This is a genomic window from Achromobacter pulmonis (genome assembly GCF_002885955.2).
Taxonomy (GTDB): Bacteria; Pseudomonadota; Gammaproteobacteria; order Burkholderiales; family Burkholderiaceae_B; genus Achromobacter; species Achromobacter pulmonis_A.
Map to the genome: position 1 here is coordinate 313,184 of NZ_POQS01000005.1, position 54,935 is coordinate 368,118.

Here is a 54,935-nt window from a genome sequence, read left to right on the forward strand (position 1 = left end):
GATGACGCAGGCCGCAGCCAGCATGACGATGCGTTTCATGAATATCCTTTGCTTTCTATTTGGGAGCCTGGGCATCTAGCGCAAGCGCATGAATCGGATAAGGGATCAAATCTTGCAAATGATGATACACCAGCCGATGCCGCGCGACCGGCGAGAGCCCCGCGAAGCAAGGCGCTACGATGATCACGCGATAGTGGCCGGCGCCGTTTTTACTGCCTTCGTGTCCGGCGTGCAAATGGGAGTCGTCGATAATTTCCAGGCTGGCGGGTTCCAGGACGGCGAGCCGTTCCCGGATCAGGGCGATGCGGTCGGTGGTGTCTGACATGGCTGAGGAAGAATGGACGCCGGCGCGCGGGGCGCCGGACGGAGCAGGGCGGTTCAGGGCTTGCCGGCCGGAGAGTCGGGGCCGGAGGGCGTCTGTTCGTCGGACTGGATGTGCTTGCCCAGCCAGATCGACTGCCCGATCACGAAGACCACCATCAGGCCCATCAGGCCGAAGGCCTTGAAGCTGACCCACTGCGACTCCGTGAACTGGCCGGAAAACGCCACGTAGAGATTGAGCGCGCCGGCGATCAGGAAGAAGGCGGCCCACACCAGGTTCAGCCGCTCCCAGGCCGCGTCGGGCAGCTGGATCTGCTTTTCCATCAGGCGGCGGATCAGGTTGCGGCCGAAGAACAGGCGCGCAAACAGCAGCGCGCCGCCGAACAGCCAGTACAGCACCGTGGGCTTCCATTTGATGAAGACGTCGCTGTGCAGCCAGATCGTGGCGCCGCCGAACACCAGGATGACCGTGAGGTTGATCCAGTGCATGGCCTCGGTGGCGCGGCCGGTGGCCTTGAGCCAGACAATCTGGACGACCGCGGCGGCCATGGCCACGCCGGTGGCGATGAAGATGTCCGTGTACCGGTAGGCGATGAAGAAAAGGAACAGCGGAAACAGGTCGAACAGGAACTTCTTCATTCAGTCGTCTACGGGTTCGAACGTCATTGACAGGGAATTGATGCAATAGCGCAGGCCGGTGGGCTCGGGGCCGTCGGGAAAGACGTGGCCCAGGTGCGAGTCGCAGACGTTGCACAGCACTTCGGTGCGCACCATGCCGTGGCTGGTGTCGCGCTCTTCGCGCACGTTTGCCGGATCCAGCGGCTGGAAGTAGCTGGGCCAGCCACAGCCGGCGTCGAATTTGGTGTCGGACGCGAACAGCGGCGTGCCACAGCCCACGCAGCGGTAGATGCCGTGCGTGAACGTATTCCAGTAACGCCCCGTGAACGCGCGTTCGGTACCCTTTTCACGGGTGACGACGTATTCTTCCGGGGAAAGCTGGGCGCGCCATTCGGCGTCGGATTTGCGTACTTTGTCCATATGAGCTCTTGGAGTCCCGATGCCCGAAATGGTTCGGGCATAATCCCGCCCCATGTTAATCGAGTTTGACCAGGCGGTTGTTTCCACGCCCCGGGCCGAAGTGCTGCGCGGGGTGAGCGCGACGCTGGCCGAACGCCGCATCGGCATCGTCGGCCCCAACGGCGCCGGCAAGAGCACGCTGGCGCGACTGGTCAACGGGCTGGTGCTGCCCTCGGCGGGCAGCGTGCGGGTGGGCGGGCTGGACACCCGCCACGACCTGAAAGCGGTGCGCCGGCAGGTCGGGTTCGTGTTCCAGAATCCCGAGAATCAGATCGTATTCCCCATCGTGCGCGAGGACCTGGCCTTCGGTCTGAAGCAGCTGGCGCCGGACCGGCGCCAGCGCGAGGCCCGCATCGAGGCCCAGCTGGACAGCCTGGGCGTGGGGCACCTGGCCGACCGGACCAGCCACACCCTGTCCGGCGGCGAGCGCCAGCTGGTGGCGCTGGCGGCGGTGCTGGTCATGGAGCCGGCCCTGATCGTGTTCGACGAGCCCACCACCCAGCTGGACCTGCGCAACCGCAACCGGGTGCGCGACGCCATCGGCGCGCTGCCGCACGACGCCATCGTGGTCAGCCACGATCTGGAGTTGCTGGAGGATTTCGACCGGGTGCTGGTCGTGCGCGACGGCAATATCGCGGCCGACGACGCGCCGGCCGCCGCGCTGCGCTGGTATCGGGAGCACTGCGCATGATGGAGCCGCTGTACGTGCCCGGCGCCACCGCGCTGCACCGGCTGCCGGCCGGGTTCAAGCTGGCGGCGCTGGTGCTTGCGGGGGCGGGGCTGTTCCTGCTGCGCGATCCGCGCTGGCTGGCGCTGGCCTGCCTGGCGGCGGCCGTGCTGGTCTGGTCCACCGGCGTGGCGGCGGCTGCGGTCTGGCGGCAGGTGCGGGGGCTGGTCTGGGTGCTCGCGGCGGTGGGCGGCTTCACCGCGTGGTTCCAGGGCGGGGAGGCGGCGCTGGCGGTGCTGCTGCGCGTGGGCGCGCTGGTGGGCCTGGCGCTGGCCGTCACGCTGGCGACGCGCACGTCGGACCTGATCGCCGTCTGCGAAAAAGCATTGATGCCGCTGCAGCGCGTCGGACTGGTCGACGCCGGCAAGGTCGCGCTGGCGCTGGCGCTGGCCTTGCGCTTCGTGCCCGAGATCTGGCGCAATTTCCAGGAAATCCGCGAAGCCCAGGCCGCGCGCGGCCTGGGCGCCAACCCTGTCGCGCTGATCGTGCCGCTGATCGTGCTGACCCTGAAACGGGCCCAGGAAGTCGCCGAGGCCATCGACGCGCGCAGCGCCTGACCTTATCCACCAGCAAGGAACCACCATGAAATCCAGCAACACCGTGCTGATCGCGCTGTTCGCGGCGCTGATCGTCGTCCTCAGCCTGATCCCGCCCATCCCGCTGCCGGCCATTCCGGTGCCGATCACCTTGCAGACGCTGGGCGCGATGCTGGCCGGCGCGATGCTGGGGCCGTTGCGCGGCGCGCTGGCGTGCCTGCTGTATCTGGCGCTGGCGGCCATCGGCCTGCCGGTGCTGCCGGGCGGGCGCGGCGGGCTGGGCGCGTTCTTCGGGCCGACCGGCGGCTTCCTGGTGGGCCTGGTGGCCGGCGCCTGCGTGACCGGCTGGCTGGCCTGGCGCCTGGCCGCGCGAGCCCGCGGCGCCGCGCAGGCGGCGGCCTACGTGCTGGCCTGCGTGGTCGGCGGCATTCTGGTGGTGTATGCGTTCGGCGTGCCGTGGCTGGCGGTGGTGGCCAAGATGGAACTGGCCAAGGCGGCGCTGGCCGTGGCGGTGTTCCTGCCGGGCGACGTGGCCAAGGCGCTGGTGGCCGGCTGGGTGGCCTGGCGGGTGGAGCGGCTCTGGCCGATGCTGGAGCGCTGAAGCCCGGGCATGGTCCAAGGGAATCCCCCAACTGACGCGCCGCGGGCTTTTCTAGTACAAGTTCGCCATTAACGAATGCGTTTGCTGAAAGCGCTTCTTGTAGCACATCAGGGATTTACCGGATTTGCGCGTAGTCATCTGATACTGTTTTAACCCTATAATATTTTTTTCTGTATAACTTTAACTAGGCTCGCACCAGCCTCGACCGAGGCGCTCGCAAGCCACCACAGGAGACAAAAATATGCGCAAGCACTTCGGCTTGTCCGCGGCGGCTGCCGCTCTCGCCCTGACGCTGCCGCTGCTGGCGAGCGCGCAGGTCAAGGTAGGCGTGACGGTCGCCAGCACCGGCCCGGCCGCGTCGCTGGGCATCCCCGAGCGCAACACCGTGGCGCTCTTGCCCAAGGAAGTGGCCGGCCAGAAGATCGAGTGGATCGTCCTCGACGACGCCACCGACACGACGCAAGCCGTCAAGAACTCGCGCAAGCTGGCTTCCGACGACAAGGTCGACGTGCTGATCGGCACCTCGGTCACGCCGGGCTCGCTGGCCATGGTCGACGTGGCCGCCGAAGCCAAGGTCCCGATGATCAGCGTGGCCGCCAGCGCCAAGATCGTCGAGCCCGTGGACGAGAAGCGCCGCTGGGTCTTCAAGACCCCGCAGAACGACGCGCTGATGGCCGGCGCCCTGGCCGACGCGATGGCCAAGTCCAAGGTCAAGACCCTGGGCTTCATCGGCTTTGCCGACGCCTACGGCGACGGCTGGCTGGACGTGATGCAGAAGGCCGCCAAGGCCAAGGGCATCGAGATCGTCGCCATCGAGAAATACGGCCGCACCGACACCAGCGTCACCGGCCAGGTGCTCAAGCTGGTCAGCGCCAAGCCCGACGCCATCCTGATCGCCGGCGCCGGCACGCCCTCGGCGCTGCCGCAAAAAGAACTGAAGGCCCGCAACTACGGCGGCACCATCTATCAGACCCACGGCGCGGCCAACAACGACGTGCTGCGCGTCTGCGGCAAGGACTGCGACGGCATGCTGCTGCCGGCCGGCCCGCTGCTGGTGGCGGCGCAGCTGCCGGACAGCAACCCGGTCAAGAAGTCGGCCCTGGCCTACGTCGAAGCCTACGAGAAGGCCAACGGCGCCGGTTCCACCAACACCTTCGGCGGCCACATGTGGGACGCCGGCCAGCTGGTGGTGGCGGCCCTGCCGACGGCCCTGAAGTCGGGCGCCAAGCCGGGCACGCCGGAGTTCCGCGCCGCCATGCGCGACGCGCTGGAAGGCGTGAAGGACCTGGCCGCCTCGCAGGGCGTGTTCAACATGTCGCCGACCGACCACGCCGGCTTTGACGAGCGTTCGCGCGTCATCGTCAAGGTGCAGGGCGGCAAGTGGGTGTACCAGCCCGATCTGTAAATCCCTGGATCGCCCGATCCACGGGGGCCGCCCGCGGCCCCCGCGCAATGCCACACACCGGCCTTTCCGGCCGGTGTGTCGTATCGGCGTCCCGGATGCCGCGGAACGCCCAGAACCCAAAGGTAGTTGTTAGATGGATTCCTCAATTGCGCTGATCCTGCTGCAAGACGGAGTGGTCAACGGCGCCATCTATGCCCTGCTGGGCATGGCCCTGGTGCTGGTCTTCGCCGTCACGCGCGTCATTTTCATACCCCAGGGCGAGTTCGTGGCGTTCGGCGCCCTGACCCTGGCCATGCTGGTCGACGGCAAGGTGCCCGGCACCGCGTACCTGCTGCCCCTGCTGGGCGCCGTCTGCCTGGTGCTCGAACTGCTGCGCGCGCTGCGCACCCGCAGCGCCGCCGGCCTGCCCAGGACCGTGGCGACCTGCGTGGTCCTGCCGCTGGCGCTGCTTTGGCTGACGCTGACCTACACCGCCGCCGGCAACTCGCTGTGGCTGAACATGCTGCTGACGCTGCTGCTGGTGATCCCGATGGGCCCGATGGTCTACCGCATCGTCTATCAGCCGCTGGCCGAAGCCACCGTGCTGGTGCTGCTGATCGTTTCCGTGGCCGTGCACTTCGCGCTGACCGGCCTGGCGCTGGTGTTCTTCGGCGCCGAAGGCTGGCGCACCCCGGCCTTCGTCAGCGGGCAGGTCGACCTGGGCTTCGCCACGTGGTCCGCGCAAAGCCTGTTCGTGGTCGCGACCTGCGCGATCCTGATCGTGGGACTGTGGCTGTTCTTCGGCAAGACGCTCTACGGCCGCGCGCTGCGCGCCACGGCGGTCAACCGCCGCGGCGCCCGCCTGGTCGGCATCAGCACCACCATGTCCGGCAGCCTGACCTTCACGCTGGCCGTGGCCATCGGCGCCATGTCCGGCATGCTGATCGCGCCCATCACCACCGTCTATTACGACACGGGCTTCCTGATCGGCCTGAAGGGCTTCGTGGGCGCCATCATCGGCGGCCTCGCCAGCTATCCGGTGGCGGCCGCGGGCTCGCTGCTGGTGGGCGTGCTGGAATCCTTCTCTTCCTTCTGGGCCAGCGCCTACAAGGAAGTGATCGTCTTCACCCTGATTATCCCGGTTCTGGTCTGGCGTTCGTTCAGCACCCATCACGCGGACGAAGAGGAATAAGCGTCATGAACCGTATCCTGCTTGCCGTTTTCATCGTCGTTCTGGCGGGCCTGCCGCTGGTGTCGGCCACGCCCGAATTCTGGGTCACGCAACTGAACTACATCGGGCTGGCCAGCCTGGTGGTGCTGGGGCTGGTGCTGCTGACCGGCGTCGGCGGCCTGACTTCGTTCGGCCAGGCGGCGTTCGTGGGCCTGGGCGCCTACACCACCGCCTACCTGACCACGCAGTACGAGCTGTCGCCGTGGCTGGCGCTGCCGGCCGGGCTGATCCTGACCGCCGTGGTCGCCTATCTGCTGGGCGCCATCACGCTGCGCCTGTCGGGCCACTACCTGCCGCTGGGCACCATCGCCTGGGGCCTGTCGCTGTATTTCCTGTTCGGCAACATCGACTGGCTGGGCAAGCATGACGGCATCGCCGGCATCGAGCCCATCAGCATTTTTGGCATCTCGCTGGCCAGCGGCCGCCATATCTATTACCTGATCTGGATATTCGTGCTGCTGGCGTTGTGGGCTACCCGCAACCTGCTGAACTCGCGCCCGGGCCGCGCCATCCGCGCGCTCAAGAGCGGGGCCGGCATGGCCGAGTCCATGGGCGTCAACACCGCCGCCTACAAGGTCGTGATCTTCGTCTGGGCCGCGCTGCTGGCCTGCGTGTCGGGCTGGCTCTACGCCCACATGCAGCGCGCGGTCAGTCCCAGCCCCTTCGGCATCAACTACGGCATCGAATACCTGTTCATGGCCGTGGTCGGCGGCGCGGGCTACGTCTGGGGCGCGCTGCTGGGCTCCAGCGTCATCCTGGTGCTGAAGGACCAGCTGCAGAACCTCCTGCCCAAGCTGCTGGACACCAACGCCAACTTCGAGATGATCGTCTTCGGCGTGCTGCTGATCCTGATGCTGCAGTACGCGCGCAACGGCCTGTGGCCGATCCTGGCCGGCTGGTGGGACAGCCTCACCGGCGCCGACGGTTCGCGCCGCAACCTGGCGCCGCCGGCGCAGGCGCCGGCCCTGCCGACGCGGGTGCGCCCGCAGGCCGGGCAGGTGGTGCTGGAAGTCGACGCCATCCGCAAGGAGTTCGGCGGCCTGGTCGCGGTCAACGATATTTCGTTCAAGGTCAGCTCCGGCGAGATCATGGGCCTGATCGGCCCGAACGGCGCCGGCAAGAGCACCACGTTCAACCTGATCAGCGGCGTGCTGCCGGTCACGCGCGGCAAGGTCACGTTCATGGGCCAGCGCATCGACAACCGCTCGGCGCGCGAGATCGCCAAGCTGGGCGTGGGCCGGACCTTCCAGCACGTGCAGCTGCTGCCGGGCATGACGGTGCTGGAAAACGTGGCGCTGGGCGCGCACCTGCGCTCCGACGTGGGCGTGCTGGCCGGCGCGCTGCATTCGGACCGCGCGCGCGAAGCCCAGCTGCTGCACGAGGCCGCCGAACAGCTCAAGCGCGTCGGCCTGGGCGAATACCTGTACGAGCAGGCGGGCAACCTGGCGCTGGGCCAGCAACGCATCCTGGAAATCGCGCGCGCCCTGGCCGCCGATCCGGTGCTGCTGCTGCTGGACGAACCCGCCGCCGGCCTGCGCTACAAGGAAAAGCAAGACCTGGCCCGCGTGCTGGAGCAGCTGCGCGCCGAGGGAATGAGCATTCTGCTCGTCGAACACGATATGGATTTTGTGATGCGCCTGACCAACCACCTCGTGGTGATGGATTTCGGCACCAAGCTGGCCGAAGGCGTGCCGGCCGACGTGCAAAAGAACCCTGCGGTGCTGGAAGCCTACCTGGGCGGGATCGACGACGACCTGCCCGAGTCGGACCAGGCCAAGCCCGTGTCGGCAGGAGGCGTGTGATGAGCGCGACGCAATCCCCCGTCCTCGAAGTCAGCCAGCTGTCGGCCCGCTACGGCAAGGTTGGCGCGCTGGTGGGCGCCTCGCTCACGGTGCCGGCCGGCAGCATCGTCACGGTGATCGGCGCCAACGGCGCCGGCAAGTCCACCATGCTCAACGCCATCATGGGCTCGCTGCCCCACACCGGCCATGCGGCCGGCGCGGTGCAGTACGCCGGCGCCGACGTGTCGGGCTGGCAGGTCGAGCGCCGCGTGGCCGCCGGCATGTCGCTGGTGCCCGAGCGCCGCGAGCTGTTCGGCACCATGTCGGTGGAAGACAACCTGCTGCTGGGCGGCTTTCGCCGCTACCGCAGCCGCGAAAGCGGCTGGCGCGATACCTTGAACGAGGTCTTCGACCTGTTCCCGCGGCTGCGCGAGCGGCGCACGCAGCAGGCCGGCACGCTGTCCGGCGGCGAACGCCAGATGCTGGCGGTGGGCCGCGCGCTGATGGCCAAGCCCAATCTGCTGATGCTCGACGAGCCCAGCCTGGGCCTGGCCCCGCGCATCGTGCGCGAGATCTTCCACATCATCGCGCGCCTGCGCGAAACCGGCGTGGCCATCCTGCTGGTCGAGCAGAACGCGCGCGCGGCGCTGCAGGTGGCCGACTACGGCTACGTGCTGGAAACCGGCGAAGTCATCCTGCACGGTCCGGCGCGCGAGCTGGCCGGAGACCCCAAGGTCATCGAGAGCTACCTGGGCCTGGGCAAGGGCGGCGAGGAAGGCTGACGCTTTCCGTTCTCGTCCTGTCGCTCACGAAAGCGCCGGGCCCAGCCCGGCGTTTATCTTCTATTGCGGCAGTTTGCGCGGCAACCACACCCAGGCCGCCAGTCCGACCAGCAGCATCAGCAGGCCCCCCACGCCGACTGCCAGATGCAGCCCCGAGAGGAAGGCTTCCCTGGCCTGCATCGCGGCAGCTTCTGTGATCCCGGGATGGCCCAAGGTCTCGTTCAATGTTCCCGCCACGCCCGGGCCGGACAGCCGGAACACCAGCGCCGCCAATGAACCCAGCAAGGTGATGCCCAAGGCATTGCCGATCTCGTTGCTGGTTTCCGCGATGGAGCCTGCCGCCCCGGCGCGCTCGCTCGGCACCGCCGACACGGCGATTTCGGCGACGAGGCTGAACGACAGGCCATAGCCCACACCCGCAATCACCGTCGAAGCCACGAACGCGATGACTCCGGCCTCGGTCGTGGTGAACAGCAGCAGGAACACGCCCAGGCCATTCAGGAAATGCGTGCCCACCAAGGCGGCCTTGCGCCCGATGCGCTCGACGATGCGGCTGGTTCCCACGCAGGTGGCCGTAAGCACCACCGCGCCCGGCAAGGCCATCAGCGCCGCCGTGAAGACCTCATGGCCCAGCACCGACTGCAGATAGATGCCAGACAGATAGCCTGCCGCCGACCAGACCACCAGCGACAACAGCCCGGTCAGGATGGCGATCGAGAAAATCCTGTCCTTGAACAAGCTCAGGTCCAGCAGCGGAAAAGCGATCTTCGTCTGTCGGCCCAGGAAGGCCGCCAGGGCAAGCAGCCCCGCGATTCCTGCGACGGACTGCACCGGTGTAAAGCCCGCGGCCGCCGCGCTCTTGATCGAGTAGGTGAACAGCAGGATTCCTGCGAAGGACAGCAACAGGCTCGGCACGTCAATGCGGCCGGAGGTGGTGGTGCGCACTTCGCGCAGCAGCGCTGGCGCGACCAGCAGGAAGGCCAGCACCACCGGCACGTTGATCAGGAACACCACGCCCCAGTCGAAGCGTTGCAGCAGCAGCCCGCCGATGATCGGCCCGATGGCAAATCCCGCCGCGAATGTGGCCGCAAAGATTCCGATGGCCTGCGCCCGCTGCCGTGGGTCGGGGAACAAGGCGCTGACGATGGCCAGCCCCGACGGCAGCAGCGTGGCGCCGCCCAGTCCCATCAGCGCGCGAAAGCCGATCATGCTGGCGGGCGTCGTGGAGTGCGCCGCGCCCAGAGATCCCAGCCCGAAGATCACGGCCCCCGTCATCATCAGCTTCAACCGTCCATAGCGGTCGCCGATGTTGCCGAAGGCGATGAGCAGAGAGCCGACAACAAAGCCGTAAATGTCCAGAATCCACAGCGCCTGGTCCGCCGTCGGCAAGATGGCGGCCGTCATGCGCGGCATGGCGAGGTACAGGACGGAGCCGTCCATCGCCACCAGCAACACCAGGGCGAGAACGGTCAAAAGCCCCATCCATGCCTTGCGGCTGGCGGGCTGTGGAAGTGAAAGCGTATTGGAGGTCATGGTCATGGTCCGGTTGTGGACGCCACCCGGTTGCCTGCCGGGCCGCGATCCAATATACTGAAAGTAACTTACGGATGGTAAGTTACCTTTGGTATATAGCGATGTCAAGCCCCCTGAAAAAACCTGCCCCCTCCAAGGACTCCCCCCGTCGCCGTCTGTCCAGGGACGAGCGGCTGCGCCAGCTTCTCGATGTTTCATGGCAGTTGATCCGGGCCGAAGGCACGGATGCCTTGACCCTGGGACGGCTGGCCGATGTTGCGGGTGTCACCAAGCCCGTTGTCTATGACCACTTCGGCACCCGCAATGGACTGCTGGCAGCGCTCTACCAGGATTTCGATGTGCGTCAGACGGCCGTGATCGACGCGGCCATCGCCGCCAGCAAGCCCACGTTGAAGGACAAGGCCAGCGTCATCGCCGGCAGCTACGTCGATTGCGTGCTGACCCAGGGCCGTGAAATTCCGGAGGTGCTGGCCGCCCTCAGCGGCTCGCCGGAACTGGCGGCAGTCAAGCGCCAGTACCAGCAGGCGTTCATCGAGAAGTGCCAGAAAATCCTTGAACCCTTTGCCGGGCCGCGGAGCGTGTCGCCGGCAAGCCTGTGGGCGATGTTGGGCGCGGCGGAGGCGCTGTCTCAGGCGGCGGTGGCCGGAGACCTCAGTGAAGCGCAGGCGCGGGACGAGTTGACGGAAACCATTCTGGCGATGGTCAAGCGCAGCAGGCTCGTCGATAGCCAGTGATCGCGGCGGCGTTGCAGGAAAAACCTGACGACGGACACTTCATGCCGCCGGCGTCCAGCGCAATACCGGCTCGCCGCCCATCGCGGGATCGGAGGTGGAGGGCGCGCCGGTTTCGATGCGCCCGGCCAGCCGTCGGACGTAGGCCGGATCGCTTTCGTCGCGCACCGTCACGTCGTACCAGCCCGCGCTGCGCGCCATGTCCCAGGACAGGCTGATGGCCTCGCCCGCGGCCAGCGCCGTGGCGGCCTGCGCCGGATAACCGTAGGCGTTGGCCTCCACGCGGAACGCGCGGGTTTGCGGGCCGGGGTTGCTCACGGTCAGGCGCAGCGGCGCGCCCGGCCCTGCGTGATCGGCCGTGACCTCCAGCGGCGGCTGGGCCGCCGTGTCCAGGCGTCCGCAGCAATGCCGGTGGAATCCGTTGGGGCCGAGCACCCACAGGTCGTAGCGGGCGCCGTCGACCCAGGCCGGCCATGCGTCCTGCAGGGACTTGCCGGCCTCGACGGTATAGCGGCGCGGACCGCGTTGCAGGTCGAGGCGGTCGTACACATGGAACACGGCGCCGGCCCGGCCGGTGTTCTCGAAGCGCAGCGCGATGCGTCCGTCCCGCGCCTGCGCGTGGACCTGCAGCGCATAGGGCAGGGGGCGCGACGGGCGCGTGCCGGCCGGCTGCCGGGCCACGTCGGGGCGCAGCGGAGCCGCCGGGACGACGGTCTGCGGCAGCGCGCGGGCCAGTCCGGCGCGCTCGGCCGTGGGCGGCAGGCCGCGCAGCAGGTCGGCGTCGTCGGGCGCGGCGAAGTCGAAAATCGAAGTCAAGTCGCCGCAGACCGCGCGCCGCCACGGCGAAATATTGGGCTCGGCCACGCCGAACCGCTGCTCGACGAAGCGCAGCACGGAGGTGTGGTCGAACACCTGCGAATTGACCCAGCCGCCCTTGGTCCAGGGCGACAGCACGTACATGGGCACGCGCGGCCCCAGCCCGTACACCCCATGCAGATGCGCCGCCGTGTCGTCCTTTTCGAGGCCGGTGACGATCTCGTGGTATTCGCCCTTCGTATCGACCGTGGACGCGCCGGCCAGCGCGCCGGCGGCATCGCGCGAGGGCGGCGCGGGCGGCGGCGCATGGTCGAAGAAGCCGTCGTTCTCGTCGAACATCAGCAGCAGGACGGTCTTGCTCCAGACCTCCGGGTTGGCCGTCAGCGCGTCCAGCACGCGGGCGGTGTAGTCCGCGCCCTGCGCCGGGCTGGACGGGCTGGGATGCTCCGAGCCGGCCTTGGTCGCGCAGATCCACGACACCTGCGGCAGCCTGCCGTCCAGCACGTCCTGGCGCAGCAGGTCCAGGCCGCGGGTGGTCAGCGCCTTCTCTTTCAGCGCGGGCTGAGAGCCGGGCGCGCCGTGGTAGGCGTCGCGGTAGGCCTTGAAGCCGGCCATGGGGTTGAGCGAATAGTTGTCCGCCATGTCCTGGTAGATGCGCCAGCTGACGCCGGCGGCCTCCAGCCGTTCGGGATAGGTGGTCCAGGTGTAGCCGCCGGCCGGATCGCCGCCCGACAGCTTGTTGTAGAGATTGCCCAGCGCCGGGCCGTTGCCGCGTCCCAGGCCGTCGTTGGTGCCGGTCCACAGGAACAGCCGGTTGGTGTTGGTGCCGCCGGTGAACGAGCAGTGATAGGCGTCGCACACGGTGAAGGCGCGCGCCATGGCGTACTGGAAGGGCATGTCGTCCTCCGTGAAGTACGCCATCGAATGGTTTTTCTTGGCCGCCGGCCAGTTGCCCATGCGGCCGGCGTCCCAGGCGTCCTGGGCGTTGGACCAGGTATGCGGCGTGCTGGCCACGCGCATGGTCTCGAAGGCCTCGCGGGTATCCAGGTGAAACGGCAGCACGGTGCGCGGCGCGCCTTCCTCGGGCCTGTCGTTGTATTGCGCCCAGACGGTGCGGTGGCGCGCGTCGGGGCTGTCGGGCGCCGGTGCGGGGAAGCGGTCGCCGAACCCGCGCACACCGGCCAGGGCGCCGAAGTAATGGTCGAACGAGCGGTTCTCCTGCATGAAGATCACGATGTGCTCCACGTCGCGGATCGTGCCCGTGCGGCGCGCGGCCGGAATCGCGAGCGCGCGGCGGATGGAGGCGGGCAGCAGGGCCAGCGCGCTGCCGGCGCCGGCCAGCGAGGCGCCGCTGCGGAGAAAATCACGTCGGGTCTGCATGAGGACTCCTGAGAACGACGCTGCCCGCTCGGGGCGGGCAGCTTTGGGGGAGAGGGCGACCTATCTGGCGCGCGTGCTTTCCGCGTAGTCCATGTACAGCTTGTGCGCGCGGCGGGCCATGGGGCCGTATTCCAGCTTGCGGTCTTCGACGCGGTTGACGTGCACCACCTTGCCGTAGTTGCCGGACGAGAACACTTCGTCGGCTTGCTCGATGTCGGCGCGGGTCAGGCTACGTTCCTGGACCTCGACGCCGTCGGCCTGGAGCAGGGCCAGCACGCGGCGGCGCGTGATGCCGTTGAGGAAGGTGCCGTTGTCGACCGGCGTGGACACCACGCCGTCCTTGGCGATCCACAGGTTGCTGGTGGCGAACTCGGCGATGTTGCCCGCGCCGTCGAGCATGATGGCGTTGTCGAAGCCTTTCTCGGCGGCCTCGCGGATGGCGCGCTGGCCGTTCGGGTAGAGGCAAGAGGCCTTGGCGTCGGTGGGCGCCATATTGGGCCAGGAGCGCGCGTAGCTGGAGAAGCAGGCCGAAAAGCCCTGGTCGCCGGGCATGGGCACCTTGAATACGTGCAGCACGAACTGCGTCTTGTCGGCGTCGGGCAGCAGGAAACCGTCGGCGCAATAGAACATCGGCTTGATGTAGAGCTCGGTGCCCTCGGGGAACTTGGCCACGGCCTGCAGGCACAGCGACTGGATCTCTTCCCAGCCGAGCTGCGGCTTCATCAGCATTTTCTCGGCCGAGCGCACCACGCGCTGGCAGTGCAGGTCCAGGTCGGGCGTCAGGCCGCGAAAGGCGCGCGCGCCGTCGAAGACCATGCTGGCCATCCAGAAGGCGTGGTCGGCGGGGCCGAGCAGTTTGGGGTTTTCAGTGGTCCAGCGACCGTCGTGCCAGTACAGGGCGTCCATGGTTGTCTTCCTTCGTTCGTATGGGGTGGCGTGTGGGCCGCGTCGAGGGCGGCCCCGCCGAAACGTCAGGATACATGAGCCCGGGCCGTGCGCCTCATTCCCGCGCCAGCGCCGCCTCCACGCGGGCGGCCGCGTCGGCCGGCATCCACTGCCGCCAGACGGCGCCGTACTGCTTGAGGAAGTAGCGGGCGGCGTCTTCGGGTTCCTTGCCTTCGTTTTCGAGCCAGCCCAGGGTGGCGTCGATGGCGTCGTCCGGCACGGCCAGCCTGGCGAAGAAGGCGGCCAGCTGCGGCGCCTGCCGCGCGAACTCGGCGTTCAGGCCGGTGACCACCGGGTTGGGCTTGAATTCCGTGGCCACGGGGTGTTCGCACTTGGGATCGGTCATGCAGGTATAGGCCTCCTGGTCGAAGGGCGGCAGCTCCAGCTTGACCAGGTCCAGCGCGCCGACCAGCGAGGTCGGGGTCCAGTAGTAGAAGACGATGTCGCGCTTGCGCTTGTAGGCCGAGACGATGGCGGCTTTCTGCGCGGCGCCCGAGCCGGGCGCGAACAGCGAGTAATCCTTTTCCAGGCCGAGGGCGCGCAGCAGGTTGCCGTTGAGCGTGCCGCAGGCCCAGCCCGCCGGGCAGCCGTAGATGCGGCCGCGGCCCGGGTCCTCGGGATCGGCGAAGACCTGCTTGAAGCGAGCCAGATCGGAAGCCGACTTCAGGTCGGGATGGCGCTCCACGGTGTAGCGCGGCACGTACCAGCCCTCGCCGGCGTCGTACACGTGGCCCACGCCGAGCACGCGCCCGCTGGCCAGCGCCTTTTTCCATGCGCCTTCGATCTGCCCCGGCCAGACTTCGGGCGTGACGTCCACGTCGCCGCGCTGCAGCGCGGCCAGCATGGGCAGGGTCTCGCCGATTTCCACCTGGGTCTTGCAGCCGTAGCCGTGCTCCAGCACATAGCGTTCGATGCCGGCCAGCACCAGGTTGGATTCCCAGTTCAGGCCGCTGAAGCGCACGGGACGGTCGACTTCACAGACGGGCGTGGCGGGCGCGGGCTGGGCCGCGCTGGCGGCCGGGGGAACGGCCGCGGCCAACGCCACGGCGAAAAGGGCGGAGGCGACGTGCAAGTTGCGCATGGTCAGGCACCTGTCGAGTGGTTTGTGCCATTGTAAGGCGCACCACCGGCGGGGCCGCCGCGGCCCGAACGACGAAGGGGCCGCTGTCGCGGCCCCTTGCGGCAATCACCGGTCTGGCGTGTCAGGCGCGGGCGGCGCGCCGGCGCTGCATGAAGGCGCCGATCTCGCCCACGATGCCGCGGCGGAACGCCAGCACGCAGATCACGAAGATCAGGCCGATCACGATGGTGACCGATTCGCCCAGGCGCAGGAACCAGTCCATGCCGGTGGCGCGCGCCAGCATCTGGCCGAAGTCGCCCACCTTGTTCTCGAGCAGCACCACGATGAAGGCGCCCAGCACGGGGCCGGTCAGGGTGCCCAGGCCGCCGATCAGCGTCATCAGGATCACCAGGCCCGACATCTGCCAGGTGGCGTCGGACAGCGTGGCGGACACGAACACCAGGGTCTTGGTGGCGCCGGCCAGTCCGGCGATGGCGGCCGACAGCACGAAGGCCAGCAGCTTGAAGCGGTCGACGTCGTAGCCGAGCGAGACCGCGCGCGGCTCGTTCTCGCGCAGGGCCTGCAGCACCTGGCCGAACGGCGAGTGCACGGTGCGCCAGATGATGAAGAAGCCCAGCGCGAACACGCCCATCACCACGTAGTACAGGTTCAGGTCTTCGGACAGGTCCACCAGCCCCAGCAGGGTGCCGCGCGGCACGCCCTGCAGGCCGTCTTCGCCGCCGGTGAAGTGCGCCTGCAGGAAGAAGAAGAACACCATCTGCGCCAGCGCCAGCGTGATCATGGCGAAGTAGATGCCGCTGCGGCGGATCGCCAGCGCGCCCATGGCCAGGCCCAGCAGCGCCGCGACGGCCACGCCGAACAGCAGGCCGATCTCGGTGGGAAAGCCCCACACCTTCAGCGCGTGTCCGGCGGCGTAGGCCGCGCTGCCCAGGAAGGCGGCGTGGCCGAAGGACAGCAGCCCGGTGAAGCCCAGCAGCAGGTTGAACGCGCAGGCGAAGAGGGCGTAGCACATGACCTTCATGGCGAAGATCGGATACACCCCGACGAAGGGAAGAATGGCCACCACGATGGCCACTGCCGCATAGCCCAGGAATTGACGATTCATTTCTCTTTTCCGAACAGCCCGGCCGGGCGGATCAACAGAACAATGGCCATGATGATGAAGACGACCGTGCTGGAGGCTTCGGGCCAGAACACCTTGGTCAGGCCTTCTATGACGCCCAGGCCCAGCCCGGTGACGATGGCGCCCAGGATGGACCCCATGCCTCCGATCACGACGACCGCGAACACGACGATGATGAGGTTGGAGCCCATCAGCGGGGAAATCTGCAGGACCGGCGCGGCCAGCACGCCGGCGAAGCCCGCCAGCGCCACGCCGAAGCCGTAGGTCAGCGTGATCATGCGCGGCACGTTCACGCCGAAGGACTCGACCAGCTTGGGATTCTCGGTGCCGGCGCGCAGCAGCGCGCCCAGGCGGGTGCGTTCGATCACGAACCAGGTGGCCAGGCACACCACGACCGAGGCCGCCACGACCCAGCCGCGGTAGTTCGGCAGGATCATGAAGCCCAGGTTGGTCGCGCCGCGCAGCGCGTCGGGCGTGGGATAGGGCTGGCCCGACACCCCGTAGAAGCTGCGGAACAGGCCCTCGATGAGCAGCGTCAGCCCGAAGGTCAGCAGCAGCCCGTAGAGGTGGTCGAGCTTGTACAGGTGCTTGAGCAGCAGCTTCTCGATGATGATCCCGAACGCGCCCACGATCAGCGGCGCCAGGACCAGCATGATCCAGTAGTTCAGGCCGAAGTAGGACAGGCCCATCCAGGCGACGAACGCGCCCAGCATGTAGAGCGCGCCGTGCGCGAAGTTGATGACGTTCAGCAGCCCGAAAATGACCGCCAGCCCGAGCGAAAGCATGGCGTAGAAGGAGCCGTTGACCAGGCCTAGCAACAACTGGCCGAACAAGGCCTGTATGGGGATGCCGAAAATGTCAGTCATCTTGTAAAAATCCTGCGCTTACGGATAGAGGCGGGCGATTCGGGAAACTGCCCGGCGGGTGGCCGGGCAGCATCGGGACACGGGAGCCGGTTTACTTCTTGACCAGCTTGCAGGTGGACTCGGACAGCTTGGTGTAGACCTCGTCGCCCGGCAGCGTCGCCACGACCTTGTAGTAGTCCCACGGACCCTTGGATTCGGCCGGGGTCTTGACCTGCATCAGGTACATGTCGTGGATCATGCGGCCGTCTTCGCGCACATAGCCGCCCTGGGCGAAGAAGTCGTTGACCTTGTTCGACTTCATCCACTTCATGACGGCGTCGCCGTCGTCGGTGCCGGTGGCCTTGACCGCGTTCAGGTAGAAGCTGAGCGCGGAGTAGTCGCCGGCCTGCAGCATGGAAGGCTTGCGGCCGACCTTGGCCTCGAACTTCTTGGACCAGGCGCGCGAGGCGTCGGATTGATCCCAGTACCAGCCGTCGGTCAGGTACATGCCCTGCGTGGCCTGCAGGCCCAGCGCGTGCACGTCGTTGATGAAGACCAGCAGGCCGGCCATCTTCATGGTCTTGGTCACGCCGAATTCGTTGGCGGCCTTGATCGAGTTGATGGTGTCGCCGCCGGCATTGGCCAGGCCCAGGATCTGCGCCTTGGAGGCCTGCGCCTGCAGCAGGAAGGACGAGAAGTCCGACGCGCCCAGCGGCGCGCGTACCTGGCCCTTGACCTCGCCGCCGGCGGCCTTGACCACGGCAATCGTGTCGCGTTCGAGCGCATGGCCGAAGGCGTAGTCGGCGGTCAGGAAGAACCAGCTCTTGCCGCCGTCCTTCACCACGGCCGAACCGGTGCCGCGCGCCAGCGCCACGGTGTCGTAGGCATAGTGCACGGTGTAGGGCGAGCACTGGGCGTTGGTCAGGTCCGAGGCGCCCGCGCCGATGGCCATGAAGGGCTTTTTCTTTTCGGCGGCCACGCCGGCCATGGCCAGGCTGGTCGACGAGTTGGTGCCGGCGATGATGACGTCCACCTTCTGCTCGTCGAACCATTCGCGCACGCGCGCCGAGGCCACGTCGGCCTTGTTCTGGTGGTCGGCCGACACGACTTCGATCTTCTTGCCGTTGATGGCGCCGCCGGCGTCTTCGATCGCCATGCGCACGGCCTCCAGGCCGGCCTTGCCGTCGATGTCCGAATACACGCCGGACATGTCAGTGATGAAGCCGACGCGGATGACATCGTCGGAGATACCCTGCGCGTGGACGGTAGCCCCGGCAAATCCCAGGCCAGCCATGGCCAGTGCAGCAGTGATGGTGTGCAGCTTCATGGGATGACTCCTCTTTTTTTCCTACGGTGTAGTGTTGCCGGGGGTCCGGCGGATGACAGGTGTGCTTACACGCCCAGCAGTTCGTTGAGCGTGTCCTGTTTTTCTGAAAGTTCGGTGGCTTCGAAGTGTTCGACGATCTGGCCGTGCTCCATGACGTAGAAGCGGTCGGCCAGCGGCGCTGCGAAGCGGAAGTTCTGTTCCACCATGACGATGGTGTAGCCGCGCTGCTTGAGCGCCGTGATCATGCGCGCCAGCGCCTGCACGATGACGGGCGCGAGGCCTTCGGAGATCTCGTCGAGCAGCAGCAGGTTGGCGCCGGTGCGCAGGATGCGCGCGACCGCCAGCATCTGCTGTTCGCCCCCCGACAGCCGGGTGCCGGGCGAGTTGCGGCGTTCCTGGAGGTTGGGGAACATGTCGTAGATTTCGGCTAGCGACATGCCGCCGCCCAGCGAACCGACCACCGGAGGCAGCAGCAGGTTCTCTTCGCACGACAGGCTGGCGAAGATGCCGCGTTCCTCGGGGCAGTAGCCGACGCCGAGATGGGCGATCTTGTAGGTCGGCAGGTCGATGGCCTCGGTGCCGTGGATGCGCACCGAGCCCTTGCGCGAGCCGGTCAGGCCCAGGATGGCGCGCAGCGTGGTGGTGCGGCCGGCGCCGTTGCGTCCCAGCAGCGTGACCACTTCGCCCTGTCCGACGCGCATATCCACGCCGTGCAGGATATGCGATTCCCCGTACCAGGCCTGCAGGCCCGAAATTTCCAGTGCCGGGGTGCTCATGCGTGTGCTCCTTGAAGTTCGCCCTCGGTGGTGCCCATGTAGGCCTGCATCACTGCCGGATGGCGGGAGACTTCGGCGTAGGATCCTTCCGCCAGTACGGAGCCGCGCGCCAGCACGGTGATGGTGTCGGCGATGGAGGACACGACGTTCATGTTGTGCTCCACCATGAGTATGGTGCGGCCGGCGCTGACCCGCTTGATCAGCTGGGTGACGCGGTCCACGTCCTCGTGGCCCATGCCCTGCGTCGGTTCGTCCAGCAGCATCAGCTCGGGTTCCATCGCCAGCGTGGTGGCGATCTCGAGCGCGCGCTTGCGGCCGTACGGCAGGTTCACGGTGGTCTCGTCGGCGAAGGCGGCGAGGTCGACCTGTTCGAGCAGCGCGCGCGCCGGCTCGTTCAGCGAGGCCAGCTGCTTGTCGCTTTTCCAGAAATGAAAAGACAGACCGGTCTTGCGCTGCAATCCGATACGCACGTTTTCCAGCACGGTGAGGTGGGGAAACACCGCCGAGATCTGGAACGAACGGATGATGCCGCGGCGCGCGATCTGCGCGGGGCGTTCGCCGGTGATGTCGATACCGTTGAACTTGATGGTTCCCGACGTGGGAGCCAGGAACTTGGTGAGCAGGTTGAAGCATGTGGTCTTGCCCGCGCCGTTAGGCCCGATCAAGGCATGAATCTCGCCGCGCTTGATACGCAAATCGACCCCATTGACCGCGACGAAACCGCGGAATTCCTTCGTGAGGCCTTTTGTCTCCAGGATCGTGTCGTCCATGTTCGCTGCACCAGCGTTGTATTTATTGGTCTGCACCCGCCGTTATCGCGGCGGGTCCCCGCAGGGTCGGAAGACTGCCGATGTAGCGCAGTTTTCCGGTGAGTTGCCGGCGAGTATGCGCACCTATTTATCAAAATTCCATGAGGGTTTGTCATAGGTTTTGCAGTGCGGAAAGGGCAATTGTCGGCAGGCCGACAATGCATGCGCAGCAGAGGGAGATGACAGTGCTGCAAGGGAAATGCATTGCAGCAAATACGCATTGACGAACGTCAACGCGTCACATTCTTCTGAACGAGGGAAAACCCGGTTTCGCGGCGGCGCGCGCCGCTCAGGCCGGGGTCTTCTGCTTGAATTCGCAGAGGTCGGAAATGCCGCACTGGGGGCATTTGGGCTTGCGCGCCACGCACACGTAGCGGCCCAGCAGAATCAGCCAATGGTGCGCGTCCTGCATGTATTCGCGCGGCACGAATTTTTCGAGTTTGCGCTCGACTTCCAGCACGTTCTTGCCGGGCGCGATGCCGGTGCGGTTGGAGACGCGGAAGATGTGCGTGTCCACGGCCATCGTGGGCTGGCCGAACGCGGTGTTGAGCACCACGTTGGCGGTCTTGCGGCCCACGCCGGGCAAGGCTTCGAGCGCCTCGCGCGTCTGCGGCACTTCGCCGCCGTGCTGCTCCAGCAGGATTCTGCAGGTGGCGATGGCGTTCTTGGCCTTGGTGCGGTAGAGCCCGATGGTCTTGATGTAGTCCGCCAGGCCTTCCTCGCCCAGCGCCAGCACGCCTTCGGGCGTGCCGTGCTCGGGGAAGAACTTGCGCGTCGCGATGTTGACCGACTTGTCGGTGGCCTGCGCCGACAGCAGCACGGCGATCAGCAGCTGGAACGGCGTCTCGTATTCCAGCTCGGTGGTCGGGTGGGGATTGGCGGCCTGCAGGCGCGCGAAGATTTCCTGGCGTTTGGCGGCGTTCATGGCGTGGCGTTGCGGCGGGCGCGGGCGCGTGCCAGCGCGGATTCGATGGCGGAACGCTTGCGCTCCTCGTTGCCGGCGTCGGCGGGGGCGGAGGCGGGCGTTTCAGGGACCTCGGGCGCCATCAGGCGCGCGTTGTCGGCGGCCAGGCGCGCCATGCGCGCCAGATGGCGGCGATGGCGTTCGCGCCCGAGCGCGGCGTCCTCTGCGCTCCACGGCCGGCCGGCCGGCGTCATTTCGATGCAGTCTACAGGACAGGGCGCCACGCACAGGTCGCAGCCGGTGCACCAGTCGGCAAGCACGGTGTGCATCTGCTTGTTGGCGCCCACGATGGCGTCGACCGGACAGGCCTGGATGCACAGCGTACAGCCTATGCAGTGGGCTTCGTCGATGCGGGCCACCAGCAGGGGGCCGGGCTCGCCGCGCGTCGCGTCCAGCGGCAGCACGGGCACGCCGAGCAGGCCGGCCAGCGCGGCGATGCCTTCATCGCCGCCCGGCGGGCAGCGGTTGATCGGGGCGGCGCCGTCGGCGATGGCCTCGGCATACGGCCGACAGCCGTCGTAGCCGCATTTGGTGCATTGCGTCTGAGGCAGCAAGGCATCGATGCGGTCTGCAAGGGAACAACAGGACATGAGGAAGAAAGGACGCGGGATGAATCCGACTGAGGTCGGATTCATCCTGCAATCACGATTGCCGGATGAATTCGGCGATTTTAGGACAGATCATTTCGCGCCAGCGGCGGCCCGAGAAAATCCCGTAGTGGCCGCAGTTCGGCGCGGTGTAATGCATCTTGCGCTCGGCCGGGATGTTCTTGCACAGCTTGATGGCGGCGCGCGTCTGGCCCTGGCCGGAAATGTCGTCCAGTTCGCCCTCGATGGTGAAGAGCGCGACCTTCTTGATGTCGGCGGGGCGCACCGGCTTGCCGTCGACCTCCCAGGTGCCGTTGGGCAGCTGGAATTCCTGGAACACCATGCGGATCGTGTCCAGGTAGAACTCGGCCGGCATGTCCAGCACGGCGTTGTATTCGTCGTAGAAGCGGCGGTGCGCCTCGGCGTCGCTGTCGTCGCCGCGCAGCAGGTCCAGGTAGAAGTCGTAGTGCGACTTCATGTGGCGGTCCGGGTTCATGGCCATGAAGCCCGCGTGCTGCAGGAAGCCGGGGTAGACCTTGCGGCCGGCGCCCGGATAGCGCGGCGGCACCGGATGGATGACCTGGTTCTCGAACCACGAGTAAGGCTTGGTGGTGGCCAGGCGGTTGACCTGCGTGGGCGACTGGCGCGGGTCGATGGGACCGCCCATCATCACCATGCTGCGCGGCTGGCAGGGGTCGTTGGCCGAGGCCATCAGCGAAACGGCGGCCAGCACCGGCACCGTGGGCTGGCACACGGACATGACGTGCACGTCCGGGCCCAGGTGGCGGATGAAGTCCTGCACGTAGCGCACATAGTCGTTCAGGTGGAACGGGCCTGCCGACAGCGGCACCATGCGGGCGTCGATCCAGTCGGTGACGTAGATGTCATGGGCCGGCAGCAGGGCGCGCACGGTGTCGCGCAGCAGCGTGGCGTGGTGGCCCGAGAGCGGGGCCACCAGCAGGATGGTCGGATCGTCCGGGCGCGCGTGGCGGACGTCGCGGTGGAAGTGCACCAGGCGGCAGAACGGCTTGTCCATCGCCACGGATTCGGTGACGCGGACGGTCTTGCCGTCGATCTCGGTGGTGGGCAGGTTCCAGGCCGGTTTCTGGTATTCCTTGCCGATCCGGGTCATCAGCTCGTACCCGGCCGCCATCTGGCGGGAAATCGGGGTGTAGGCGAGAGGGCTGTATGGGCTGGAAAACAGTTGAGAGCCGGCGTCCGTAAATGCAGCAAACGGAGTCAGGAAGGCGCGCTGCATTTCGTGCAATTGATACAGCATTTGAAAAGGTCCTTCTGGGTCGTGCGTGTGCCCCGATTATTGCCCCGGGGATTAACGATATTTCCAGATAGCCTGAAGAAACACCGACAAAAAAAGCAAATATGTTGCTAAAAAACGACCCAATAGCGGTTATGCACCAGTGTAGGGCCGTGCGGGGACGCGGTGGCTGGGCCGTTTGGCGGAGTTATGCACTACGCCCGGGCTTACCAGTAGTTTTCCACCGCCAGGTTGCCGGGGATGCCGCGGCGGCCCGGCTTGAAGCCGCGCTCGCCCAGCAGCTTGCGGGCGTCGGCCAGCATGTCCGGATTGCCGCAGAGCATGATCTTGGCGTTCTCGGGGTCCAGCGGCTGGCCGGCCAGCTGCTCCAGGCGGCCGTCGGCGATCAGCGTGGTGAGGCGCTCCCGGGGCATGCCGGGCAGCGCCTCGCGCGTGGCGATGGGCAGGTAGACGAGCTTGTGCGGGTCCGCCGCGAACATCTCGGCCAGCGCGGGCTGCTTGCGCCAGGACTCGATTTCTTCGCGATAGGCTAGCTCGGCCGCGGTGCGCACGCCGTGGACCAGGATGATGCGGCGATAGGCGCGCCAGGCGGCCGGGTCGCGCAGGATGGACAGATAGGCCGACAGCCCGGTGCCCGAGGCCACCAGCCACAGGTCGCCGCCCGGGGCGAAGCGCTCCAGGGTCAGGAAGCCGTAGGGCGCTTTTTCGACGTACAGCGAATCGCCGGGCTGCAGCCGCGCCATGCGCGGGCTGAACAGCCCTTCGGGCACCACGATGGAATAGAACTCCAGCCAGGGCTCATGCGGCGCCGAGACCATGGAATAAGCGCGCCACAGCGTGGGCGCGCTGTCGGGCGCGTCGGCCTCGGGCAGGCCGACGCGGGCGAACTGGCCGGGCTGGAACGTAAACGCGTCGTCGCGCGTCACGCGTACGGAGAAGAGTTTTTCCGGCACCCAGGTGTGGACGTGGGTGACTGTCTGGCGCGTGTATTTGGAGTCGTCGGTCATCGGGGCATCGCGCGATGCCGGCCGTCAGGCGGCCGGCGCTCGCGGATTCATCTTTCCAGGTATTGCAGCTTGTCCTCTTTGCCGTTCCAGTCGTCGGCGTCGGGCAAGGGCTTCTTGGCACGGCTGATGCTGGCGAACTCGGGAGAGAGCTCGGCATTCAGGGCGATGAAGTTCAGTTGGTCCTGCGGCACGTCTTCTTCGGCGTAGATCGCATTGGCCGGGCACTCGGGGATGCAGACGGCGCAATCGATGCATTCGTCGGGATCGATCACCAGGAAGTTCGGACCCTCGCGAAAACAGTCCACCGGGCAGACGTCTACGCAGTCGGTGTACTTGCACTTGATACAGTTTTCGGTGACAACGTGGGTCATTAAGGAACTCCGGGATTCGGCGGCTTTGTGTCTTGTTGCGTCGATTTTACCCAATGCCGTGCCGGTGTGCCGGTAATACCCGTATTGACATCGTGGCCCATGGGCCCTTGCCCCGCGCGCTCTATGCTATGGTGTCGCGAAACGAAACGCGCAATCATGATAATCACCTCGCTGCTCGACACCGACCTGTATAAATTCAGCATGATGCAGGTGGTTCTGCACCACTTTCCGGCTGCCCAGGTCGAGTACCGTTACAAATGCCGCACGCCAGGGGTCGACCTGCGTCCCTATCTGGACGAAATCCGCGAGGAAGTGCACCAGCTGTGCCAGCTCCGGTTCACCGAAGACGAACTTAAATATCTCGGCGGCTTGCGCTTTATCAAAAGCGACTTCGTTGATTTCCTCGGCCTGTTCCACATGCCCGAGCGCTGCATCTTCATCGGCGAGGGCGAGGCGCCCGGCGAAATCAGCATCGAGGTCAAGGGCCCGTGGCTGCACACCATCCTGTTCGAGATCCCGGTGCTGGCCATCGTCAACGAGGTCTATTTCCGCAACACGCGCAAGAATCCCAACTGGGAAGAGGGCCGCAAGCGCCTGCAGTCCAAGATGCACCTGGTGCTGGACGATCCCGCGCTGGCGGACTTCCGCGTGGCCGAATACGGCACGCGCCGCCGCTTCTCCAAGGTCTGGCACGAGGAAATCGTGTCGACCATGAAGGCGCAGATGGGGCAGCATTTCGCCGGCACCAGCAACGTGCTGCTGGCCAAGCAGCACGAGGTCCTGCCGCTGGGCACCATGGGCCATGAATACCTGCAGGCCTGCCAGGCGCTGGGCCCGCGGCTGCGCGATTCGCAGGTGTTCGCGCTTGAGGTCTGGGCCAAGGAATACCGCGGCGACCTGGGCATCGCGCTGTCCGACGTCTACGGCATGGATGCCTTCCTGCGCGATTTCGACATGTATTTCTGCAAGCTGTTCGACGGCGCGCGCCACGACTCGGGCGACCCCTTCGTCTGGGGCGAGCGCCTGCTCGAACACTACCGCAAGAACCGCGTGGACCCGCGCGCCAAGACGCTGGTGTTCTCGGATTCGCTGACCTTCCCGCGCGCCATCGAGCTGGCCCGCCAGTTCTCGGGCCGCTGCAAGGTGTCCTTCGGAATCGGCACCAACCTGACCAACGACCTGGGCCACGAGCCCCTGCAGATCGTCATGAAGATGGTCCGCTGCAACGGCCAGCCCGTGGCCAAGGTGTCCGACGCGCCGGAAAAGACCATGTGCGACGATCCGGCCTACCTGGCTTATCTGCGGCAGGTGTTCCAGTTGCCTCCCGCCTAGTTTTTTGACCCAACCACTTCCTAGGGGAATATTCATGAGCAGCATCAAGCGCTTCAACGTCGACAAGCGCCTGTCGGACATGGCCGTGTACAACGGCGTCGCGTACCTGGCCGGCCAGGTGCCCGACGATGCGACGCTGGACATCACCGGCCAGACCGCCCAGGTGCTGGCCACCATCGACCGCCTGCTGGCCGAGGCCGGCACCGACAAGACCAAGATCCTGATGGCCCAGATCTACGTGGCCAACATGAAGGAATTCGACGGCATGAACAAGGCCTGGGACGCCTGGGTCGCCGCCGGCAATTCGCCCCCCCGCGCCACGGTCGAAGCCCGCCTGGCCAACCCCGACTACAAGGTCGAGATCGTCGTCACGGCGGCGCTGTAGGCGCCGTAGGATGGGTGCAGCGCGCGGATGCCCGAGCCAAGCGCTCCGCCATCAAGCGCGCGAAACCCATCAGGCGGCGCAAGCCGCCGTTTTTCTTGGCACGAAAAAATGCCGGCTTGCGCCGGCTGATGGGTTACGCGCGTTCGGCGGTTGAGTTTTTGCGCACGCATCCGCGCGCTACACCCATCCTACGTCCAACACCCCCAACACCCCCAACACCCCCAACACCCCCAACACCCCCAACACCCCCCCACTCATAACAACAGCGTCCCCGCCAGCAATCCCCCCAGTTCCTCGCATTTCGCCAGTTCCGCCGGCGCCACCATCTTGGGCGCGAGGATCTGCTGCGCCGTCTGCGCGCCCATGTTGACGATGAGCGGCGGCGCCACGGGGTTGAGCCGCCAGCCGGTGCAGATGCGTTCGGCCTGGCGGGCGGCGCCCGAGCCGTCGCTGCCGGCGCTGATCGCGCAGGCATAGGGCAGCCCCTGTATCCGGTCCAGCACCGCGTAGTAGTTGCGGTCGAAGAACTCCTTCATTTCGCCGCTCAGGCCCGCCAGGTTCTCGGGGGCGCAGAACAGATAGCCGTCGCTGGCCAGCAGCTCGTCGGCCTGCACGTCGGCCGCCCGCCGCAGCGCGACGCGCAGATCGTTCTGCTGCGCCATTTCGGCGGCGGCGGACTGCGCGCCGCGGGCGGCCGCCTCGGCCATCTGCCGGGCCGCGCCGGTGCGCGAATGCCACACGATCAGCAGCTGTTTCATGCGTAGCGTTCCAGTGGGTCCTGCCTATAGTAGGCCTTCAGCAGCGCATACCATTGCGGCAGCGCTTGCTGCATGGGGTAGGGGTCGACGAAGAAATGCTCGGAGCTGACGGCGAAGAATTCGGCCTCGTCGGTGGCGGCATACGGGTCCATCGGCAAGCGGGCGTACCAGGCGTCGGCTTCCTCGCTTTCGGGATCGACGTGCGGCGGGATGGCGGCTTCCACCGCGTCCAGGGCGGCGATGAAGCGGTCCAGGCTGTCCTCCAGCACGCGGCGCCAGGCGCGCGGCTGCAGTTCGGGGTGGGCCGCCAGCGACGGCATGCCGTCGGCGAAACCCGAGCGCAGGTCCAGCTTGTGGGCAAATTCGTGGATGACCACGTTGAAGCCGCCATCCGAGAGCTGCGTGTCTTCCCAGGACAGGACCAGCGGCCCGCCTTCCCAGGCCTCGCCGGCCGCGTCCTCGATGTATTCGTGCACCACGCCGTCCTCGTCCTGGCGCGAGCGGGGAATGCGAAAGCCCGCCGGATACACGATGATCTCGTCCCAGCCTTCGTATAGTTCCGGCGCCAGGTTCAGGATGGGCAGGCTGGCCTGGGCCGCGATCGACAGGCGCATGAAGTCGGACACCTCCAGCCCCTGCGCGCCGTTGATGTTCTTGCTGGCCAGCAGCCACGCCGAGCGCGCCAGCAGCTGGGCCGATTCGTCGGCGTTCAATACCGCCAGGAACGGGTGGGCGTCGAGCACCTCGCGCCATAGATCCGGCGCGATGCGGGCCTGCATTTCGGCGACCGCGGAGGGGCGGGCGCCGCGTCCCTTCAGCCAGCGCAACATGAGTTCGGGTTCCTTCCATATGCCGCGCGCGGCGGCGTTTTCCAGTGTCTGCAAACCCTAGTGTAGAGTGTCGGAATATCAACCTCTATCACCCATGTCCGTCATGTCCGCCCCGCCCGTATCCGACGCGCCTACGCCTTTCGACGCCGCCTGGCGCAAGGAGGCGGGAGCCGGCCTGGACGCCGACGGCCTGGCCCTGCTCGACCGGGCCGTGGCCTGGGCCGAGCCGCGCTTCGAAGGCCAGCACGCGCTGACCGGCGAGCCTCTGGCCGGCCACGGCGCCGGCGTGGTGCGGGTGCTGGCGGCGCTGCAGACCGACGCCGCGACCCGCGCGGCGGCCTTGCTGGCCGCCTTGCCCACGGACCTGATGGCGCCCGCGCCGTCCCTGCGCAACGATCCGATCGCGGCCGCCTTCGGCGCCGAGGTCGCGCGGCTGGTGCAGGGCGCCTGGGCCTTGCTGCGGCTGGGCGTGGTGGCCCGCCAGGCCAGCGACGCGGCGGCCGAGAGCGGCTCGCAGAAAGAGATGCAGCGCAAGATGCTGCTGGCCATGGCGGCCGACCTGCGCATCGTGCTGATGCGGCTGGCCTCCAGGCTGCGTTCGCTGCGCTGGCACGCGGAAAGCAAAACGCCGTGCTCGACCGCGTTCGCGCGTGAAACCCTGGACCTGTACGCGCCGCTGGCCAACCGCCTGGGCATCTGGCAGATCAAGTGGGAAATGGAAGACCTGGCGTTCCGCTTCCTGGAGCCGGAGAAGTACAAGCAGATCGCCCGCCTGCTCGAAGAAAAGCGGGTCGAGCGCGAGGCCTTCATCGCCGGCGCCATCGAGCGCCTGCAGGCGGCGCTGGCCAAGAGCGGCGTGCAGGCCGAGGTCAGCGGCCGGCCCAAGCACATCTACAGCATCTGGAACAAGATGCGCATCAAGCGCCTGGACTTTTCCCAGATGTACGACCTGCGCGCGCTGCGCATCATCGTCGACGACGTGCGCGCCTGTTATACGGCGCTGGGCATGGTGCACGAGATGTGGACGCCGATCTCCGAGGAGTTCGACGACTACATTTCGCGGCCCAAGCCCAACGGCTACCGCTCGCTGCACACGGTGGTGGCCGATGACGACGGCCGTCCGTTCGAGGTGCAGATCCGCACCCGCGAGATGCACCAGTTCGCCGAATACGGCATGGCCGCGCACTGGCGCTACAAAGAAGCCGGCGCCAAGGGCGGCCAGGTGGCGGCCTCCAGCGAATACGACCGCCAGCTGGCGTGGATGCGCCAGCTGCTGGCCTGGAACGCCGACGTCGAGGGCGGCGAGCCGGCCGCGCCGGCGGCCAAGCCCGCCTCGGGCAAGGGCCGCCACGCGGCGGCGGCGCCCGCGCATACCGACGAGCGCATCTATGTGTTGACGCCGCAGGCCCGCGTGATCGAACTGCCCGCCGGCGCCACGCCGGTGGACTTCGCCTATCACCTGCACACCGACCTGGGCCACCGCTGCCGCGGCGCGCGCGTGGACGGGCAGATGGTGCCGCTGCAGACGCGGCTGTCCACCGGCCAGACCGTGGAAATCATTTCCGCCAAGTCCGGCGGCCCGTCGCGCGACTGGCTCAATCCCCAGCTGGGGTTCCTGGCCAGCCCGCGCGCCCGCGCCAAGGTGCGGATGTGGTTCAACGCCATCGAGCTGCAGCAGCGCATCACCCAGGGCCAGGCGCTGGTCGAAAAGGAACTGCAGCGGCTGGGCAAGACCGCCGTCAACCTCGAACAGCTGGCGCAGAACCTGGGCTTCGCCCGCGCCGACGACCTGTACGTGGCGGCTGCCAAGGAAGAGTTCAGCCTGCGCCAGATCGACACGCTGTTCCAGCAGCCTGCGCCCGCGGCCGAGCCGCAGCCCGCCGCATTGCGCCACGCCAGCGCGGGCAGCGCCGAGAAAAGCGGCAAGAGCGGGGTGCTGGTGGTGGGCGTGGGATCGCTGCTGACCCAGCTTGCGCGCTGCTGCCGCCCGGCGCCGCCGGACGCCATCGCCGGCTTCGTCACGCGCGGGCGCGGCGTGTCCATCCACCGCTGCGACTGCCACAGCTACCAGGCCCTGGCCGCGCGCGAGCCCGAGCGCGTCATCGAAGTGGCGTGGGGCGAGACCTCCGACACCTTCTATCCGGTGGACATCAGCGTGCGCGCGCACGACCGTTCCGGCCTGCTGCGCGACCTGTCCGAAGTCTTCGCCCGCCTGCGCCTGAACGTGGTGGGCGTGAACACGCAGAGCCGGCAGTCGCTGGCCCATATGGTGTTCACGGTGGAGGTGCGCGGCGGGGAATCGCTGTCGCGCGCGCTGGACGCGCTGGCCGAAGTGCCCGGGGTGTCCTCGGCCGTGCGCCGCTAGCGGCCCGCGGCGCGCGACGCCGCGGGCTGGCGGGGCCGCTTCAGTGGTCGAGCGCGTCGTGGGCGCGTTCGCGCATGTAGAACGCGGCGACCAGGCCCAGGGCCACGCCGAACATGACGTAGTAGGCCGGCGCCATCGGCGAGCCGGTGGTCTTGATCAGCCAGGTCACGATGAACTGGGCGAAGCCGCCGAAGATCATCACGGCCACGTTATAGGCCAGCGACAGGCCCACCGAACGCACGCGCGCCGGGAACAGCTCGGCCATGACCGTGCTGAACACGCCGAAGAAGGCCGACACGAACAGGCAGACCACCACCTGCACGGTCAGCAGGCGCGCGATCGAGGGCGCGTCCGACAGCCAGTGGTACAGCGGATACAGCACCAGCAGGTAGCCGATCAGCGAGCCGATCACGATGGGACGGCGGCCGACGCGGTCGGACCAGGCGCCCATGAACGGCGTGAGCAGCACCATCAGCGCCGCGCCCGCCATCTGCACCAGGAAGGTCTGGTTCAGCGGCAGTTTCAGGATCTGGGTGGAGTAGGTCACCAGGTAGGTGAAGGTGATGTAGATGGAAACGGTGGCGGTCACCACCAGGCCCACGCCGATCAGGGTTTCGCGGGTATGCGTCTTCAGCATCTGGCCCAGGGTCAGGCGCTGCACGTCGCCGCGCGCGGCGGCCTGGCGCTCTTCTTCCTTGATCTGCTTGAAGGCGTCGGTTTCGTCGACGTTGCGGCGGATATAGATGGCGATCGGCACGATGACCAGGCCGAAGGCGAAGGGCAGGCGCCAGGCCCAGTCGGCGATCTGCTCGGGCGTGAAGAACTCGGTGATGAGCGTGCCGCAGGCCGCGCCGATCAGCAGCGCCAGCATCTGGCCGGCCATCTGCCACGAGCCGTAGAAGCCGCGGCGGCCGTTGGGCGCCATTTCGATCAGCAGCGCCGTCGACGTGCCGAACTCGCCGCCCGCCGAGAAGCCCTGCAGCAGGCGCGCGATCAGGATGAAGATCGGCGCCAGGATGCCGGCGGCATGGTAGGTGGGGGCGACGGTGATCAGCGCGATGGACACGGCCATCAGCGAGGTGACCAGCACCATGGCCGCCTTGCGGCCCTTTTTGTCGCCGTACAGGCCCAGGATGATGCCGCCCACCGGGCGCATGAAGAAACCGACGCCGAAAATGGCCGTGGTCATCAGGATGGCGTTGAGCTCGCTGCCGGGCACGCTCGGGTCGGTGGGGAAAAAGAGCTTCGAGATGATCGGCGTCATGAAGGCGAACACCAGGAAGTCATACCATTCCAGGGCGTTGCCGATTACCGCCGCCACGATGTTGCGCGTGGGAACTGCCTTGTGCTGCACGATGTCTCCTCAGGGGGATGTTTGCTGATTCCGGGCGACATTCTAGTGCCCTGTCCGGCCGGCGCCTCCGGACGGGGGGCCGAGACGCGCGCGCCGGCTGGCTTTACACTTCTCTTTTTCCCCCACGAGAGTAGTGACATGAACGCGCGCACCTGGCTGGAAACGCTGGTCGGTTTCGACACCACCAGCCGCAATTCCAATCTTGCCCTGATCGAAACCGTCCGCGATTGGCTCAAGGGCCAGGGCGTCGACGCGTGGCTGGCGCACAATCCGGAGCGCACCAAGGCCAACCTGTTCGCCACCCTGCCGGCGCAGGACGGCGGCCAGCAGGGCGGCATCGTGCTGTCGGGCCACACCGACGTGGTGCCGGTCGACGGCCAGGACTGGAGCACCGATCCGTTCAAGCTGGTGGAAAAGGACGGCCTGCTGTATGGCCGCGGCGCCTGCGACATGAAGGGCTTCATCGCCGGCTCGCTGGCGCTGGTGCCGGAATTTCTGGCCATGCCGCGCAAGAAGCCGATCCACCTGGCCTTTTCCTATGACGAGGAAGTCGGCTGCGCGGGCGCGCCCTACATGCTGGCCGACCTGCACGACCGCGGCATCCGGCCGGAAGGCTGCGTGGTGGGCGAGCCCACCGGCATGCAGGTGGTGGTGGCGCACAAGGGCATCAACCTGTTTCGCTGCAAGGTGCACGGCAAGGCGGCGCACTCGTCGCTGACCCCGCGCGGCTGTAACGCCATCGAATACGCCGCCCGCCTGATCTGCCGCATCCGCGACCTGGCCGACAGCTTCAAGGCCCAGGGTCCGTACGACCAGTTCTACGACGTGCCGTTCTCCACCATGACCACCAACCAGATCCAGGGCGGCATCGCGGTCAACACCATTCCCGAATCCTGCGAGTTCAGCTATGAATTCCGCAACCTGCCGGGCATGCAGCCGGACGCCATCCAGGCCGAGGTCGAGAAGTACGTGCGCGAGGAACTGCTGCCGCGCATGAAGGCCGAGTTCGAGGGCGCCAGCATCGAGATCGAGACCGGCGCGGCCGCCCCGGCGCTGGAAGCCTCGGAAGAGGCCGCCATCACCCAGCTGGTGCGCGCCCTGACCGAAGACCGCGCCACGCGCAAGGTGGCCTACGGCACCGAGGCCGGCCTGTTCCAGGGCATTGGCATCCCGACGGTGGTCTGCGGCCCCGGCCACATCGAACAGGCCCACAAGCCCGACGAATACGTGGCGCTGGACCAGCTCGCGTCCTGCGAAACCTTCCTGCGCCGCCTCGGGCAGTCGCTCTGACGCCGCCGCGGCGGTTTCCAGGCCCGGGCGCGGCCGCGCCCGGGCGGCTGCCGCGTCAGGTAAAATGCCGGGTTGCAAACTGGATTTGCGGCCGGTAATGGCCTGCCGCGATGCCGGGGGAGATGCTAGTTGAAACCTTACGACTTTCCGGATGCCCAGGGCCATTTCGGCCCCTACGGCGGCGTTTTCGTGGCGGAAACGCTGATGCACGCGCTCGACGAGCTGCGCGCGGCCTACGACCGTTATCGTGTCGACCCCGCCTTCCTGGAAGAGTTCAATTATGAACTCAAGCATTTCGTCGGCCGGCCCAGCCCGGTCTACCATGCCCGCCGCTGGTCCGAACAGCTAGGCGGCGCCCAGATCTGGTTCAAGCGCGAAGACCTGAACCACACCGGCGCCCACAAGGTGAACAACTGCATCGGCCAGGCCCTGCTGGCCAAGCGCATGGGCAAGCCGCGCGTCATCGCCGAGACCGGCGCCGGCCAGCACGGCGTGGCCACCGCCACGGTGGCGGCCCGCTACGGCATGGAATGCGTGGTCTACATGGGCAGCGAAGACGTGCGCCGCCAGGCCTCCAACGTCTACCGCATGAAGCTGCTGGGCGCCACGGTGGTGCCGGTCACGTCGGGCTCGCGCACCCTCAAGGACGCGCTCAACGAAGCCATGCGCGACTGGGTCACCAACATCGAGAACACGTTCTACATCATCGGCACGGTGGCCGGGCCCGACCCGTACCCCCGCATGGTGCGCGATTTCCAGACCGTGATCGGCAACGAATGCCTGACCCAGATGCCCGAAGCCATCGGCCGCCAGCCCGACTACGTCGTGGCGGCGGTGGGCGGCGGCTCCAACGCCATGGGCATCTTCCATCCCTACATCCCGTACGAAAACGTGCGCCTGATCGGCGTCGAGGCGGCGGGCGAGGGCATGGACACCGGGCGCCACGCCGCCTCGCTGGCGGCCGGCCACGTGGGCGTGCTGCACGGCAACCGCACCTACGTCATGCAGGACGCAGACGGCCAGGTACAGGAAACCCATTCCGTCTCGGCCGGCCTGGACTATCCCGGCGTCGGCCCCGAGCATGCCTGGCTGAAGGACTCCGGCCGCGCCGAATACGTGGGCATCACCGACGACGAGGCCCTCAAGGCTTTCCACGACTGCTGCCGGATCGAAGGCATCATGCCGGCGCTGGAGTCCTCGCACGCCATCGCCCAGGCGGTGAAAATGGCGCCCACGCTGGGCCGTGACGCCGTCATCCTGGTCAATTTGTCGGGCCGTGGCGACAAAGACATGCATACCGTCGCCGAGAAGGCCGGTATCGAGCTGTAAGGGTTCCGACCATGGCAACTCGCAACGACCGCATCGCCGCCGCCTTCGCGCGCACCGCCGAATCCGGCCGCGCCGCGGCGCTGATCCCGTACATCGCCGCGGGCGATCCCTCGCCGGCGGCCACGGTGCTCCTGATGCACGCGCTGGTCGAGGCCGGCGCCGACGTCATCGAGCTGGGCGTGCCGTTCTCGGACCCCATGGCCGACGGCCCCGTCATCCAGCGTGCCGCCGACCGCGCCATCGCGCAGGGCGTGGGCCTGGCCCGCGTGCTGGAAATGGTGGCCGAGTTCCGCCAGCGCGACGCCGACACGCCGGTGGTGCTGATGGGCTACGCCAACCCGATCGAACGCATGGGCCAGGACCGCTTCGCGCAGGACGCCGCCCGCGCCGGCGTGGACGGCGTGCTGGTGGTGGACTATCCGCCCGAGGAAGTGGTGGAGTTCGCCGCCACGCTGGGGCAGCAGGGCATCGCGCCGATCTTCCTGCTGGCGCCCACCTCCACCGAGGAACGCATCAAGGCCGTGGCCCAGGTGGCCCGCGGCTACGTCTATTACGTGTCGCTCAAGGGCGTGACCGGCGCCGGCTCGCTCAACACCGATGACGTGGCCGAGCGCGTGGCCCTGATCCGCCGCCACGTGCGCGACATCCCGGTCGGCGTGGGCTTCGGCATCCGCGACGCCGAGAGCGCCCAGCGCGTGGCGCGCGCCGCCGACGCGGTGGTCATCGGCAGCAAACTGATAGAAACCATGGAGCAGGCGGCGGCGGATGCCCCGGCTGCGCAAAAGAACGATGCCGCCGTCGCCGCCGCCAGCGGCTGGCTGCGCACGATCCGGCAGGCGCTGGATCAAGTGAAACGAGCAAACGCGTCGGCCTGACAGCGCGGGCGCGACCTCATACGGGATGAAAAATCAATGAGCTGGATCGAAAAACTCCTGCCTCCTCGCATCAATAAAACCAGCGACAGCGGCGCCCGCCGCGTTCCCGAAGGCCTATGGGTGAAATGCCCGTCGTGCGAGTCGGTGCTGTACAGCGAAGACCTGGCGGCCAACCTGCACGTCTGCCCCAAGTGCGACCATCACATGCGCATCGGGGCCCGCGCCCGCATCGATTCGCTGCTCGACGTGGAAGGCCGGGTCGAGATCGGCCAGACCACGCGTTCGGTCGACTCGCTGAAGTTCAAGGACACGCGCAAGTATCCCGAGCGCCTCCAGGAAGCGGTCAAGCAGACCGGCGAAAGCGACGCGCTGGTGGTCATGAGCGGCTCGATCCGCGGCGTGCCGGCGACGCTGGCCTGCTTCGAATTCGAATTCATGGGCGGCTCGATGGGCTCGGTGGTGGGCGAGCGCTTCGCGCGCGGCGCCCAGGCCGCCCTGGACAACAAGACCTCCTTCATCTGCGTGGCCGCCTCGGGCGGCGCGCGCATGCAGGAAAGCCTGCTGTCGCTGATGCAGATGGCCAAGACCAACGCCATGCTGACCCGCCTGTCGGCGGCCGGGCTGCCCTTCATCAGCGTGCTGACCGACCCCACCATGGGCGGCGTGTCGGCCAGCTTCGCCTTCATGGGCGACGTGGTCATCGCCGAACCCAAGGCGCTGATCGGCTTTGCCGGCCCGCGCGTGATCGAGCAGACCGTGCGCGAAAAACTGCCGGAAGGCTTCCAGCGCGCCGAATTCCTGCTGCAGAAGGGCGCCATCGACATGGTCGTGGACCGCCGCCAGCTGCGCGAGGAAATCGCGCGCCTGCTGGCGCTGCTGACCAACCAGCCGGCCGACGTGGTCACCGCCTGAAGCGCGCGAGCGCTCAAGCCAGATGCCGCCGGCGCCCCAGGGCGCCGGCGGCTTTTTTGCATTCAGGACGGGCACGCCGCTTGCTGAGCGGCTAGCCGTTTTTGCGGAACAGTGTTTTCCATTCGCGATGTTGCCGCCGAGCGACAAAAATTACACGGTTTGGTCTGGTTTTTGCTATGTTGCAACCTAGAGTTGAAATAGACGGAGTTATTCCAATGCAGTCCACCAAGAACAAGATGCTTGCAGGCCTGGCCGGACTGGCCCTGGCGGCCACCGCGACCTTCGCGAATGCTCAATCGTCCGAAGGCACCCAGGGCGGAGTGAGCATGCATTACGGCATTGGAGACCATTACCAGCGCCTGACCCTCAACTACGAAACGCCTTCGGTCTGGACCCACCAGTTCGGCGGCAACTGGGGCCGCCTGGACCTGACGCCGGAATTCGGCGCCTCGTACTGGTGGGCCGACGGTTCGCGCTCGCCGGGCCACGTGTGGCAGTTCAACGCCATCCCGATGTTCCGCTGGTGGACCGGCGAACGCTTCTACATCGAAGCCGGCATCGGCGCCACGCTGTTTTCCAGCACCCGCTTCGCCGACGAGAACATCAGCACGGCCTTCCAGTTCGGCGACCACGTCGGCCTGGGCTTCCTGCTGACGCCGAACAACCGCATCGGCCTGCGCTATTCGCACTTCTCGAACGCCAGCATCAAGCGCCCGAACCCGGGCCTGGACGTGGTGCAGCTGACCTACACCTACCAGTTCTGAGCGGTAAGCGCTTCTCGAAAAATCCACCCGGCCGGGTGGATTTTTTTTGCCTGCGCGCGGCGCTGAAACCATAAAAATATTGTGCTTTGAAGGCGCATCCAGATGCTTGTACCGATGGGGTGCGATGGCCACAATGGCCTGGCATCGCCCGCCTCGACGCGGGCGGCCAACGGAGACAAAACCATGAAAAAACCCTGTACGACCGCGCGCCGGATGGCGCGCGGGCTCGGCGCCGTCGGCCTGGCCGCGGCGCTGCTGGGCGCCTCGGGCGCCGCGCTGGCCGAGGCGTTTCCCAGCAAGCCCTTGCGGATGGTGGTGGGCTTCGCGCCCGGCGGCGGCGCCGACATCGTGGCGCGCCTGATCGGCGCCAAAATGGCCGAGAACCTCGGGCAGCAGGTGGTGGTGGAGAACCGCGCCGGCGCCACCGGCACCATCGCCGCCGACAACGTGGCGCGTTCGCCGGCCGACGGCTATTCGCTGTTCCTGGGTTCGCAGTCCACCATGGTGGTCGCGCCCTCGCTGTTTCCGACGCTGCCGTTCAAGCCCGAGAAAGACTTCGCGCCGGTGTCGCAGGTGGTGACCATGCCCCTGATCCTGGTGGTCAATCCGGCCCTGGCCGACGTCGGCACGGCGCAGGAACTGGCCGACTACATCCGCAAGCGCGGCGACGCGGCGGTCAGCTACGCCTCGTCCGGCCAGGGCGGCCCGCAGCACATCGCCGGCGAGCTGTACGCGCACATGGTGGGCGCCAAGGTGACCCACGTGCCGTACAAGGGCGAATCGGCGGCCATCGCCGACGTGCTGGGCGGGCACGTGCCGTACATGTTCGCCAACCTGCCCGTGGCGCTGCCCCATATCGCCTCGGGCAAGCTGCGCCCGCTGGCCATCACCAGCCTGAAACGCGATCCCAAGGCCCCCGGCATCCCGACGCTGGCCGAGTCCGGCTTCAAGGACTTCGAGGTCTCGACCTGGTACGGCGTGTTCGCGCCGGCCGCCACGCCGCGGCCCGTGGTCGACAGGCTGTCGCAATCCATCCGCGCCGCGCTGGACCAGGGCGACACGCAGGCCCGGCTGAGCGAACAGGGCTTCACCGTGGTGGGCAGCGACGCCGAGGCCTTCAGCCGCTTCGTGGGCGCGGAACTGCCGCGCTGGTCCGTGGTGATCCGCGACATCGGCATCAAGCCGGAATAGCCGCCTGCAACCTTCCTCCATCCGAGACGACGACATGATAGAAATGATTGAAAAGCGCGCCGCGGGGCCGGTGATACGGCTGCACTCCGGCGACAACATCGTGGTGGCGCGCGTGCCCATCGCCATTGGCATGGCCGTGCCCTCCGAGGGCATCGTCAGCCGCAGCCAGATTCCGGCCGGGCACAAGATCGCGGCGCGCGACCTGCGCGCCGGCGAGCCCATTCTCAAGTACAACGTCTGCATCGGCTTCGCCGCGGCCGACATCCCGGCCGGCACCTACGTGCATGCCCACAACATGGCGTTCCAGGAGTTCGACCGCGACTACGCGCACGCGCGCGACTACGTGCCCACACCGGTGCTGCCGGAGTCCGAACAGGCGACCTTCCAGGGCATCGTGCGCGCCAACGGCCAGGTGGCCACGCGCAACTTCATCGGGGTGATGGCGACGGTCAACTGCTCGGCCACGGTGGTGCATCGCATCGCCGAGGCCTTCACGCCCGAGCTGATGGCGGCCTATCCGAACGTGGACGGCGTGGTGGCGCTGAGCCACGGCATGGGCTGCGGCATGGAGATGTCGGGCGAGCCCATGGACCTGCTCAGGCGCACGATGGGCGGCTATGCCTGCCACGCCAACTTCGCGGCCGTGCTGATCGTGGGCCTGGGCTGCGAGCGCAACCAGCTCGACGCGCTGCTCAAGGACCAGGGGCTGGAGGCGGGCGCGCGCCTGAAGACCTTCATCATGCAGGAGACCGGCGGCACCCGCAAAACCATCGAGGCCGGCGTGGCCGCGGTGCGGGCCATGCTGCCCGAGGCCAACGCGGTCGAGCGCCGGCCGGTGCCGGCGCGCCACCTGAAGGTGGGCCTGCAGTGCGGCGGATCGGACGGGTTTTCGTCGATCACCGCCAACCCGGCGCTGGGCGCGGCCATGGACATCCTGGTGCGCCACGGCGGCACCGCCATCCTGTCCGAAACGCCGGAGATCTATGGCGTGGAGCACACGCTGACCTCGCGCGCGCGCAGCCGCGAAGTCGGCGAGAAACTGGTGCAGCGCATCCGCTGGTGGAAGGAGGAATACTCGCCGGGGCGCGACGTGCAGATCAACGGCAAGGTCAGCCCCGGCAACCAGATGGGCGGGCTGGCCAACATCTTCGAGAAATCGCTGGGCTCCTCGATGAAGGGCGGCACCACCGGCCTGATGGAGGTGTACCGCTACGCCGAGCCGGTGCGCGAGCCGGGCATGGTGTTCATGGACACGCCGGGATTCGATCCGGTCTCGGCCACCGGCCAGATCGCGGGCGGGGCCAACATGATCTGCTTCACCACCGGCCGCGGTTCGATGTTCGGCGCCAAGCCCGTACCGTCGATCAAGCTGGCCACCAACACGCCGATGTATGAACGGCTGACCGAAGACATGGACGTCAATTGCGGCGAAATCCTGGACGGCGCGGCCAGCATGCAAGAGATGGGCCAGCGCATCTTCGAGGAGATCCTGCGGGTGGCCTCGGGCGCGCGCAGCAAGAGCGAGCTGCTGGGGCTGGGCGACCACGAGTTCGTGCCCTGGAACATCGGCGTGGTCAGCTGAACGGGCGGGCGATCCGGCGGGAATCGCCCGCGGCCGGCGTTCAGGCGTCGGCCAGCGCGGCGGCGCCCGGCATGTCGAAGCCGTTTTCGTCCAGGGCGGCGCGCAGCGCCGCGGCCTGGCCGGCGTTCAGCTCCACCAGGGGCGGGCGCACCGTGGCCCAGGCGTCATCACCGGATTTCCAGGCGATGGCGGCCTTCATGGCGGGAATCATGGGGAATTGCTGGAACACGTTGCGGGTGGCGTTCAGCCCGGCCTGGCGCGCGTCGGCGTCGGCCTCCTGCCAGCGCTGCTGCAGCGCCACGATGGGGCCGGGATTGACGTTGCCGGTGGCCGTGATGCAGCCCACGCCGCCGGCGCGCAGGGTCTGCAGCAGAAAGGCCTCGCTGCCCGCATAGACCTGGAAGCCGCGCGGCGCGAAGCGCTCGATCATGGCCGCGGTGTTGTTCCAGTCGCCGCCGCTGTCCTTCACGCCGGCGACGATGCCGGGGTAACGCGCCAGCAGGCGGTCGATCAGGTCCAGGCTCAGCGGCACCTGGCTCACGGGCGGGATGTGGTACAGGTACATGCGCAGCCTGTCGTCGCCCACGCCCTCGATCAGCTCGGCGTAATAGCGGAACAGGCCCTCGTCGCTCACGCCCTTGTAGTAGAAGGGCGGCAGCACCAGCACGCCCATGCTGCCGCTGCGCACCGCGTGCCGGGTCAGCTCGACCGCGTCGGGCAGGGCGCAGGCGCCGGTGCCGGGCATCAGGGCCTGCGGCTCCACGCCGGCATCCAGCAGCGCGTCCAGCAGCTCGTGTTTTTCCGCCAGCGACAGCGAGTTCGCCTCCGAATTGGTGCCGAAAATCGCCAGCCCGACCGATTGCTCGCGCAACCAGCGGCAGTGCTTCACATAGCGGCCCAGGGCCGGCCGGTAGCGTTCGTCGAACGGCGTCAGGACCGGAGAGAAAACGCCGGGAATGCGGGCTTGGGTCGTCATGGTCTGTACTCGTAGTCGGGGTTCGGGAAGGGCGCGCCGCGGCGGCGCGCCAGCAACACCTGATTCTGGCACCGATCCGGCCCATGAACATCTGCTGTTTAATTGCTTCAATCCATAAAATTGTTATGGTTTGCCGTAACGCAAACCGGCGGCCGGAAAAAGGGGGAGACCGTGGATACGCGATATGTGCAGAGCTTTGTGACGGTGGTCGAAAGCGGCTCGCTGGCCGAGGCGGCGCGGCGCCTGGACTTGACCCCGGCCGCCATCGCCGCGCGCGTGCGCACGCTGGAGGAGGAGCTGGGCGCGACGCTGATCAAGCGCGTGGGCCGCAGCGTCAAGGCGACCGAGGCGGGCCTGAAGGCGCTGGAGCGGGCCCGCGCCGTGCTGCGCGAGGTGCGCGACCTGCGCGCCAGCGCCGGCGACGACGCGCCGCTGGGCGAATTGCGCCTGGGCGTGTCGGCCTCGGCCCTGACCGGCACCATGCCCATCGTGCTGGCGCGCCTGTACCGGCGCATGCCGAAACTGGCCGTGTTCATGGAGCCGGGCACCTCCAAGCACCTGTACCACCGGGTGGTCAACGGCGACCTGGACGCCGCCTTCATCGTCAAGCCGCAGTTCAACCTGTCCAAGGGCTACGCGTGGCGGCTGGTCACCGAGGAGCCGCTGGTGGTGCTGGCGCCGCCGGACACCGCCAGCGACGACGCCCACGAACTGATGCGGACCCAGCCCTTCATCCGCTACGACCGCAATGTCTGGGGCGGCCGGCTGGCCGACCAGTATCTGCGCCAGCACGGCATCGCCCCGCGCGAGCGCCTGGAGGTCGACGGCCTGATGGGCATCGCCTGCATGGTCTCGGAAGGGCTGGGCGTGTCGCTGGTGCCCGACTGGGCGCCGGACTGGCTCGACAGCCGGCGCGTCAAGCGCGTGCCGCTGCCCGGACGCGCGCCGCTGCGCCGCATGGGCATTCTGTGGGCGCGCCACATGCCGCACTCGGCCCTGGCCGAAGCCTTCGTGGAAGAGGCCGCGCTGGCCCTGAACCTGCCTGACAGCGCGCCAGGGGAAGACTGAGCGGCACGCCAAATGAAAACGCCCCGGAAACTTGAATCTCCGGGGCGTTTGGCTGGGAGCCGGACGGCTTAGTGGCGCGTCTCGACCTGGACCAGCGGTTCGTTGGACACGGGCGCGACCGGCTTGCGCTCGCGGCCCAGGCGGACCGGCTTGTGCGCGGCCGCGATGCGTAGCTGCGTCTGGGCGTGGCGGTCCGGGTCGGTCTCGATCCATTGCAGGCCGGCGGCATTGACCACTTCATGCAGGGCCTGGGCCTTGGCCGACGGCGCCGAGGCCGGCACCACGATGGGCTGCTGCGCGCCGGCTGCCGCCGCCGGGGCGGCTTCGGCCGGGGCCGGGGCTGCCGCGACCACCGGTTCGACGGCGGCGGCTTCCTCGGGCGCGGCGGGCGCCGCGGGCGCGGACACCACGCTGGCGGGCTGTACCGTCACCGGTTGCGTGGCCTGGACCGGTTCCTCGGCTTGCGGGGCGGTTTCGGCGGGCGCGGGGGCGGCGACTTCGGCGGCGACTTCCGTGGTCGCTTCGGCGGTCACTTCCGTGGTCGCTTCAGCGGTTACCTCGGTGCTTACCTCGGCAGCGGCTTCGGCGGCCGGGGCTTGCGCCTGGACCTGCGCCGGAGCCGGCTGGGCGGCCGGTTCGGACTCGGCGGCGGATTCGACGGCGGCGGCTTGCGGCTGTTCGCCGGCTTCCTCGTCGGCGCCTTCTTCGAGCTGCTCGTCGCCGGCGCTCACGCCAGCTTCTTCCTGGCTGCGGCGGCCGCGGCGGCTGCGGCGGCGGCGGCGCTTGCGCTCCGGATCGGCCGCGCCTTCGGCGCCTTCGGCGGCCGGCGCCGCGTCAGCGGCCTGCTCGGCCGTGGCGTCGGCGGCGGCTTCCTCGGCGGCCTGGACGGCCTGGGCCGCGGGCTGGCGGGTGTCGGGCAGGGCGGTGGCGACCGTCTGGGCCAGCGCGGCGACCATGCTTTCCTGTTCGCTCATCGGGGCGTCGGACTGGCCTTCTTCGCGGCGGTTGCGGCCGCGGCCGCGACGGCGGTTGCGGCCGGCGCCGGCGTCTTCACCGGCGGCCTGGTCGGCCTGCTCGGGGCGGCTGGAGGCCAGGGCCGCCTGCGTGGCCTGGGTGTCGCGCTCGGCACGGGCTTCGCTGCGCTGGTGGCGCTCGCCGCGTTCCTGGCGCTCGCCCTCGGCGCGACGGCCGCCGCGCACGTGGTGACGGCCGCCTTCGCCGCCCTCGGCGCCTTCGCCGCGCGCTTCATTGCGGCGGTTGCGGTTGCGGTCCGAACCGTGGCGCTCGCCGCGGCGTTCCTGGCCGTCATGGGCCGAGCGGCCCTTGCCGCGGCCGGAGGCGGCGCGCTTGGCGCTGTCTTCCTGGACGGCGGGGGCGGGCTTGGCGGTTTCGGCGTTGCCGGTCAGCCAGCCGACCAGGCGCTTGAACAGGCCGCCCAGGCCGCCGCCGGCGGGAGCGGGCGCGGCAGCGGCGGGCGCCGGAGCCGGGGTCGAAACGGGAGCGGGCTGCGAGGGCGTGATGCCCTTGACCAGGGCTTCCGGACGCGACTTGACTTCGTGCTCGCGCGGCTGCCAGGGGGCGTCCGTGGCCGGGGCCTCGACCAGCTCGAAGCTGGTCTTGAGCTCTTCCAGGCGCGGATCGTCGTGGCGCAGGCGCTCGATGTGGTGGTGCGGGGTCTCCAGGTGCTTGTTGGGGATCAGCAACAGGTTGACCTTGAGGCGGGCTTCCATCTTGGTGATGTCGGCGCGCTTTTCGTTCAGCAGGTAGGTGGCCACGTCCACCGGCACTTGCGCGTGCACGGCGGCGGTGTTTTCCTTCATGGCCTCTTCCTGCAGCAGGCGCAGCACGTGCAGGGCGCTGGATTCCGCGTCGCGGATCACGCCGGTGCCGTTGCAGCGCGGGCAGGTGATGTGCGAGCCTTCGTTCAGGGCCGGGCGCAGGCGCTGGCGCGACAGTTCCATCAGGCCGAAGCGCGAAATCTTGCCCATCTGGACGCGGGCGCGGTCGAAATGGAGCGCGTCGCGCAGGCGCTGTTCGACGGCGCGCTGGTTCTTGCTGTCCTCCATGTCGATGAAGTCGATGACGATCAGGCCGCCCAGGTCGCGCAGGCGCAGCTGGCGGGCCACTTCGTCGGCCGCTTCCGAGTTGGTGCGCAGCGCGGTTTCCTCGATGTCGGCGCCGCGGGTGGAGCGGGCCGAGTTGACGTCCACCGACACCAGCGCCTCGGTGTGGTCGATGACGATGGCGCCGCCCGAGGGCAGCTGCACCGTGCGCGAGTACGCCGTCTCGATCTGGTGTTCGATCTGGAAGCGCGAGAACAGCGGGATGTCGTCGCGGTAGCGTTTGACGCGCTGGACGTTGTCAGGCATCACCACGCTCATGAAGGCGGTGGCCTGGTCGGCGATCTCGTCGGTATCGATGAGGATTTCGCCGATTTCGGGGGAGAAGTAGTCGCGTATGGCCCGGATGACCAGGCTGGACTCGAGGTAGATCAGGATGGGCGCGGAGTTGTCGCGCGCGGCGCCGTCGATGGCGGTCCAGAGCTGCAACAGGTAGGACAAGTCCCACTGGAGTTCTTCGACGCTGCGGCCGATGCCGGCGGTGCGGGCGATGATGCTCATGCCCTGGGGCAGTTCGAGCTGCTCCATGGTGTCGCGCAGTTCCTGGCGGTCCTCGCCCTCGACGCGGCGCGAAACGCCGCCGCCGCGGGGGTTGTTGGGCATCAGGACCAGGTAGCGGCCGGCCAGCGAGATGAACGTGGTCAGGGCCGCACCCTTGTTGCCGCGCTCTTCCTTCTCGACCTGGACGATCAGTTCCTGGCCTTCGCGCAGGGCGTCCTGGATGCGGGCGCTGCGCACGTCCACGCCTTCCTTGAAGTAGCTGCGGGCCACTTCCTTGAAGGGCAGGAAACCGTGACGGTCTTCACCGTAGTTGACGAAGCAGGCTTCGAGGCCGGGTTCGATCCGGGTAATGACACCTTTGTAGATATTGCCTTTGCGTTGTTCGCGGCCGGCAGTCTCGATGTCGAGGTCGATGAGTTTCTGCCCATCGACGATAGCGACGCGTAATTCTTCCTGGTGCGTCGCATTGAACAGCATGCGCTTCATGAGAGGGGTTCTCCGTTGTCATGACGCGCCGATATCGGCGCGTGACCTCGGGTCACTCGGGCTGCGGACTGAAGCGGGCAAGAAAGAATGCGGACCGTACCTGGGCGGCGCCCAGGCGTATCCGCCGCGGGTCAGGCGGGCACGTCGTGCCGTGGGGCACGGGGTTCTGTCAGCAGGAGGGTCAGCTTCACTGAATGTGGTTTGACGGAAAGATTGCTGTGAACGGCAGTTGCGGCAGGAGTGGTTGCCGGCACGCAACTGGTGCTTTAAATATGCGACGATTCTTGCAGTGCTTCAGAGCCGCTTGCGGCATGCAACGGACCTGCTGGGACAGCGGGCAAAATGAATGCCACACCACTGTTCCGCAGGGCGCGGTTGCGCCGGCGACCAAGAGACCCAGAGGCTGAAATGAGCAGGCAGTACAATGGCGGCCCACGCGCTCGACGGAGTTGCGCACTTTGCATCTCTACGTCAGGCGGCTAGTTCAGCCCCTTCAGGCTGTCCCGATTATATGTCGCTTTCCGCAATGCGCAAAGAAACTTCCTCCCCTGTCTCCCCCTCTAAAGCCGCTCCCGCCGTCCGCATGGTCGAGGTGGGCGCCGAGCATGCCGGCCAGCGCCTGGACAACTACCTGGTGCGGCTGTGCAAGGGCGTGCCCAAGACGCATATCTATAAAGCCATCCGGGGCGGCGAGGTGCGGGTAAACAAGGGACGTATCTCGGCCGATTACCGCGTGGCCGAAGGCGACATGGTCCGCATCCCGCCGCTGCGCCTGCCCGACCCGGGCGCGCCGCGTCCGGTGCCCGGCGCCGAGTTCCCGGTGGTGTTCGAGGACGACTCCCTGCTGGTGGTGGACAAGCCCGCCGGCGTGGCGGTCCACGGCGGCAGCGGCGTGTCCTTCGGCGTGATCGAGCAGCTGCGCGCCGCGCGGCCCGACGCCAAGTTCCTGGAACTGGTGCACCGGCTGGACCGCGAGACCTCCGGGCTGCTCATGGTGGCCAAGAAGCGCAGCGCGCTTTTGGCGCTGCACGCCATGCTGCGCGAAGGAAAAGGGGACAAGCACTACCTGGCCCTGGTCGAGGGCGATTGGGTCAACGACCGCCAGCACATCAAGCTGGGCCTTTCCAAGTGGACCACGCAGTCGGGCGAACGCCGCGTCAAGGTGGACCCGGACGGCCAGTCGGCCCACACCATCGTCACCCTCAAGCGCCGTTTCGGCGATTACAGCCTGGTCGACGCCGAATTGCGCACCGGGCGCACCCACCAGATCCGGGTGCACCTGGCGGCCAGCGGCTTTCCCATCGTGGGCGACGACAAATACGGCCACGACGAAGTGCGGGCGCACTTCGCGCGCCTGGGCTTCGGCCGGATGTTCCTGCACGCCCACCAGCTGACCCTGAACCACCCCGTCACGGGCGAGCCGCTGACGCTGACGGCCGAGCTGCCCCCGGCCTGCCTGAAAATACTGAAACAACTGGAGTCTGCCTGATATGTCGTATTCGCTGGTCGTGTTTGACTGGGATGGCACCCTGATGGATTCCACGCACAGCATCGTGGCCGCCATCCAGGGCGCCTGCCGCGACCTGGAACTGGCGGTGCCGTCGGCTTCCGACGCCAGCTGGGTGATCGGCCTGTCCCTGGAAAGCGCGCTGCGGCGGGCGGTGCCCGAACTGACCCAGGCCATGCTGCCGCGCTTCCTGGAGCGCTACCGCACCCATTACCTGCTGCGCGACCCGGAACTGCGCCTGTTCGACGGCGTGCGCGAACTGCTGACCGAACTGGCCGGGCACAACGTGCGCCTGGCGGTGGCCACCGGCAAGAGCCGCGTCGGCCTGACCCGCGCCCTGGCCGCCACCGGCCTGGGCCCGCTGTTCGACGCCACCCGCACCGCCGACGAAACCTTCAGCAAGCCGCACCCGGCGATGCTGCACGAATTGATGCAGGAGTTGGACGTGGCGCCCGAGCGCGTGGTGATGATCGGCGACACCTCGCACGACCTGCAGATGGCGGCCAACGCCGGCGTGCATGGGCTGGGCGTCACTTATGGCGCGCACACCCTGAAGGAGCTTGAGGGTTGCGGCCCCCAGGCGGTGCTCGACAGCGTGCCCGGCGTGCGCGAGTGGCTGCTGGCCCGTACGGCGGCCGCGCAGTAACGCAGCAATACCGGACGCGGAACGTCCGGGCGGCGCGCGGGTCTATAACCAAATACCGCCAGCGCCGCGGAATATCATGGGGTCCTGTGCCGTCCATGGGTTATGCGAGGCGCCGCCATACGGAGACCATGATGCTGATACGCAAGCCCGACGATATTCTTTCCTCCGAGATCACCCCCGAGGCCGTGTGGCGCTCGCGCCGCGAGCTGATGCTGCGGGCCGGGCTGGTGGCCGCCGCGGCAGGGCTGCCGGGCTGGGCGGCGCGCAGCGCGTTCGCGCAGGATGCCGGCGCGTTGCCGGGCAAGCCCAACCCGGCCTTCAGCGTGATGGACAAGCAGACCCCCTTGTCCGACATCACGTCGTACAACAACTTCTACGAATTCGGCCTGGACAAGAGCGATCCCGCCGCCAACGCCGGCAAACTCCAGACGCGCCCCTGGACCGTCAGCGTCGAGGGCGAGGTTGGCAAGCCGCGCACCTTCTCCATCGAGGAACTGCTCAAGCTGGCGCCCATGGAAGAGCGGGTCTACCGGCTGCGCTGCGTCGAGGGCTGGTCCATGGTCATCCCGTGGATGGGCTATTCGCTGGCCGAGCTGCTCAAGCAGGTCGAGCCCACCGGCAACGCCAAGTACGTGGAGTTCGTGACCGTGGTCCAGCGCGAGAACATGCGCGGCGTGCGCAGCGGGGTGCTGGACTGGCCCTATGTCGAGGGGCTGCGCATCGACGAGGCGATGAATCCGCTGTCCATGCTGGTCTTCGGCGTCTACGGCAAGCTGCTGCCGGGCCAGAACGGCGCGCCGGTCAGGCTGGCGGTGCCGTGGAAATACGGCTTCAAGTCGGCCAAGTCCCTGGTCAAGATCCGCCTGGTCGAAAAACCGCCCGTCTCCTCGTGGATGAAGGCCGCGCCGCAGGAATACGGCTTCTACGCCAACGTGAATCCCAACGTCCCGCACCCGCGCTGGAGCCAGGCGACCGAGCGCCGCATCGGCGAGGACGGCCTGTTCTCGCCCAAGCGCAAGACCCTGATGTTCAACGGCTACGGCGAACAGGTCGCCTCGCTCTACCAGGGCATGGACCTGAAGGCCAATTAAATTACTGAGGCGCGCATGGAAGCAGGCATTTCGCAGGCGCCGCCGCGCAGGACGCAGCTTTCCGCCAAGACCGTCGGGCGCTTCAAGCCCGTGCTGTTCCTGCTGGGGCTGGCGCCGTTCCTGCGCTGGTTCTGGCTGGGCGCCAACGACGGCCTGACCGCCAATCCGGTCGAATTCCTGACCCGCTCTTCCGGCACCTGGACGCTGGTGTGCCTGCTGGTCACGCTGGCCATCACGCCGCTGCGCCGGCTGACCGGCCAGCCGGCCCTGGTGCGGCTGCGGCGCATGTGCGGGCTGTTCGCGTTCTTCTATGGCGCCATGCATTTCATGGCCTGGGTCTGGTGGGACCGCGGCTTCGACCCCGCGGCCATGCTGCGCGACATCGGCGAACGGCCCTTCATCACGGTGGGATTCGCGGCCTTCGTGCTGATGACCGCGCTGGCGGCCACGTCCACCCAATGGGCCATGCGCCGGCTGGGCAAGCGCTGGCAAAGCCTGCATCGCGCCGTCTATGCCATCGGGCTGCTGGCCATCCTGCACTACTGGTGGCACAAAGCGGGCAAGAACGACTTCGAAGCGCCGCTGATCTATGCGGCCGTGCTGGCGCTGCTGCTGGGGTGGCGGGTGGTGGAGCGGTGGCGGCGGAATGCCTGATGGGTTTCGCGCGTTCGATGCTCGTGTTCTTGCCTGGAGAATCTCGCGCTGCACCCATCCTACGACGGTCGGAAACCGTACGGCGGTCGGGCGTCGTACGGCGAGGAATCGTACGGCAATCCGGAATCGTAGGATGGGTGCAGCGCGAGACCCCCTGAACAAAAACTCAGATATCGAACGCGCGAAACCCATCGGGCGGCGAAAGCCGCCTCACAACATCGCCAGCATGATGGCCGCCGTCTCGGCGTCCGGCTGCCCGTCGTAAAGCGCCGGCCGGTAATGCATCTGGAACGCCGCCAGCGTGTTGATGGTGGCCTTGTCCAGCACACCGTCCTGCGGGCAGGCGTAGCCCAGGCGCTGCAGCTGCTGCTGGAACCACGCCACGTCGGGAACGCCCTGCGCCTGCAGCCGGGCCAGGTGCGCGGCCGCGCCGGCCTCGTCGTACCAGCGCCCGATGCCGGCCCCGGCCAGCGCCTTCCATGGAAAGAGCGGTCCCGGATCGACCTTGCGCTGCGGCGCGATGTCGCTATGGCCCACCACGTTCTCGGGCGCGATGCCGTGGCGCTGGATGACGTCGCGCAGCAGCACGGTCAGCGCGCGCAGCTGGCGTTCGCCGTAGGGATGCCATAGCGGCTTGCCGTCCGGGCCGTCGGTCCAGCCGGGATTCACGATCTCGATACCGATCGAGGTGCTGTTCATGGCGATGTTGCCGTACCAGGCGCTGGCGCCGGCGTGCCAGGCCGCCCGGTTTTCATCGACCAGGCGGTAGGTGCGGCCGGACTCGGTCACGAGGTAGTGGGCGCTGACCTTGCCGCGCGACAGCAGCTGCAGCGAGCGGGCGTCGTCGACCGAGGTGTAGTGCAGCACCACGGCGCGCACCCGGCTGGCCTGGCCGACCGCCGTGACGGAGGTGTCCAGTTCCAGGCCGGCGGGGCCGCGCGCGGCGCATCCGGCCAGGGCCGCGGCGGCCAGCAGCGCAAGAGCGGGGCGCAGCATGGCTCAGCGGGCCAGGTAGAGGAACAGGGTGGGCAGCTTGTCCAGCTGCGGCGCCGGCTGCTGTTTCCAGTCGGCCACGCTGCGGGTCTGGATCCATTCGTCGGCGGTGGTGACCGAGCGGGCCACGCACAGCCGGGTATCGCCCTTCAGGCTGGCCAGCAGCGTGGCGAACATGGCGGCGTTGCGGTAGGGCGTCTCGATCAGCAGCTGGGTCTGGTTGTGCCGGGCCGAATGCTGCTCCCAGGCGCGCAGCTGCCTGGCGCGCTCGGCGGGGTCGACCGGCGCGTAGCCGTGGAACGCGAAGCGCTGGCCGTCCAGTCCGCTGGCCATCAGGGCCAGCAGGATGGAGGACGGACCGACCCAGGGCCTGACCGTCAGGCCCTGCCGGTGGGCGGCCTCCACCACCTTGGCGCCCGGGTCCGCCACGGCGGGGCAGCCGGCCTCGGAGACCAGGCCGATCTCGGCGCCGCCGGCGATGGGCGCCAGCCAGGCCTTGATCTGGGCGGCGTCCACCCGGTCGTTCAGCGTGTGGACGGTGATTTCCTGCAGCGGCCGGACCGTGCCGATCAGCTTGAGGAAGGCGCGCGCGGTCTTGGCGTTCTCGGCGATGTAGGTGTCGAGCCGCCCGGCCAGGGCGCGCACTTCGGCGGGCAGCCAGCGCTCGGGCGGGGCCTCGCCCAGGCCCACGGGAATCAGGTGCAGCGCGCCGCTCATGCGGGCGCTCCGGGCGCGTCCAGCGGGTCCAGCCCGAAGCGCGCCAGCATGCCGGTCAGCGCGATCAGCGGCAGGCCGATGATGGCGGTGGGGTCGTCGCTCTGGATGCTTTCCATCAGCGCGATACCCAGGCTTTCCGCCTTGGCGCTGCCTGCGGTATCGTAGGGTTCTTCGGCGCGCAGATAGGCTTCGATCGCCGCGTCGCTTAGCCGGCGGAAGCGGCAGCGCGTGACGATGTCGGCCTTTTCCACCTGGTGGCCGTCGGTGACGGCCAGCGCGCTGTGGAATTCCACCTCCCGGCCCGACAGCGCCTGCAATTGCGCCAGTGCGCGCGGGAAGTCGCCCGGCTTGCCGATGGGCTGTCCGTCCGCGGTGGCCACCTGGTCTGAGCCGATGACGATGCTGCCGGGATGGTTCGCCGCCACCGCCATGGCCTTGGCCACGGACAGGCGCAGGGCCAGCGCCTCGGGCGTTTCGCCGGCGTGTGGCGTTTCGTCCACATCGGGCGAAATGGCGGTGAACGGCAGGCGCAGGCGGGACAACAATTCTTTGCGGTAGCGCGAGCTGGAGGCGAGGATGAGGCTGGGCTTCGAGGGCATGCGATATTTGACGCTGGTACGTAAGTCACAGTATTATCTAACGTTTTGCGGCATTTTTGCAGGAACACCGAGGTGACTGATACTGGCGTGAATGCAAAGCGCATCGACGCGTTTGCTTTTGCCCGTCTGGGCAAGGAAGCGCAAGGCAGCGTGCCGCTGGCGAGGCTTACGCGATTGGTCGACGGGCTGCCCGAGCAGCCCGCTGGCGAGGCGGGCCTGGCGCACTGGTCCGTGCGCGGAGAAGTGAGCAAGTCCGGCCTTCTTGCCGGGCAGCCGCTCTTGCATCTTCACGTGCGGGCGAATCCGCTGGTCGTGTGCCAGCGGTGCAACGCGCCGTTCGCCTACCCGGTCGACAGCGAAGTCGTGCTGCAGCTGGTCAAGTCCGAAGACGAACTCGATGACGGTTCTGGCTCTGGAGAACACTCCGGAGGCTACGCCGGCGAGGACGAGGACGACGAGGACGAAGAAGGAAAAGGTTTTGTGTCCAACCTGCCTGAAAGGGTGGTGGGTTCACATCATTTCGATCTGCTGGCCCAGATCGAAGATGAGCTCATTCTGAGCGTTCCGTATGTGCCCAAGCATGATGTATGCCCGGGCGCGCAGGCCAATGCCGGCGAGGCTGCTCCCGAGGAGCCCGCCGTCAAGCGTCCGTCGCCGTTTGCGGTGCTGGAACAACTGAAGCACAAAGATTGAGATCAACATCGGGCCGCATCGCGTACAATGCGCCCCGTTTCTAGGAGTCATCATGGCCGTTCAACAAAACAAGAAGTCCCCGTCCAAGCGCGGTATGCACCGCTCGCACGATTTTCTGGTGAACCCGCCGACCGCGATCGAGCCCACCACGGGCGAAGCGCATCTGCGTCACCACATCAGCCCCAACGGCTTCTACCGCGGCCGCAAGGTCCTGAAGACCAAGGCCGACGAATAAGGCCCCCGGGCCGAACTCGTACTCGGACCATTTCGGCTGAGCGCTGATACCTGGCACCCGTGATACGCATCGCCATAGACTGTATGGGCGGAGACTTCGGTCTGCCCGTCACGATTCCGGCTGCGATCGAGTTCGCCCGGCAATTTCCGGATACCCGGCTGTTGCTGGTCGGGCTTCCCGACGCTATCGAAGCGGCGCTCTCCGAGCATCGCGGCGTGGCGCGCGATCGTCTTGAGATCGTGGCGGCTTCCGAAGTCGTCACCATGGACGACCCGGTCGAGGTCGCCCTGCGCCGCAAAAAAGACTCCTCCATGCGCCTGGCCGCCCAGTCCGTCAAGGACGGGCGCGCCGACGCCTGCGTCTCCGCAGGCAATACCGGCGCGTGGATGGCCATTTCACGCTACGTGCTCAAAACGCTGGACGGCATAGACCGCCCGGCCATCGCCACGTCCATTCCGAACCAGACGGGCCGCGCCACCACGGTGCTGGACCTGGGCGCGAACGTGGACTGTACGGCCGAGCACCTTCTGCAATTCGCCATCATGGGCGCCGCGCTGTCGCAGGCGGTCGACCATCGCGAGCGGCCTTCGGTGGGCCTGCTCAACATCGGCGAAGAAGTCATCAAGGGCAACGAAGTCGTCAAGGAAGCCGCCGAACTGCTGCGCGGCAGCCCGCTGAACTTCTACGGCAACGTGGAAGGCAACGACATCTTCAAGGGCACGGTCGACGTGGTCGTCTGCGACGGCTTCGTCGGCAACGTCGTGCTCAAGTCCGTCGAAGGCCTGGCCAAGATGCTCTCCAGCGTCATACGCGAAGAGTTCAAACGCAACCTGATCACGCTGCTGGCCGGCGCGGTGGCCAAGCCGGTGCTCAACCGCCTGCGCACCCGCGTCGACAACCGGCGCTACAACGGCGCCGCGCTGCTGGGCCTGCGCGGCGTGGTCATCAAGAGCCACGGCTCCGCCGACGTCTACGCCTACGGATTCGCCTTGCAGCGAGCCCGCGAAGCCGTAGTGAGTAAACTGCTGGAGCGCACCGCCGAGACGGTCGCTCAGATTACCAAGCGCGTTCAATCCGGCGATGCCGCTACGGCGCCGCCGCAAGACGTGGCTGGGGACACCGCTTGATGGATACCGCAATGAAATATTCCGTGATCGCGGGCACCGGCAGCTTCCTGCCGGAACGCGTGGTTTCGAATGACGAGCTGGCTGCGGAACTGGCGACGCGCAACATCGCCACCTCCGACGAATGGATCGTCGAGCGCACTGGCATCCGGCAGCGCCATCTGGCCGAGCGCGGCGTCACCACCAGCCAGCTGGCGACCGAGGCCTCGCGCCGCGCGCTGGCCGACGCGGGCGTGGACGCCTCCGACATCGACCTCATCATCCTGGCCACTTCGACGCCCGACTTCGTGTTCCCGAGCACCGCCTGCATCGTGCAGGCCAACCTCGGCGCCAAAGGCTCGGCGGCGTTCGACGTGCAGGCCGTGTGCAGCGGCTTCGTCTACGCGCTGACCACCGCCGACAGCTTCATCCGCGCCGGCCGCGCGCGCTGCGCGCTGGTCATCGGCGCCGAAGTGTTCTCGCGCATCCTGGACTGGAACGACCGCAGCACCTGCGTGCTTTTCGGCGACGGCGCCGGCGCCGTGGTGCTGAAGGCTTCCGACAAGCCCGGCATCATGGCCGCGCAGCTGCATGCCGACGGCAGCCAGAGCAAGATCCTGAACGCGGCGGGCAACGTGGCCTATGGCGACGTGACCGGCGATCCGTTCCTGCGCATGGACGGCCAGGCCGTGTTCAAGCAGGCCGTCACCGTGCTGGACCGCTCCGCGCGCGACACCTGCGCCGAAGCCGGCGTGGACGTCGCCGACGTGGACTGGATGATCCCGCACCAGGCCAACGTGCGCATCCTGAATTTCCTGGCGCGCAAGCTGTCCGTGCCGGTCGAGAAGGTCGTCATCACCGTCGACAGCCACGCCAACACTTCCGCAGCCAGCGTGCCGCTGGCCCTGGACGCCGCGCGCCGCGACGGCCGCGTCAAGCCGGGCCAGCTGGTCCTGATGCAGGGCGTGGGCGGCGGGTTCACCTGGGGCTCGGTACTGGCCCGCATGTAGGGGCGGGCCGGGCGGCAGGCGGCGCGCGCCGCGGCCGCCGGGCAGGCGCACCCGACATTCCTCACAGACACTGAATCTCATCCTAACGGTCAACCATGAAAATCGCTTTTGTCTTTCCTGGTCAGGGTTCTCAAGCTGTCGGCATGCTGGACGCCTGGTCGGGCGTTTCCGCGGTCGCCGATACGGTGGCGCGCGCGTCGCAGGCCCTGGGCCAGGACCTGGGCGCGCTGATCGCGCAAGGCCCGGCCGAGCAGCTCAACCTCACCACCAACACCCAGCCCGCGATGCTGACCGCCGGCGCCGCGCTGTACGCGGCCTGGTGCGCCGCGGGCGGCCGCAAGCCGGACGTGGTCGCCGGCCATAGCCTGGGCGAGTACGCCGCGCTGACCGCGGCCGGTTCGCTCGCGCTCGAAGACGCCGTGCGCCTGGTGCGCGTGCGCGCCGACGCCATGCAGGCCGCCGTGCCGGTCGGCACCGGCGCCATGGCCGCCATCCTGGGCCTGGACGACGACGCCGTGCGCGCCGCCTGCGCCGCCGCCGCGCAGGGCGAAGTGGTCGAGGCCGTGAACTTCAACGCGCCCGCCCAGGTCGTGATCGCCGGCCACAAGGCCGCCGTCGAACGCGCCTGCGAGCAGGCCAAGGCCGCGGGCGCCAAGCGCGCGCTGCTGCTGCCGGTGTCCGCGCCGTTCCACTCCAGCCTGCTCAAGCCCGCCGCCGAGGTGCTGGCCGGCGCGCTGGCCGGCGTGACGGTGTCGGCCCCGCAGATCCAGGTCATCAACAACGTCGACGTGGCTTCCCCGGCCAATCCTGGGGCTATCCGCGATGCGCTGGTGCGCCAGGCATGGCATCCTGTGCGCTGGGTCGAAACCCTGCGCGCGATGAAGGCGCAAGGCGTCACGCACGTGATCGAATGCGGCCCCGGCAAGGTGCTCGCCGGCCTGACCAAGCGCATCGATCCCGAACTCACGGGCATGGCCATCACCGATCCGGCTTCCCTCGAAGCCGCGCTGGCCGCCGTCAACGGAAACCAATGAACATGGATAACCCCTCGATCGAACTGCAAGGCAAGATCGCGCTGGTGACCGGCGCCACGCGCGGCATCGGCCGCGCCATCGCACTGGAACTGGCCGCGCGCGGCGCCACCGTCGTCGGCACCGCCACCTCCGAATCGGGCGCGGCCGCCATCACCGAAGCGCTGGCCCCCTCGGGCGGACGCGGCGTGGTGCTGGACGTGACCGACGCGGCGGCCTGCGACGCGCTCATCGACGCGCTGGGCAAGGAAGGCGGCGGCCCGCACATCCTCGTCAATAACGCCGGCATCACGCGTGATACGCTGGCGATGCGCATGAAGGACGAAGACTGGTCGGCCGTCATCGACACCAACCTGGCGTCGGTGTTCCGCCTGTCGCGCGCGGTGCTGCGCAGCATGATGAAGGCCCGCTGGGGACGCATCATCAACGTGACCTCGGTGGTCGGCTCCAGCGGCAACCCCGGCCAGGCCAACTACGCGGCCGCCAAGGCCGGCGTGGCCGGCATGTCGCGCGCCCTGGCGCGCGAG

The 54,935-nt window shown here is 67.7% G+C and carries 55 protein-coding genes (2 of these 55 running past the window's edge); 29 read left to right on the plus strand and 26 right to left on the minus strand.

Features of this window, described 5'->3' with window-relative positions; translation table 11 throughout:
• The 4 genes in view from C1I89_RS20305 to msrB are tightly spaced (at most 53 nt apart) and all read right to left on the minus strand, a layout consistent with a single transcriptional unit that may run on beyond the window.
• Positions 1-39 carry the beginning of a peptidylprolyl isomerase gene (locus C1I89_RS20305; RefSeq protein WP_102774371.1) on the minus strand. It extends 738 nt beyond the left edge of the window, so only the first 39 of its 777 coding nucleotides appear in the window; it begins with the start codon at positions 37-39; its stop codon lies beyond the left edge, outside the window.
• Between the two features lie 16 nt (positions 40-55).
• A complete protein-coding gene (locus C1I89_RS20310; protein WP_102774372.1) occupies positions 56-325 on the minus strand; it encodes a BolA family protein in 270 nt (89 codons plus the stop codon).
• Positions 326-378: 53 nt separating this feature from the next.
• On the minus strand, positions 379-960 hold the full coding sequence (locus C1I89_RS20315) for a septation protein A (RefSeq protein ID WP_102774373.1): 582 nt from the start codon (positions 958-960) through the stop codon (positions 379-381).
• Positions 961-1,359: a peptide-methionine (R)-S-oxide reductase MsrB gene (msrB, locus tag C1I89_RS20320; RefSeq protein WP_102774374.1), complete on the minus strand. Its 399-nt coding sequence runs from the start codon at positions 1,357-1,359 to the stop codon at positions 961-963.
• A gap of 52 nt (positions 1,360-1,411) precedes the next feature.
• Between msrB and C1I89_RS20325 the strand changes: the two genes are divergently transcribed.
• From C1I89_RS20325 to C1I89_RS20355, 7 genes are all read left to right on the plus strand, one after another.
• A complete protein-coding gene (locus C1I89_RS20325; protein ID WP_102774375.1) occupies positions 1,412-2,089 on the plus strand; it encodes an energy-coupling factor ABC transporter ATP-binding protein in 678 nt (225 codons plus the stop codon).
• Positions 2,086-2,682, plus strand: coding sequence for an energy-coupling factor transporter transmembrane component T family protein (locus C1I89_RS20330; RefSeq protein ID WP_102774376.1), 597 nt, complete (start codon positions 2,086-2,088; stop codon positions 2,680-2,682). The genes C1I89_RS20325 and C1I89_RS20330 overlap by 4 nt, the downstream gene beginning before the upstream one ends.
• A gap of 25 nt (positions 2,683-2,707) precedes the next feature.
• Positions 2,708-3,262: a biotin transporter BioY gene (locus C1I89_RS20335; RefSeq protein ID WP_102774377.1), complete on the plus strand. Its 555-nt coding sequence runs from the start codon at positions 2,708-2,710 to the stop codon at positions 3,260-3,262.
• Between the two features lie 241 nt (positions 3,263-3,503).
• On the plus strand, positions 3,504-4,667 hold the full coding sequence (locus C1I89_RS20340) for an ABC transporter substrate-binding protein (RefSeq protein ID WP_102774378.1): 1,164 nt from the start codon (positions 3,504-3,506) through the stop codon (positions 4,665-4,667).
• A gap of 133 nt (positions 4,668-4,800) precedes the next feature.
• Positions 4,801-5,838 carry a branched-chain amino acid ABC transporter permease gene (locus C1I89_RS20345; RefSeq protein WP_102774379.1) on the plus strand — a complete coding sequence of 346 codons (1,038 nt, stop codon included), beginning with the start codon at positions 4,801-4,803 and terminating at the stop codon, positions 5,836-5,838.
• A 5-nt stretch (positions 5,839-5,843) separates the two neighbouring features.
• The gene (locus tag C1I89_RS20350) at positions 5,844-7,679 is read left to right on the plus strand and encodes a branched-chain amino acid ABC transporter ATP-binding protein/permease (protein WP_102774380.1); all 1,836 of its coding nucleotides are present in this window, start codon (positions 5,844-5,846) and stop codon (positions 7,677-7,679) included.
• Positions 7,679-8,440 (plus strand): ABC transporter ATP-binding protein, encoded by a 762-nt coding sequence (locus C1I89_RS20355; RefSeq protein WP_102774381.1) that lies wholly within the window; start codon positions 7,679-7,681, stop codon positions 8,438-8,440. The genes C1I89_RS20350 and C1I89_RS20355 overlap by 1 nt, the downstream gene beginning before the upstream one ends.
• 60 nt (positions 8,441-8,500) lie before the next feature.
• Here the strand turns inward: C1I89_RS20355 and C1I89_RS20360 are convergent, their stop codons facing one another.
• Positions 8,501-9,979 carry an MFS transporter gene (locus tag C1I89_RS20360; protein ID WP_102774382.1) on the minus strand — a complete coding sequence of 493 codons (1,479 nt, stop codon included), beginning with the start codon at positions 9,977-9,979 and terminating at the stop codon, positions 8,501-8,503.
• Between the two features lie 95 nt (positions 9,980-10,074).
• Between C1I89_RS20360 and C1I89_RS20365 the strand changes: the two genes are divergently transcribed.
• A complete protein-coding gene (locus tag C1I89_RS20365; RefSeq protein ID WP_102774552.1) occupies positions 10,075-10,707 on the plus strand; it encodes a TetR/AcrR family transcriptional regulator in 633 nt (210 codons plus the stop codon).
• 39 nt (positions 10,708-10,746) lie between these two features.
• Here the strand turns inward: C1I89_RS20365 and C1I89_RS20370 are convergent, their stop codons facing one another.
• The 13 genes from C1I89_RS20370 to fdxA all read right to left on the minus strand — a co-directional run bounded on the left by C1I89_RS20370 (position 10,747) and on the right by fdxA (position 24,011).
• On the minus strand, positions 10,747-12,900 hold the full coding sequence (locus C1I89_RS20370; protein ID WP_102774383.1) for a phosphocholine-specific phospholipase C: 2,154 nt from the start codon (positions 12,898-12,900) through the stop codon (positions 10,747-10,749).
• A gap of 60 nt (positions 12,901-12,960) precedes the next feature.
• A complete protein-coding gene (locus C1I89_RS20375) occupies positions 12,961-13,806 on the minus strand; it encodes a branched-chain amino acid aminotransferase (RefSeq protein WP_102774384.1) in 846 nt (281 codons plus the stop codon).
• A 94-nt stretch (positions 13,807-13,900) separates the two neighbouring features.
• Positions 13,901-14,926: an ABC transporter substrate-binding protein gene (locus tag C1I89_RS20380; protein ID WP_102774385.1), complete on the minus strand. Its 1,026-nt coding sequence runs from the start codon at positions 14,924-14,926 to the stop codon at positions 13,901-13,903.
• A gap of 121 nt (positions 14,927-15,047) precedes the next feature.
• Complete coding sequence (locus C1I89_RS20385; RefSeq protein ID WP_102774386.1) at positions 15,048-16,031, minus strand: branched-chain amino acid ABC transporter permease; 984 nt, start codon at positions 16,029-16,031, stop codon at positions 15,048-15,050.
• Positions 16,028-16,915 (minus strand): branched-chain amino acid ABC transporter permease, encoded by an 888-nt coding sequence (locus C1I89_RS20390; protein ID WP_102774387.1) that lies wholly within the window; start codon positions 16,913-16,915, stop codon positions 16,028-16,030. The genes C1I89_RS20385 and C1I89_RS20390 overlap by 4 nt, the downstream gene beginning before the upstream one ends.
• Positions 16,916-17,006: 91 nt before the next feature.
• Entirely contained in the window at positions 17,007-18,221 is a 1,215-nt protein-coding gene (locus C1I89_RS20395; RefSeq protein WP_102774388.1) for an ABC transporter substrate-binding protein, read from the minus strand.
• A gap of 65 nt (positions 18,222-18,286) precedes the next feature.
• On the minus strand, positions 18,287-18,997 hold the full coding sequence (locus tag C1I89_RS20400; protein ID WP_102774389.1) for an ABC transporter ATP-binding protein: 711 nt from the start codon (positions 18,995-18,997) through the stop codon (positions 18,287-18,289).
• Complete coding sequence (locus C1I89_RS20405; protein WP_102774390.1) at positions 18,994-19,767, minus strand: ABC transporter ATP-binding protein; 774 nt, start codon at positions 19,765-19,767, stop codon at positions 18,994-18,996. Before C1I89_RS20405 ends, C1I89_RS20400 begins: the two co-directional genes overlap by 4 nt.
• A 328-nt stretch (positions 19,768-20,095) precedes the next feature.
• Positions 20,096-20,731 (minus strand): endonuclease III, encoded by a 636-nt coding sequence (gene nth / locus C1I89_RS20410; RefSeq protein WP_102774391.1) that lies wholly within the window; start codon positions 20,729-20,731, stop codon positions 20,096-20,098.
• Positions 20,728-21,360, minus strand: coding sequence for an electron transport complex subunit RsxB (gene rsxB, locus C1I89_RS20415; protein ID WP_102774553.1), 633 nt, complete (start codon positions 21,358-21,360; stop codon positions 20,728-20,730). Before rsxB ends, nth begins: the two co-directional genes overlap by 4 nt.
• A gap of 52 nt (positions 21,361-21,412) precedes the next feature.
• Complete coding sequence (locus tag C1I89_RS20420; RefSeq protein WP_102774392.1) at positions 21,413-22,636, minus strand: polyhydroxyalkanoate depolymerase; 1,224 nt, start codon at positions 22,634-22,636, stop codon at positions 21,413-21,415.
• 203 nt (positions 22,637-22,839) lie between these two features.
• Positions 22,840-23,640: a ferredoxin--NADP reductase gene (locus tag C1I89_RS20425; protein WP_102774393.1), complete on the minus strand. Its 801-nt coding sequence runs from the start codon at positions 23,638-23,640 to the stop codon at positions 22,840-22,842.
• A 47-nt stretch (positions 23,641-23,687) separates the two neighbouring features.
• Positions 23,688-24,011 carry a ferredoxin FdxA gene (fdxA, locus tag C1I89_RS20430; protein WP_102774394.1) on the minus strand — a complete coding sequence of 108 codons (324 nt, stop codon included), beginning with the start codon at positions 24,009-24,011 and terminating at the stop codon, positions 23,688-23,690.
• Between the two features lie 156 nt (positions 24,012-24,167).
• On the opposite strand from fdxA, the gene pncB reads away from it, so the two are divergent.
• Together pncB and C1I89_RS20440 are read left to right on the plus strand one after the other, a co-directional pair.
• A complete protein-coding gene (gene pncB / locus C1I89_RS20435; protein WP_102774395.1) occupies positions 24,168-25,343 on the plus strand; it encodes a nicotinate phosphoribosyltransferase in 1,176 nt (391 codons plus the stop codon).
• A gap of 34 nt (positions 25,344-25,377) precedes the next feature.
• Positions 25,378-25,728: a RidA family protein gene (locus C1I89_RS20440; RefSeq protein ID WP_102774396.1), complete on the plus strand. Its 351-nt coding sequence runs from the start codon at positions 25,378-25,380 to the stop codon at positions 25,726-25,728.
• A gap of 254 nt (positions 25,729-25,982) precedes the next feature.
• Here C1I89_RS20440 and C1I89_RS20445 read toward each other — a convergent pair whose 3' ends face one another.
• Together C1I89_RS20445 and C1I89_RS20450 are read right to left on the minus strand one after the other, a co-directional pair.
• On the minus strand, positions 25,983-26,486 hold the full coding sequence (locus C1I89_RS20445; RefSeq protein WP_102774397.1) for an NAD(P)H-dependent oxidoreductase: 504 nt from the start codon (positions 26,484-26,486) through the stop codon (positions 25,983-25,985).
• Positions 26,483-27,316, minus strand: coding sequence for a zinc-dependent peptidase (locus tag C1I89_RS20450; protein WP_102774554.1), 834 nt, complete (start codon positions 27,314-27,316; stop codon positions 26,483-26,485). Before C1I89_RS20450 ends, C1I89_RS20445 begins: the two co-directional genes overlap by 4 nt.
• A 103-nt stretch (positions 27,317-27,419) precedes the next feature.
• Between C1I89_RS20450 and C1I89_RS20455 the strand changes: the two genes are divergently transcribed.
• The gene (locus C1I89_RS20455) at positions 27,420-29,681 is read left to right on the plus strand and encodes a RelA/SpoT family protein (protein ID WP_102774555.1); all 2,262 of its coding nucleotides are present in this window, start codon (positions 27,420-27,422) and stop codon (positions 29,679-29,681) included.
• A gap of 40 nt (positions 29,682-29,721) precedes the next feature.
• Here the strand turns inward: C1I89_RS20455 and C1I89_RS20460 are convergent, their stop codons facing one another.
• On the minus strand, positions 29,722-31,035 hold the full coding sequence (locus tag C1I89_RS20460; protein WP_102774398.1) for an MFS transporter: 1,314 nt from the start codon (positions 31,033-31,035) through the stop codon (positions 29,722-29,724).
• Positions 31,036-31,173: 138 nt separating this feature from the next.
• Here C1I89_RS20460 and argE point away from each other — a divergent pair, with 138 nt between their 5' ends.
• From argE to C1I89_RS20495, 7 genes are all read left to right on the plus strand, one after another.
• A complete protein-coding gene (gene argE / locus C1I89_RS20465; protein WP_102774399.1) occupies positions 31,174-32,325 on the plus strand; it encodes an acetylornithine deacetylase in 1,152 nt (383 codons plus the stop codon).
• 129 nt (positions 32,326-32,454) lie between these two features.
• Positions 32,455-33,654, plus strand: coding sequence for a tryptophan synthase subunit beta (gene trpB, locus C1I89_RS20470; RefSeq protein ID WP_102774400.1), 1,200 nt, complete (start codon positions 32,455-32,457; stop codon positions 33,652-33,654).
• Between the two features lie 11 nt (positions 33,655-33,665).
• Positions 33,666-34,529, plus strand: a complete 864-nt coding sequence (gene trpA / locus C1I89_RS20475) for a tryptophan synthase subunit alpha (RefSeq protein ID WP_102774401.1) — start codon at positions 33,666-33,668, stop codon at positions 34,527-34,529.
• Positions 34,530-34,565: 36 nt separating this feature from the next.
• Positions 34,566-35,441, plus strand: a complete 876-nt coding sequence (gene accD, locus C1I89_RS20480) for an acetyl-CoA carboxylase, carboxyltransferase subunit beta (RefSeq protein WP_102774402.1) — start codon at positions 34,566-34,568, stop codon at positions 35,439-35,441.
• A 215-nt stretch (positions 35,442-35,656) separates the two neighbouring features.
• Entirely contained in the window at positions 35,657-36,205 is a 549-nt protein-coding gene (locus C1I89_RS20485; RefSeq protein ID WP_102774403.1) for an acyloxyacyl hydrolase, read from the plus strand.
• Between the two features lie 183 nt (positions 36,206-36,388).
• Positions 36,389-37,396 carry a Bug family tripartite tricarboxylate transporter substrate binding protein gene (locus C1I89_RS20490; protein WP_102774404.1) on the plus strand — a complete coding sequence of 336 codons (1,008 nt, stop codon included), beginning with the start codon at positions 36,389-36,391 and terminating at the stop codon, positions 37,394-37,396.
• Positions 37,397-37,430: 34 nt separating this feature from the next.
• Positions 37,431-38,978 carry a UxaA family hydrolase gene (locus tag C1I89_RS20495; protein WP_102774405.1) on the plus strand — a complete coding sequence of 516 codons (1,548 nt, stop codon included), beginning with the start codon at positions 37,431-37,433 and terminating at the stop codon, positions 38,976-38,978.
• Positions 38,979-39,018: 40 nt separating this feature from the next.
• Here the strand turns inward: C1I89_RS20495 and C1I89_RS20500 are convergent, their stop codons facing one another.
• Positions 39,019-39,954: a dihydrodipicolinate synthase family protein gene (locus C1I89_RS20500; protein WP_102774406.1), complete on the minus strand. Its 936-nt coding sequence runs from the start codon at positions 39,952-39,954 to the stop codon at positions 39,019-39,021.
• 171 nt (positions 39,955-40,125) lie between these two features.
• Between C1I89_RS20500 and C1I89_RS20505 the strand changes: the two genes are divergently transcribed.
• Entirely contained in the window at positions 40,126-41,022 is an 897-nt protein-coding gene (locus C1I89_RS20505; RefSeq protein WP_102774407.1) for a LysR family transcriptional regulator, read from the plus strand.
• A 68-nt stretch (positions 41,023-41,090) separates the two neighbouring features.
• Here the strand turns inward: C1I89_RS20505 and C1I89_RS20510 are convergent, their stop codons facing one another.
• Entirely contained in the window at positions 41,091-44,129 is a 3,039-nt protein-coding gene (locus C1I89_RS20510) for an Rne/Rng family ribonuclease (RefSeq protein ID WP_102774408.1), read from the minus strand.
• A 511-nt stretch (positions 44,130-44,640) separates the two neighbouring features.
• On the opposite strand from C1I89_RS20510, the gene C1I89_RS20515 reads away from it, so the two are divergent.
• The 4 genes from C1I89_RS20515 to msrQ all read left to right on the plus strand — a co-directional run bounded on the left by C1I89_RS20515 (position 44,641) and on the right by msrQ (position 48,027).
• On the plus strand, positions 44,641-45,618 hold the full coding sequence (locus C1I89_RS20515) for an RluA family pseudouridine synthase (protein WP_102774409.1): 978 nt from the start codon (positions 44,641-44,643) through the stop codon (positions 45,616-45,618).
• 1 nt (position 45,619) lies between these two features.
• Positions 45,620-46,282 carry an HAD family hydrolase gene (locus C1I89_RS20520; protein WP_102774410.1) on the plus strand — a complete coding sequence of 221 codons (663 nt, stop codon included), beginning with the start codon at positions 45,620-45,622 and terminating at the stop codon, positions 46,280-46,282.
• Positions 46,283-46,413: 131 nt separating this feature from the next.
• A complete protein-coding gene (gene msrP, locus C1I89_RS20525; protein WP_102774411.1) occupies positions 46,414-47,373 on the plus strand; it encodes a protein-methionine-sulfoxide reductase catalytic subunit MsrP in 960 nt (319 codons plus the stop codon).
• A 15-nt stretch (positions 47,374-47,388) separates the two neighbouring features.
• Entirely contained in the window at positions 47,389-48,027 is a 639-nt protein-coding gene (gene msrQ / locus C1I89_RS20530; RefSeq protein ID WP_102774412.1) for a protein-methionine-sulfoxide reductase heme-binding subunit MsrQ, read from the plus strand.
• 210 nt (positions 48,028-48,237) lie between these two features.
• Here the strand turns inward: msrQ and C1I89_RS20535 are convergent, their stop codons facing one another.
• From C1I89_RS20535 to C1I89_RS20545, 3 genes are read right to left on the minus strand one after another with little or no spacing between them, the layout of a single operon-like run.
• The gene (locus C1I89_RS20535; protein ID WP_102774413.1) at positions 48,238-49,023 is read right to left on the minus strand and encodes an N-acetylmuramoyl-L-alanine amidase; all 786 of its coding nucleotides are present in this window, start codon (positions 49,021-49,023) and stop codon (positions 48,238-48,240) included.
• A 3-nt stretch (positions 49,024-49,026) separates the two neighbouring features.
• On the minus strand, positions 49,027-49,737 hold the full coding sequence (locus C1I89_RS20540; protein WP_102774414.1) for an SAM-dependent methyltransferase: 711 nt from the start codon (positions 49,735-49,737) through the stop codon (positions 49,027-49,029).
• Complete coding sequence (locus tag C1I89_RS20545; protein WP_102774415.1) at positions 49,734-50,336, minus strand: Maf-like protein; 603 nt, start codon at positions 50,334-50,336, stop codon at positions 49,734-49,736. The genes C1I89_RS20540 and C1I89_RS20545 overlap by 4 nt, the downstream gene beginning before the upstream one ends.
• A 72-nt stretch (positions 50,337-50,408) precedes the next feature.
• On the opposite strand from C1I89_RS20545, the gene C1I89_RS20550 reads away from it, so the two are divergent.
• The 6 genes from C1I89_RS20550 to fabG all read left to right on the plus strand — a co-directional run.
• Complete coding sequence (locus tag C1I89_RS20550; protein WP_440130648.1) at positions 50,409-51,029, plus strand: YceD family protein; 621 nt, start codon at positions 50,409-50,411, stop codon at positions 51,027-51,029.
• 52 nt (positions 51,030-51,081) lie between these two features.
• Positions 51,082-51,264: a 50S ribosomal protein L32 gene (rpmF, locus tag C1I89_RS20555; protein WP_043543314.1), complete on the plus strand. Its 183-nt coding sequence runs from the start codon at positions 51,082-51,084 to the stop codon at positions 51,262-51,264.
• Positions 51,265-51,323: 59 nt separating this feature from the next.
• Positions 51,324-52,391, plus strand: coding sequence for a phosphate acyltransferase PlsX (gene plsX / locus C1I89_RS20560; RefSeq protein ID WP_102774417.1), 1,068 nt, complete (start codon positions 51,324-51,326; stop codon positions 52,389-52,391).
• Positions 52,391-53,377 carry a beta-ketoacyl-ACP synthase III gene (locus C1I89_RS20565; RefSeq protein ID WP_102774418.1) on the plus strand — a complete coding sequence of 329 codons (987 nt, stop codon included), beginning with the start codon at positions 52,391-52,393 and terminating at the stop codon, positions 53,375-53,377. Before plsX ends, C1I89_RS20565 begins: the two co-directional genes overlap by 1 nt.
• Before the next feature lie 95 nt (positions 53,378-53,472).
• Positions 53,473-54,411: an ACP S-malonyltransferase gene (gene fabD / locus C1I89_RS20570; RefSeq protein WP_102774419.1), complete on the plus strand. Its 939-nt coding sequence runs from the start codon at positions 53,473-53,475 to the stop codon at positions 54,409-54,411.
• 2 nt (positions 54,412-54,413) lie between these two features.
• A protein-coding gene (gene fabG / locus C1I89_RS20575) for a 3-oxoacyl-ACP reductase FabG (RefSeq protein WP_102774556.1) crosses the window boundary here: on the plus strand, positions 54,414-54,935 show its 5' portion. 231 nt of this gene lie beyond the right edge of the window; the window shows 522 of its 753 coding nt (coding positions 1-522); it begins with the start codon at positions 54,414-54,416; its stop codon lies beyond the right edge, outside the window.

Coding starts and splice junctions, on each gene's coding strand:
- C1I89_RS20510 (WP_102774408.1), bottom strand. CDS start 44,129: ATGAAGCGCATGCTGTTCAATGCGACGCACCAGGAAGAATTACGCGTC.
- C1I89_RS20325 (WP_102774375.1), top strand. CDS start 1,412: ATGTTAATCGAGTTTGACCAGGCGGTTGTTTCCACGCCCCGGGCCGAA.
- C1I89_RS20515 (WP_102774409.1), top strand. CDS start 44,641: ATGTCGCTTTCCGCAATGCGCAAAGAAACTTCCTCCCCTGTCTCCCCC.
- C1I89_RS20485 (WP_102774403.1), top strand. CDS start 35,657: ATGCAGTCCACCAAGAACAAGATGCTTGCAGGCCTGGCCGGACTGGCC.
- C1I89_RS20345 (WP_102774379.1), top strand. CDS start 4,801: ATGGATTCCTCAATTGCGCTGATCCTGCTGCAAGACGGAGTGGTCAAC.
- C1I89_RS20380 (WP_102774385.1), bottom strand. CDS start 14,926: ATGCGCAACTTGCACGTCGCCTCCGCCCTTTTCGCCGTGGCGTTGGCC.
- msrQ (WP_102774412.1), top strand. CDS start 47,389: ATGGAAGCAGGCATTTCGCAGGCGCCGCCGCGCAGGACGCAGCTTTCC.
- C1I89_RS20420 (WP_102774392.1), bottom strand. CDS start 22,636: ATGCTGTATCAATTGCACGAAATGCAGCGCGCCTTCCTGACTCCGTTT.
- C1I89_RS20540 (WP_102774414.1), bottom strand. CDS start 49,737: ATGAGCGGCGCGCTGCACCTGATTCCCGTGGGCCTGGGCGAGGCCCCG.
- C1I89_RS20445 (WP_102774397.1), bottom strand. CDS start 26,486: ATGAAACAGCTGCTGATCGTGTGGCATTCGCGCACCGGCGCGGCCCGG.
- accD (WP_102774402.1), top strand. CDS start 34,566: ATGAGCTGGATCGAAAAACTCCTGCCTCCTCGCATCAATAAAACCAGC.
- C1I89_RS20365 (WP_102774552.1), top strand. CDS start 10,075: ATGTCAAGCCCCCTGAAAAAACCTGCCCCCTCCAAGGACTCCCCCCGT.
- C1I89_RS20350 (WP_102774380.1), top strand. CDS start 5,844: ATGAACCGTATCCTGCTTGCCGTTTTCATCGTCGTTCTGGCGGGCCTG.
- C1I89_RS20535 (WP_102774413.1), bottom strand. CDS start 49,023: ATGCTGCGCCCCGCTCTTGCGCTGCTGGCCGCCGCGGCCCTGGCCGGA.
- C1I89_RS20455 (WP_102774555.1), top strand. CDS start 27,420: ATGTCCGCCCCGCCCGTATCCGACGCGCCTACGCCTTTCGACGCCGCC.
- C1I89_RS20370 (WP_102774383.1), bottom strand. CDS start 12,900: ATGCAGACCCGACGTGATTTTCTCCGCAGCGGCGCCTCGCTGGCCGGC.
- C1I89_RS20335 (WP_102774377.1), top strand. CDS start 2,708: ATGAAATCCAGCAACACCGTGCTGATCGCGCTGTTCGCGGCGCTGATC.
- C1I89_RS20565 (WP_102774418.1), top strand. CDS start 52,391: ATGGATACCGCAATGAAATATTCCGTGATCGCGGGCACCGGCAGCTTC.
- trpA (WP_102774401.1), top strand. CDS start 33,666: ATGGCAACTCGCAACGACCGCATCGCCGCCGCCTTCGCGCGCACCGCC.
- C1I89_RS20545 (WP_102774415.1), bottom strand. CDS start 50,336: ATGCCCTCGAAGCCCAGCCTCATCCTCGCCTCCAGCTCGCGCTACCGC.
- C1I89_RS20310 (WP_102774372.1), bottom strand. CDS start 325: ATGTCAGACACCACCGACCGCATCGCCCTGATCCGGGAACGGCTCGCC.
- C1I89_RS20495 (WP_102774405.1), top strand. CDS start 37,431: ATGATAGAAATGATTGAAAAGCGCGCCGCGGGGCCGGTGATACGGCTG.
- argE (WP_102774399.1), top strand. CDS start 31,174: ATGAACGCGCGCACCTGGCTGGAAACGCTGGTCGGTTTCGACACCACC.
- nth (WP_102774391.1), bottom strand. CDS start 20,731: ATGAACGCCGCCAAACGCCAGGAAATCTTCGCGCGCCTGCAGGCCGCC.
- fdxA (WP_102774394.1), bottom strand. CDS start 24,011: ATGACCCACGTTGTCACCGAAAACTGTATCAAGTGCAAGTACACCGAC.
- rsxB (WP_102774553.1), bottom strand. CDS start 21,360: ATGTCCTGTTGTTCCCTTGCAGACCGCATCGATGCCTTGCTGCCTCAG.
- C1I89_RS20520 (WP_102774410.1), top strand. CDS start 45,620: ATGTCGTATTCGCTGGTCGTGTTTGACTGGGATGGCACCCTGATGGAT.
- C1I89_RS20400 (WP_102774389.1), bottom strand. CDS start 18,997: ATGAGCACCCCGGCACTGGAAATTTCGGGCCTGCAGGCCTGGTACGGG.
- C1I89_RS20375 (WP_102774384.1), bottom strand. CDS start 13,806: ATGGACGCCCTGTACTGGCACGACGGTCGCTGGACCACTGAAAACCCC.
- msrP (WP_102774411.1), top strand. CDS start 46,414: ATGCTGATACGCAAGCCCGACGATATTCTTTCCTCCGAGATCACCCCC.
- C1I89_RS20405 (WP_102774390.1), bottom strand. CDS start 19,767: ATGGACGACACGATCCTGGAGACAAAAGGCCTCACGAAGGAATTCCGC.
- C1I89_RS20385 (WP_102774386.1), bottom strand. CDS start 16,031: ATGAATCGTCAATTCCTGGGCTATGCGGCAGTGGCCATCGTGGTGGCC.
- fabD (WP_102774419.1), top strand. CDS start 53,473: ATGAAAATCGCTTTTGTCTTTCCTGGTCAGGGTTCTCAAGCTGTCGGC.
- C1I89_RS20440 (WP_102774396.1), top strand. CDS start 25,378: ATGAGCAGCATCAAGCGCTTCAACGTCGACAAGCGCCTGTCGGACATG.
- pncB (WP_102774395.1), top strand. CDS start 24,168: ATGATAATCACCTCGCTGCTCGACACCGACCTGTATAAATTCAGCATG.
- C1I89_RS20355 (WP_102774381.1), top strand. CDS start 7,679: ATGAGCGCGACGCAATCCCCCGTCCTCGAAGTCAGCCAGCTGTCGGCC.
- msrB (WP_102774374.1), bottom strand. CDS start 1,359: ATGGACAAAGTACGCAAATCCGACGCCGAATGGCGCGCCCAGCTTTCC.
- C1I89_RS20450 (WP_102774554.1), bottom strand. CDS start 27,316: ATGTTGCGCTGGCTGAAGGGACGCGGCGCCCGCCCCTCCGCGGTCGCC.
- rpmF (WP_043543314.1), top strand. CDS start 51,082: ATGGCCGTTCAACAAAACAAGAAGTCCCCGTCCAAGCGCGGTATGCAC.
- C1I89_RS20315 (WP_102774373.1), bottom strand. CDS start 960: ATGAAGAAGTTCCTGTTCGACCTGTTTCCGCTGTTCCTTTTCTTCATC.
- C1I89_RS20330 (WP_102774376.1), top strand. CDS start 2,086: ATGATGGAGCCGCTGTACGTGCCCGGCGCCACCGCGCTGCACCGGCTG.
- C1I89_RS20340 (WP_102774378.1), top strand. CDS start 3,504: ATGCGCAAGCACTTCGGCTTGTCCGCGGCGGCTGCCGCTCTCGCCCTG.
- C1I89_RS20500 (WP_102774406.1), bottom strand. CDS start 39,954: ATGACGACCCAAGCCCGCATTCCCGGCGTTTTCTCTCCGGTCCTGACG.
- C1I89_RS20425 (WP_102774393.1), bottom strand. CDS start 23,640: ATGACCGACGACTCCAAATACACGCGCCAGACAGTCACCCACGTCCAC.
- C1I89_RS20360 (WP_102774382.1), bottom strand. CDS start 9,979: ATGACCATGACCTCCAATACGCTTTCACTTCCACAGCCCGCCAGCCGC.
- C1I89_RS20395 (WP_102774388.1), bottom strand. CDS start 18,221: ATGAAGCTGCACACCATCACTGCTGCACTGGCCATGGCTGGCCTGGGA.
- C1I89_RS20390 (WP_102774387.1), bottom strand. CDS start 16,915: ATGACTGACATTTTCGGCATCCCCATACAGGCCTTGTTCGGCCAGTTG.
- C1I89_RS20490 (WP_102774404.1), top strand. CDS start 36,389: ATGAAAAAACCCTGTACGACCGCGCGCCGGATGGCGCGCGGGCTCGGC.